Here is a 54,760-nt window from a genome sequence, read left to right as displayed (position 1 = left end):
CAGGAACGCGGAGTTCCACGCGGCGACGTAGCGGAGGCTGTCGTGGACGGCGGCGCTGCGCGAATGGTCGAGAACGGACTTGATGCCGTGGACCACGAGCGGCGGGTTGTCGGCGATCTCGCGGGCGGTCGAGCGGGCGAGCTCGAGCACGGCGGTCTGATCGTCGGCGACGTCGTTGACCAGACCGATCTTCTCGGCGCGGGCGGCGTCGATGTCCTTGCCGGTCAGCGCCAGCTCCCGCATGTGACCGTCGCCGATGATGAACGGCAGGCGCGCGAGTGTGCCCACATCGGCGACCATCCCGACCTTCACCTCACGCACGCTGAACTTGGCGTCGGCGCTGGCGTAGCGCACATCGGCCGCGCAGATCAGGTCCACACCGCCACCGATGCACCAGCCGGACACGGCTGCGACCACCGGCTTGCGACAGTCGGCGACCGCGGTGATGCCGGCCTGGAGTGTGCGGAGCGAGTCGAGGAATTCGGTGCGCGGCGCCGCTTTCGCGTCCCCGGCGAGGACGGCCGACAGCGTCCCGCCCATCGCGACGAGGTCGAGGCCGTAGGAGAAGTTCTTGCCCGACCCTGTCAGCACCACCGCGCGCACTTCCGGATCGGTGTCGAGGTGCCCGAACAGCTCCGGGAGTTCCTGCCAGAAGTCCGGTCCCATGGCATTACCCTTGCCCGGGCCGATGAGGGTGACTTCGGCGATGTGGTCGGACACGGTGACGTCGAACGCGGTCCAGGCGCGGTCGTTCCAGGCGTGGTCTGTCATGCGAGGGAGCCTACTCGGCGGTCAGAATCGGCCGTGTCCGGATCCGCCGACGGCAACCGACGGCGACCGGCCGGGGCGAGAGCGGTGCGTCGACCCTGTTAGATGGGCACATGAGCGGATACATCCAGGAGGACATCGACCCGGAGGAACTCGCGCACCGGACCGAACTCGCGTCCGCGATCGCGGGCAGCGTCCGGGACTTGATCGATGCGACGGTGCGCACCGAGGTCGGTGAGACAGACATCGCAGAGGCGAGGCGGCTCATCGCCGCCGCCACCGAGATCCTCCGGAAGGACCAGCTGCCGGGCCCGTTCGGCATCCGATTCAACTCCGACGGCACCAAACGGTCCTGGGGCAATGCCGTTCTGGGGCGGCGGAACCCGATCGCACCGCCGGTCGAGCTCCATCACGAATCCGAGTACAGCTGGCTCGAGGTCGCACTCGGTCCCCAGTACGAGGGTCCGGCCGGACTCGTCCACGGCGGCGTGCTCGCGCTCGTCTTCGACCAGCTGCTGGGCTCGACCGCGGAGTTCCAGGGTGTGCCCGGGATGACCGGCACCCTCACCGTCCGGTATCGGCAAGGTACGCCGCTCGGGGTGATCCGCGGCGAGGCGCGCGTCGATCGGGTCGAGGGTGTGAAGACGTTCGTCACAGGGACGATCTCGGTCGACGGCCAGCTCACGGCCGAGTCCGAGGGGATCTTCATCCTGCCGCGGTGGGCTCGCGGTGAGGTGCCCGACGCCATGCGGAACTCGGTCGGCGAGGGCTGACGCCCCGCCACCGCCGACAGACCCCCGACGCGGCCGGCCCGTCGCCCGATGACTGGTCAGACCTCCGCGTGAGTCGACCGCGGCCCGACAGGCGAGTAGCGCGCACACAGGAACGCGCCGTTGCGTGCGAAGTCCTGCAACTCGAAGTCGTAGGCGCGCGGGAAGAGTGGTCGGCCCGACCCCAAGGTGACGGGCGCGATCGACACGATGACGTCGTCGAGCATTCCGGCTTCGGCGAACTGCGCGGCGAGGTCGCCGCCGCCCACGACCCAGACGTGGCGGTCGCCCGCTGCGTCGACCAGACGGTCACGGAGGTCTGCGGGGCCCCCGGCGACCACCGAGATGGTGTCCGACACCGGCGTCAGTGACTGATGGGTGAAGACGAACGTCGGTATGTCGTAGGGCCACGGCTTCCCGTCGGAGACCTCGTGGTCGAGGATCCACCGGTAGGTCGTCGCGCCCATCACGGCGACACCGACCTGCCGGAAGAAGTCGTCGTAGTTCATCGGCCCGCCCTCCTCGAGCGGCTGGCTGAGCAGCCAGTCGAGGTTGTCCCGGTCGTCGGCGAGGAAGCCGTCGAGGGTCGTTGCCGTGTAGTAGCGGAATGCCATCAGAATCCTCCGGAGTGTTTGCGGTGCCACATGATCGGGTCGGGATCGAGAGTCGGGGCGGTGACGTCGACGCCGGAGTCCCGCAGCATCCAGCGGGCGACGAGCCGACGATGTGCGGAGAACGTCAACACGTGCGCGACGATCTGGGAGAGCAGGAACGATTCGGGTGGGTCGCACAAGGCGTCGATCACACGGTCCTGCCACGCGCCGCGTCGGTCGATGTCACGGATCAGGGCGAGCCAGCGCGGTGCAATGTCGCGATGCAACTCGATGAGGTCGGTCAGTTGGGTCGGTGCGGCCGGCGGCAGGTCGGCTCCCTCGATCGTCGACAACCAGGGGAGTTTGTCGCCGACGAGATGGGAAATGACCTCTGCGAGAGAATCTTCCGGTCCACTCCAGGACAGCAGCTGGTTACCCGCGAGACGCGGCGCGGTCCACGACGCGGCGTCGAGCCCCTTCGCGGCGTCGAGGAGCGCCTCGATGTCGTCGAGGTCGTGGCGAATCATGAGCATCACCACATTGCCCGCATCCTCGGTCGTGGGTGAGCCGCTGTCGACGTACAGCGCAGTGGGCGAGTGGAAGTGGATGCCGTTCGGCGCCGGCAGCCAGTGGCTGTGCTCTCCCACCGCACCCATGCGGCCGGGACTGTGTCCGAAGGCGCGGCTGAAAGCACGCGAGAAGCCGTCGACGGACGAGTACCCGGACTCGAAGGCCACGTCGGTCACCGACTGTCCCCGCTGGAGGAGCCACGCCGCACGTTCGAGGAGGACGCGGCGCCGCAGGGCCACCGGTGCCTCGCCGGCACCGCGCCGGACCTGCCGGGTGAAGTGGAACGGCGACGCGTAGGCGCCCGAGGCCATGTCGTCGAGCGAGGTGTTGTCCTCGGACAGCACCGCGTCGAGAAGCTGCCGGAGACGGTCACGGTCGGTAGAGGTCACCCTCTGAGTATGGAACCGCGAAAGCCGTTCCCACCCGACCGAAATTGCTCCACCGGGCGGCGGTGCCGATCAGTCCCTCGTCAGCAGGGGGATCAGACGTTCGGTCTTGGCCTCGGTCCAGCCCGGCGGCCGCAGGATCTTGGCCCAGGCTGCCGGGATCGCGGACATGTAGTTGTGTCCGTGGCCGTCGGGGACTCCGACTGACACCGCCATGTCGGCGCTGACCTGCAAGAAGGTCACGAACGGGATCCACCGCATCGCCGACAGCACGTCGCGTCCGGGTTCCTCCTCGAGCCAGTCCGGCTCGCGGAGGATCAGTCGCGGGTTCCACCACGAGATCGGATCGGAGGCGTGCTGCAGATACACCGCGCGACCCGACGGCGACGTCCACTCGGTGGTCGGCTTGTCGAGGTCGGGTGCGTCGGCGATGAATCGGACCTGTCGTCCGTCGTCGTAGGTGGGCAACACTTCCGGCGTCCCGTCGTCGCGTGACCCGGTCGTGTCCACCCACAGTTTGTTGTTGAAGGTCGGTCCGCTGAACAACGCACCGTCGGTTCGCGCGCTCAGCGCCGGGATGGTCCCGAACGCCGACTCGGCCGCGAACGAGCCGAGGCTCTCGCCGAAGACGACGAGCTTGGGGCGTTGGGCCTCAGGTACCTCGCGCACCCGTTCCGAGACCGCCTCGAAGAGCGCCTGCCCGGCCTGCCGCGCGCGTTCCTTGTCGACGAGGAACGACAACCAGCTCGGCAGGTACGAGTACTGCATGCTCACCGTCGCCGTGTCGCCGTTGTACATGTACTCGAGCGAGTCCACCGTCGCCTGGTTGATCCACCCGGTGCCGGTGGTGGAGGCGACCGCGATGAGTTTGCGCTGCAACCCGCCGGCGCGGACGAGTTCCTCTGCGGCGAGTTCGGCATTGGCACGCAGATCTGTACCCGAGCCGAGCCCGACGTAGGCGCGGATCGGTTCCATGGCGGGGGACCCGTTGAACGCGCTCAGCTCTTCCACGGTGGGCGACACCGAGATGAAGATCCGGCCTTGACGCCCGAGCGAATCCCAGGTCACCAGCGAGCCCGGACCGCCCGAGCGCTGCGGGGTGGTCGGCGGACTGGAGTCCGCGGTCGTCTCGTCGTTGACCGCGGCGAACGACGAGTTCAGCGCCTGCATACCGTAGTTGGCGACGACGCCGTTGAGGACCAGCACCGTGATGATGATCGCGATGGTCGCCGCGGCGAAGGCCGAGATACGCGGCGGCGCCACGCGATTGAGTTTCCGGACGAGCCACTTCACCCCGTCGCCCCACGCCTGCCCGATGGTCATCAGCAGGGCGAAGACCACCACGGCGATGAGCAGGATCTGCGGGTAGGCCGTCCAGGACAGGAGGTCGACCCCCATCATCGTCCGGACCTGGTCCTGCCACCGCTGGAACGCGACCAGCATGACGACGGTGCCCGCGATCGCGGCCAGGCCCAGCGCCGCCCAGAGTCGGCGCATCGGCGCGGGCCAGGGTTCCTCCCGGGAGATCATGTAACGGATCAGCCAGGACACCAGCACACCGAGGCCGTACCCGACCGCGGCCGAGGCCCCGCTCACGATGCCCTGGAACAGCGGCCCGCGCGGCAGGAGCGACGGCGTCACCGACAGCCACAGAAAGACGAGCGCGACCGTCAACCCGACGCAGGAATACCGGTGGAGCCGCCGCCGCCACCACCACGACGGCTTCTGTCGTTCTGCCGGGCCGGTGGCGCCGGACTGCTCCGGAACCGATGCTTCGTCCGGTTCCGGAGCGGCAGGTGGTTGCGAGGTGGGCGTGGTCGATGACACGTGGGTTCCTCTTTTCTCGAGAACCCGGCAACCGTAACACCGATCGCGGTGTGGCAGCGGCGCTTACGGCGACCGTGACCGTGGTGCCATCCAGCGGCGTCCGTTACTTGACCTCGGACCGCAGAATCCGTAGCACCCCGAACGCCAGGGGCAGCCCGATCCAGATCACTGCCGAGACGAGCATCCTCGCCCATTCGCCCCCGGTCGCCCAGTCGCCCTCTTGAAAGGGCACGTTCGTCAGGCCGGTGTCCACCCACTGGCCGAGATTGTCCTTGAACCACGGGACCAGCTGGCTGACCACGGTCAGAGCGGTGGGCAGCGCGAAGTAGGCGACAATCGCGCCCGGGGTGTTCAGGATCAGGGCGGCGAAGCCGAAACCGAGCAGCAAGCCGAAGGTCTGCGAGACAAACGAATTCACGAACCCGGCGAGCGTGAGGTCCCAGGAGCCGGCGGGATCGGGGAACGCCAGACCGGCGATTCCGTTGCCGATGACGCCGAGGATGAGCGCGACCGCGACCGCCGCGACGGCGGTGAGGAGCGCCGCCACCAGCTTCGCTCCGACGACGCGCTGCCGTCGGGGTTCGAGGGTGAATGTCGTCAGCGCGGTGCGTTGGCTCCATTCCCCGGTCACGAGCAGGATCGCGAGGATGGGCAGGATGATGGCGGTCGGGATGTTCATCATCCCGAAGAACTGTCCGAGGTTGAGGTTCTCGGGGCTGTTGCGGTTCGCGATGAGCATCGCGATCACGACGATCGCCGCGATGACTCCGATCGAGGCGGTCAGCCAGAAACCCGCACGCGTGTCGACGAGCTTGCGCAGTTCGACGCGGACGAGTCGGGAGAACGGGATTCCGGGGCGCTCGACGTCGATCACGTCGGTGTGCGGCACGGGGGTGCCGAAGTCGGCGAGGGTCATCGAGCTGCTCCTTCGAGTGTGGTGTGTTCACGCTGGGTGTCCGCGGTCAGCTGCAGGAACATCGCCTCGAGCTGGGCGCCGTCCGCGGGCCGCAGCTCGGTGAGGACGACGCCGACGGCGGCCGCGGCGCGGCCCACGTCGATGGGGTCGGCGTCGACATCGAGTCCGCCGGAGGCGTTGCGCTGCACGGTGATCCCGGCTGCGTTCAGCGCCTCGCCGAGGGTCGCGTCGTCGAGTGATCGGACGCGTGTCCCGGCGCCGGCGAGCAGTTCGTCTTTGGTGCCCTGGGCCACGATCCGGCCGTTGCCGATCACGACGATGTCGTCGGCGACGATCTCGATCTCGTGCAACAGGTGCGACGACAGCAGCACCGTGCCACCGCGATCGGCGTACCCGCGCAGCAGGGTTCGCATCCAGTGGATGCCCGCCGGGTCCAGTCCGTTGGCCGGTTCGTCGAGGATCAGGATCTTCGGGTCCCCGAGCAGGGCTGCGGCGATACCGAGACGCTGGCGCATGCCGAGGGAGTAGTTGCGCACTCGTCGCCCTGCCTCCTCCGGGGTGAGGCTGACCAGCTCAAGCATCTCGTCGACGCGGTCGTGGCCGATGCCCATGGTCATCGCCGACAGTCGCAGGACCTCCGCGCCCGTCCGGCCGGCGTGCTGAGCCGAGGCGTCCAGGAGGATGCCGACCTGCGTGCCGGGATTCGGGATGGACCGGTAGTCGACGCCGTAGAGTTGCGCCACCCCCGACGTCGGCGGCGTCAGCCCGGCGATGATCCGCATCGTCGTCGACTTCCCGGCGCCGTTGGGGCCCAGGAATCCGGTCACCTGCCCGGGGCGGCAGGTGAACGACACGTCGTCGACTGCGACGTAGTCGCCGTAGCGCTTCGTCAGATTCTTCACTGTGATCATGTCGTCCATCGTGTCGTTCCCGCACGGCGTGCACATCGGACCTCCGGACAGCGTCGTATCGACCGAAAGTCGTAGGGGACGACACCCATCGGGAGGACGCGGGCACCACCGGCGCCCGACTACGGTGACGGTTGTGCGTCCTGAGCAGTACCAACCACCGATGACGTGGGCCGGCCGATTGTGGCGGCTCGCGGTGATGCTCTGCGTCTCGGCCGGCACCTTCGCCACCCGTGCGTCGTACCTGTGGGACGAGGCCCGGTGGTGGTTCGTCGCCGACCTCGCACTCGGGGTGCTCTCCTACATCGTCATCTGGTGGCGCCGAAGCCATCCCGTACCGGTCACGACGTTCACGAACATCGTGACCATCGTGTCGTCGTCGTCTCTCGGACCGGGCATTCTCGCCATGGTGTCCCTGTCGACCCGGCGTCGGTGGCGCGAGATCATCCCGCAGGCGGTGTTGTCCGTTGTCGCGGGGATCATCGCCCTCGCCTTCTTCGCCACTCCGACCGAGGCGAACGATCCCGTCATCATCAGTTACTCGGTCACGGTGGTCGCGACGGCGGCGATGGTCGCGTGGGGTCTCTACATCGGTTCGCGGCGTGAGCTTCTCGCCAGCTGGCAGGCGCGCGCGCTGGCCTCCGAGGCCGAACAGCAGGCGAAGGTGATGCAGGCGCGTTCGCTCGAACGGGCGCGGATCGCACGCGAGATGCACGACATCCTCGCGCATCGGATCTCGGCGATGAGCATGTACGCGGGCGCATTGGCCTACCGTTCGGACCTGTCCGGAGAGCAGATCCGCGAGACGGCGCAGACCATCCAGGAGACCTCGCACCTGGCGTTGACCGAGCTGCGGGAGGTGCTCGGGGTTCTGCGGGAGGGGCCCGGCGACGCCGCGCCCGAGGAACCGCAAGGGGTTCCGGACCTGGCCGCGCTGATCGAGGAGGCGCGCCGGCTGGGGATGCGTGTGGACAGCCGATGCGACATCGATGTGAATTCGCTGGGCCCGGCGATCTCACGCACGCTGTATCGGTGTGTGCAGGAGGCCTTGACCAATGCGCGGCGTCATGCGCCGAGCGCGCCGGTGACCATGCACATCCGGGGCGGACCCGAGCACGGTGTGGATCTGCTCGTCGAGAATCCGCTACCGCTGACAGCGGGTTCGATCGGTCCCACACCAGGATTCGGACTCGTCGGCCTGGCCGAGCGGGTCGGGTTGCACGGCGGCAGGCAGTCGGTGACCGTGAGCGAGGACAAACGGTTCCTGTTGCATGTCTGGTTACCGTGGCAGTCATGACCGCCCGCATCATGATCGTCGACGACGACCCCCTCGTCCGTTCCGGACTCCGGCTCCTCCTCGGCGGTGATGCCGGCCTCGACATCGTCGCCGAGGCGGGCAACGGGCAGGAGGCCCTCGACACCTATGCCACGGCGCCCGTGGATCTCGTCCTCATGGATCTGCGGATGCCGGTGCTCGACGGGATCGCGGCCACCGGCCGCTTCAAGGCACTGGTCTCGCCACCCGCGATCATCGTGCTCACGACCTTCGACGCCGACGACTACGTGGTCCGCGCACTCGCGATGGGTGCCGACGGATTCCTGCTCAAGGACACGCCACCCGACGACATCGTCGCGGCCATCCACCAGGTGCTCGACGGTCGACCTGCCCTGAGTCCCTCGGTGACCGCCGCGTTGATCAAGCAGGTCGTCACCAGCGGCGGTCACCGGACCTCGTCCGCCGTCGAACGTGTCGACCGACTCACCGCACGCGAGCGTGATGTGGCCGTCGAGCTCGCCCGCGGGGCGTCGAACGCCGAGATCGCCGAACGGCTCTACATGAGTCTTGCGACGGTCAAGGCGCACATCTCGCACATCTTCACCAAACTCGACGCGGGCAACCGGGTCCAGGTCGCGATCCTGATGCACGACGCCGGGATGGTGTGAGTGCTCAGTATCTGCGGCCTGGCGGCCGTCGTGGACTATGGAAGAACCCGTTGTGCTCGGCGCGAGCGCAATCACTGCTCCCTGAGGAGGCCGGAGCTTGCGGAGGCCGTCACGAAGGGTCCTGGTGAGTCGGGTTGCGGAGACCCTTCGTGACGCGCCCTCCGCAAGCTCCGGGCGCTCCTCAGGGAGCAGGGGGCAGGGCGTTGTTTCGGATTAGGGAGCAGGGGTTATGCGGTTCTTCCGGACTCGCACTGCCGAGTGGTCGAGCCGCCTACCTGCCGGTTGAGCCTGTCGAAACCCCCGGGCCCGTCACCAGCGGAAGGTCGAGTGTGGTGCGAAGTCCCGCGGGCCCGTCGACCACCGCGGGGATGGCGTTCACGATCCGGCCGGCCGCGGCGACGATGGCGGCGTGGTTGTGGTCACCCTTGCGGCTCGTCGGCATGATGTCGACGGTGTACGACGGTTCGCCGGTGATCTCGACGCGGTAGCACCCGCCGGGCTGAGCCGGCTGCGCCCAGTCCGGCCGCAGGTCACCTCGAAGCCGCGTCACGTGCTCGATGACGATCACGGGTTCGCCGGCCACCTTGCCGATGATCTCGAAACGCACGGCCGCGCGGGTGCCCGCAGCGATGTGACCGGCCGCGATGTCGAAATCCTCCGGCGCAGGCTCGCTTTCGGAGATCTCCTCGATGTCGTCGACGGTGACGCCGAGACCGGCGGCCAGTTGCCGGATCGTCGTGCCCCATGCCAACCCCAGTACCCCCGGCAGGAACAGCATGGGGGTCTCGTCGAGCGGTTTGCCGAAGCCCATGACGTCGAACATGACGGTCGCCCCGTCATAGGTCGCGTAGTCGGCGATCTCCATGCAGCGCACCTGCTCGATGTGCTGGCAGGTGCCCGCGAAGACGAACGGGATGAGGTCGTTGGCGAAACCGGGATCGACCCCGGTCACGAACAGGCTGGCGCCGCTGCCCGCGGTGGTCTCGTCGATCTTGGCGATCGCCTTCGCGGGCATCACGTCCCAGGGGTACTGGAGCGTGTTCGGGGAGGACCCGACGACGTCGATCCCGGCGGCGAGGATGCGCACCACATCGTCGAAGGCCTCGACGGGACGCGTGTCACCCATGGCGCAGTACACGACACAATCCGGCTTCGTCGCGATCACCTCGTCGAGGTCGCCCACCGCCAGGACTCCGGTGGGTGTCTCCAGCCCGGCGAGCGTCGCGGCGTCGACACCGACCTTTTCGGGAGTGGACACGCAGACGGCCACGAGTTCGAACCGCGGGTCCTCGATCAGCTGGGTGAGGCACAACCGGCCGACGTTGCCGGTTCCGACAAGAGCTACCCGGAGGGACATGGCGTGGAACTCCTTGTGGTCGATCGGCGCCGGTGGGCGTGGTGTACACCTGTCCGGACGTTTGTCTGTTCAGTAGACCATTTTCCGGTGGAACCTGTTCTATTTTCGCGCTCGTCGCGGTAGCGTTGCCGCCCATGGGACGCGTAGACGACAAAGTTGCAGTGATCACCGGTGGTTCGCGGGGCATGGGCGCCGAGCACGCCCGGGCCCTCGTCGCCGAGGGGGCGAAGGTGGTGATCGGCGACATCCTCGACGACGAGGGCAAGGCGCTGGCCGCCGAACTGGGGGACGCGGCGCGCTACGTCCACCTCGATGTCACCTCGCCCGAGGACTGGCAGACGACGGTGTCCACCGCGGTAGACGAGTTCGGCAAGGTCAACGTCCTGGTGAACAATGCCGGCATCGTGAACGGTTCGACGATCCAGAAGTTCCGGCTGGACAAGTGGAAGCAGATCCTGGACGTGAACCTGACGGGCACGTTCCTCGGAATCCAGGCGGTCGCGGACCTGATGATCGACGCCGGCGGTGGCTCGATCATCAACGTCTCGTCGGTGGAGGGCCTGCGCGGAAGTCCCTGGGCGCACGGCTATGTCGCGAGCAAGTGGGGCGTGCGTGGTCTGGCGAAATCGGTTGCGCTCGAACTGGCTCCGCACAACGTGCGGGTGAACTCCATCCACCCGGGTCTCATCCGGACGCCGATGACCGAGGGGATCCCCGACGACATGGTGACCGTGCCGATGGGCCGGGCCGCGGAGTCACGCGAGGTGTCGACCTTCGTGGTGTTCCTGGCCAGCGACGAGTCCTCGTACGCGACCGGTGCCGAGTTCGTGATGGACGGCGGCCTCAGCGCCGACGTGCCACACAAGTGAACGCCCACACCAGGACGACCATCCCGATCAGTTCGACGAGTGTCTGCGTGATCACCGTCGCCGCGGCCAGTTCCGCCCCGACCGGCAGCGCCAGCGCGAGTGGCAGGACGACGAGCGAGTTGCGGGTGGCTCCGGAGAAGACGACCGCCGTCGACGGCTCCGGGGCCAGGCGGAACATGTGTGCCACCGCGACACCGGCCGCCACCATGATCGCGAGGAACGCGGCGTAGACCGGGATCACCCCGGCGATGTCGGCAAAACGCGAACCGACCAGAGGTACCTGGGAACTCACGGCGACGAAGAGTACGGCCACCATGAGCGGGACCATCGTCATCGTGGCGCCGACCGAGGCTCGACGACCCGCCTCGGATCGTTCCGCCCACGCCTGGGTGAGCCACGCCAGTGCCAGCGGGCAGAGGATGAGGACAGCGAACGCCCAGAGGAACGGCTCCGGCTCGATCACCGACCGTCCGTCACCGAGCAGCAGCACCAGATACAGCGGTGTCAGCAGCATCTGGGCGAGGAGCAGCAGCGGCGTCGCGGCAAGGAGTCGTCGGGCGTCCCCGCCGCCGAGCCCGGCGAACACGACGACGTAGTCGACGCACGGACACAGCAGCACCAGTAGCGCGCCGAGACGGATCGCGTCGTCGGCGGGCAGCGCTGAGGACAACACGGCCACCACAAGAGGCGCCACGACGAAGTTCAGGAACAGCACCGCGACAAGGAACCGTCGGTCACGCAGCGATTCCAGGAGATCGGACCGGCGGATCTGCAGAAAGGTGACATAGAGCAGCGCGGCGAGCAGCGGCGTGATCGCGGACTCGAGGCCCTCGGCGGGACCGGGTGCGGCCATTCCCGCACACAGTCCGGCGACTATCGCGCCGAGGTAGAGGGCGACCTGGTGACGTTCGAGGCGGTCGACGACGGTCGCGGGTCTTGGCACCGAATCATTCTGCGACACCGCGGCCGCGTTCACCGACACCGCCATGGCGCGGTACGGCAGACTCGACCGGGTGATCACCCCGTCCCGGCGCACCGACGTCGCGCTGCTGGTCGTGGTGATCGTGTTCCTCGTCGCGGTGAACATCGGTGCGCATCTCGCGGACGGCCCGCTGTCGGTGGCGATCGTCCCGGTTGCCGCCGTCGTGGCCGTGGGCATCGCCCGCCTCGCCGGCCTCGGCTGGCGGGACCTCGGCCTGAGCCGTGCGGAACTGCGCGCCGGCATCCCGGTCGCCGTGGCCGCGGTCCTCGTGGTCGCGGCTGTGGTCTCGACAGCGGTCGCGATCCCGGCGACGCGTGAGTTCTTCCTGTCCGACCGCTATGACGATACCTCCGAGGCCCTCCTGGCGGCGTTCGTGATCATTCCGCTGCAGACCGTTCTCCCGGAGGAGGTCTTGTTCCGCGGTGTGCTGCAAGGGGTTCTGGGCCGGTTGTTCGCCCCGTTGACGACGCTGGTCGTCGGTGCGATCGCCTTCGGTCTGTGGCACATCCTGTCCTCGACCGGTCTCACCGCGGGCAACGAAGGCCTGAGCGGCGTGCTGGGTGCCGGGACGGTTGCACAGATCGCCGGCATCGCAGGTGCGGTCGTGGCAACCGGGGCCGCGGGTTTCGTGCTCGGGTGGTTGCGGCAACGCACCACGAGCCTCCTCGCACCGATCGCCTTGCACTGGGCACTGAACGCCACCGGGGCGATCGGTGCCGCGGTGGCCTGGCAGGTGTCGTAGACCGAACACCGCTGGTATGCGCGCAGCAGCACCACGAACCATGCTCCCTAATCCGAAAGAAGCCCATAACCCCTGCTCCCTGAGGTGTGAGGAGCGCAAGCGACGAGCCTCGAAGGGCCTGGTGAGACGTGTTGCTACACCCTTCGTGGCTCGCTTCGCTCGCACCTCAGGGAGCAGGGTTCCTTCCTGCTCCTCGAGATCACGCGGTCCCGAAGATGCGATCGCCGGCGTCACCGAGTCCGGGGCGGATGAAGCCGTTGTCGTCGAGTTCGCGGTCGACCGCCGCGGTGAAAATCGGCACGTCGGGGTGTGAGCGATGCAGGACCTCGATGCCCTCCGGGCAGGCGAGCAGGCAGACGAACTTGATGGACTTCGGACCGTACTCCTTGATCCGGTCGATCGCGGCGACCGCCGAATGCCCGGTCGCCAGAAGCGGATCTACGATCACGACATCACGCTCGGACAGCTCCGACGGCATCTTGAAGTAGTACTCGACGACGACCATGGTCTTCGGGTCGCGGTAGAGGCCGATGTGTCCGACGCGCGCGCCGGGAACCACGGTCAGCATGCCGTCGGCGATACCGGCGCCGGCCCGCAGGACAGCGGCGAACACCAGCTTCTTGCCGTCGATGACCCGGGCGGTGGTGGTCTCGAGCGGCGTGTCGATGGCGATCTCGTGCATCGGGATGTCACGCAGGACGTCGTACGCCATCAGGATCGAGATCTCGTCGAGCAGACGGCGGAAGTCGTTGGTCGACGTCTCCTTGCGACGCATCAGGGTCAGTTTGTGTTGGACCAGCGGATGGTCGATGACGGCGACGCTGCCCATGAGTTCCTCTCGGTCGGTGGTCGGCTCAGAAAACGGTGCCGGTACTGCGTATCGTCAACGGCGGCAACCCATCGCGAAGTCGGCTCGCGAGCACGCGGCCGGCCGCCCACGTGCCACCCTCGAGCACGCAGGCCAAGGGCATCGAGGCCGCATCGGCGTCGAGGCGATCGCGTACGAGGTCGGCGATCTCGTCGAGAAGGGCGACGGTGAGCGCCCGCCATTCGACGACGAGCTCGTCGCCGACCTCCCACTCCCGGTCCGCCCAGGTCTCGTCACGCAGCGCGAGCACACCCGAGTCGAGGAGAAGGCCACCGTTGCGGTATTCGGGGAGGCCGGTCAGCTCGTCGAGTCCGGTCACCTGGACACCGGCCCAGCGAAACGGTTCGAGAAGCGAATAGGTCAGCCACTGGGACAGTTTGTGGAACGGCACCCAGCCGGCCGTGAGGCCCGTGCCGACGACGGCGTCGTGATGCCAGCAGTCGCCCAGTGGGTGGGTGTCGATCGTGTTGTCCGACGGCCAGATAGGGCCAAGATACTCAAGGACCCCTCTCAGGATGTCGACCGCGGGCACCTCCGCACGACCACCGCGGGTGAGGTGATCGAACAGGCCGCCCGGCCGGGCGTCTGGTCCGAAGATCTCGGGGCGGTTCGACAACACCTCGCCCAGGCGGCGCAGGAGATCGACCCGCCCGGGCAGGCCTGTGAGCGGGTTGTCGGGACCCACCTGGAAGGCCGCGCCGAGAGTGTCCGCCGTGACGCGGCCCAGACCGGTGGCGTCGACCCGCAGGGGATCGGCCGGGTCGCTCGAGAACACCCCCTCGCAGAACGCCACCCAGCTCGCGACGCCGAGCCCCTCGGACCGGGTGAGAACCAGGTCGCTCGACCGTTCCCGAAACGACCACTCGGGTCCCGCGCCGGCATCGAGGAGGACGCTGACCAGCACGACGTCGATGAGCGCGCGGGTTCGCTCCGCCGAGCCGGCCGGGGGCAAGGCGGCGTCGAGAGCGCCGAGGCGGTCGATACCGCCTGCCTCGAAATGTCGCCACCTGCTGTGAAAAGGGATGTCTCCGTCGGGATATCGCAACCGAGTCGTTTCCACGACGATGTCAGCTGCCGCGTCCCGCGCATCGTCGTGGACGATGAACCACGACGATTCGCCGGCCCGCGCCCGTTCGAGGAGTTGTCGCGACCGGCTCCGGACGGTGGCGGTGGAGCGCAGCAGCCGGGCGGCCTGTGAGGCGGAGAGTTCCACCTCTGGTGCTCCGGTCATCACAACCCCCGGCCCTTGACCTGACGCAGCTGTTCGGCATCGGGCACGGGTCCGGGCGTGAAGTAACCGGCAGCCATTTTCGCGTCGATCTCGACGCGGGCGTCGGCGGGGATCAGTTCGTCGGGGATATTGACCCGTTCGCCGACCTCGATACCCGAGCCGGTGATGGCGTCGTACTTCATGTTCGACATCGACACCAGGTGATGGATCCTGGTGATCCCGAACCAGTGCAGGACGTCGGGCATGAGCTCCTGGAACCGCATGTCCTGTACGCCCGCAACGCATTCGGTGCGGGCGAAGTACTGGTCCGCGGTGTCACCGCCGAGTTGGCGTTTACGGGCGTTGTACACCAGGAACTTGGTGACCTCGCCGAGGGCGCGTCCCTCTTTGCGGGAGTAGGCGACCAAGCCGACGCCGCCGCGCTGGGTGCCGCGGATGCACTCCTCGATTGCATGCGTCAGATATGGGCGGCACGTACAGATGTCGGAGCCGAACACGTCGGAGCCGTTGCACTCGTCGTGCACCCGTGCGGTGAGTTCCACCGAGGGGTCGGCGAGGTCGCGGGCGTTGCCGAAGATGTAGACCGTCTGCCCGCCGATCGGCGGGAGGAACACCTCGAGATCCGACCGCGTGACGAGTTCGGGATACATGCCGCCGGTCTCCTCGAACAACACCCGGCGCAGCTCGGCCTCGGAGCAGCCGAACCGCTCGGCGACGCCGGGAAGATGCCACACCGGTTCCACGGCCGCCTTGGTGACCAGAGCCGCGCCACTCGGCAGCAGAACCTCACCGTCGGGGACCAGACGGCCCTTCTCGATCGCCTCGGCGATCTCGGGAAGGATGACGTGCGCCTTGGTCACCGCGATGGTCGGCCGGATGTCGTAACCGCGAGCGATCTCGTCGGGGAAACTCTCGGCGACTGTCGCACCCCAAGGATCCAGCGAGACGATCGCGCGCGGATCGCCCCACTGTGGATACGGTCCGATGTGGTCGGTGGGCGAGGTGTTGGTGAGATCGGCTCGGTGCTCTCGTGCAAGGGCGCCGGCGGCGACGGCCAGTGCGCGATAGACGCTGTAGGAGCCGCTGTGGGTACCGATGACATTGCGATGCGCACGTGTGCCCGTCGTCCCGATGACGGGACCGCGTTCCGCCGCGGTGGCCGCCCCCCAGTGGATGGGCGGAGCGTCGACCCCGCCGCTGTGTGAGGTCAGTCGGATATGGCCCAGGGACCTGTGTTCGCCGGACATCGTCGTCGTCCTCACCTTCGTCTCGAGGCGGTCACCCGCCACGGAGGGAAAGCGCCAGCATAGTTCCGGAAGTCCCTGTGCGCCGGGTGATGCGAAACGCCACGGCGGCGGCACCCCACGAAGGGTGCCGCCGCCGCATCTGATCGGTTCGACGATGAACCGATTTGCTCAGAGTTCGAACCGGTCCAGGTTCATCACCTTGTCCCAGGCCGCGACGAAGTCGTTCACGAACTTCTCCGCTGCGTCGTCGGCTGCGTAGACCTCGGCCAGGGCGCGCAACTGTGAGTTCGACGTGAACGCCAGATCGGCGCGAGTGCCGGTGCAGGTCTGCTCGCCGGTGGCGCGATCGCGCCCGACGTACAGGTTCTCGTCTTCCGACGCCGACCAGGCTGTCGACATGTCCAGCAGATTCACGAAGAAGTCGTTCGTGAGGACGCCGGGACGGTCGGTCAGGACGCCGGCCGCCGAGCCGCCGAAGTTGTTGCCCAGCACCCGGAGGCCACCCACCAGCACCGTCATCTCGGGGGCGCTGAGGGTCAGCAGCGATGCCTTGTCGACGAGGGTGAACTCGGCCGGAAGGCCACTGGTCTTGCCGACGTAGTTGCGGAACCCGTCGGCGGTGGGCTCGAGATGTGCCATCGAATCGGCGTCCGTCTCGTCCTGGGTGGCGTCGGTACGTCCAGGGGTGAACGGTACCGTGATCTCGACTCCGGCATCCCGCGCCGCCTTCTCGACTGCTGCCGTGCCGCCGAGGACCACGAGGTCGGCGAAGGAGACCTTCGCGCCGGCCTCGCCGGTGAACGCACCCTGGATGCCTTCGAGGGTGCGGATCACGGTGGCCAACTCGTCGGGCTCGTTGACCTCCCAGGATGCCTGCGGCTGCAGGCGGATCCGGCCGCCGTTGGCGCCGCCGCGCTTGTCGCTGCCACGGAAGCTCGACGCCGCCGCCCACGCGGTCTTCACGAGTTGCGCCACAGTCAGTCCCGAGTCGAGGAGCGTCGCCTTCAAGGCTGCCACGTCGGCATCGGTGACAAGTGGGCCCTCGTGCGCCGGGACATTGTCCTGCCACAGGTACGTCTCGGTCGGAACAAGCGGACCCCGATACCGGACGGCGGGTCCCATGTCGCGGTGCAGGAGCTTGAACCAGGCCTTGGCGAACTCGTGCGCCAGTTCCTCGGGGTGATCGAGCCACCGCCGGGTGATCTTCTCGAAACCGGGGTCGTAGCGCATCGCGAGGTCGGTGGTCAGCATCGACGGGTGGGTCTTCTCGTCGCCGAATGCCGTGGGGACGGTACCGGTCCCGGCGCCGTCCTTCGGACGCCACTGGTTGGCTCCGGCCGGACTCTTGTAGAGCTCCCACTCGTAGCCGTAGAGAGTCTCGAGGAAAGCGTTGTCCCAGCGGGTCGGGGTCGGATTCCAGATCACCTCGAGGCCGCTGGTGATCGTGTCCGCGCCCTTGCCGGAGCCGTGCGAGCTGGTCCAGCCGAGACCGGCGTCCTCGACGGCGGCGGCCTCGGGTTCGGGACCCACCAGGCCGGCGTCACCGGCGCCGTGGGTCTTGCCGAAGGTGTGGCCCCCGACGATCAGAGCCGCGGTCTCGACGTCGTTCATCGCCATCCGCGCGAACGTCTCGCGGATGTCGACCGCGGACGCGAGGATGTCCGGATTGCCGTTCGGTCCTTCCGGATTCACATAGATGAGCCCCATTTGCACTGCCGCAAGCGGTGTCTCGAGTTCGCGGTCGCCCGAGTACCGCTGATCGGCCAGCCACTCGAGTTCGGGGCCCCAGTACACCTCGTCGGGCTCCCACTCGTCCACGCGCCCGAAGGCGAAGCCGGCGGTGGTGAACCCCATCGACTCCAGGGCGACGTTCCCGGCGAAGACCAGGAGGTCGGCCCAGGACAATGCCGTGCCGTACTTCTTCTTGATCGGCCACAGTAGGCGGCGCGCCTTGTCCAGGTTGGCGTTGTCCGGCCAGCTGTTGAGCGGGGCGAATCGCTGCATCCCGGCTCCGGCACCACCGCGTCCGTCCTGCACCCGGTAGGTACCCGCGGCATGCCAGGACATGCGGACGAACAGGCCTCCGTAATGGCCGAAGTCGGCGGGCCACCAGTCCTGCGAATCGGTCATCAGGGCGGTCAGGTCGGCGCGTAACGCCTCGACGTCGAGATCCGCGAGGGCCGAGTCGTAGTCGAAGTCGGCGTCCATCGGATTCGCGACGTCCGGATTGTGCTGAAGCACCTTGAGATTCAGCTGGTTCGGCCACCAGTCGCGGTTGCCGCCGCCCTGGGTGGGCGGCGTGAGCCGACCGTGCGCGACCGGGCAACCGCCCGCGGCGGGCTCGGTGTTCGCCTCGGCAATGGGGGGATGTTCCTTCGCGTCGCGGACGGGCTCGTGGTCTTGCTGCGCCATGCGGGGTTTCCTTTCGGGCACGGTGAGAACTGCGATCGCCGGGTCGGTGATCGCAGGGGAGGGAGGCGTCGTGGTCGGGGGTCTATCGGTCGGGGCCGGCGCCCGGAGCGGGTCGGTTGGGTTCGGGGATGCAGTCGGGGCAATGACCCCAATAGATGACCTCGGCTTCGTCGATGACGAAACCCCGGTCGTCGGACGGGGTCAGGCACGGGGCCTCGCCGACTGCGCAGTCGACGTCCCCGATGGATCCGCATGTACGGCATATCACGTGGTGATGGTTGTCCCCGACGCGTGACTCATATCGAGACACGTGGCCGGACGGCTGGATGCGTCGCACCAGACCGGCCGAAGTCAGTACGCCCAGAACGTCGTACACCGTTTGCTGCGAGACCTCCGGCAACCGTTCGCGAGCGGTTCGGAGGACCTCGTCGGTGTCCGCATGAGGATGTGCTCGGACGGCTTGCATGACCGCGACGCGCGGGCGGGTCACCCGCAGTCCGGCGGCGCGCAGGTGCCGGGCGCAGTCCTCGTCGGTGAGCATGGTGACCATCGTGCAGTCTTATCTGGAATGATTCAAGTTAAGAAGGCGAAGTGAGGTGGCCGTCACGGGCGCCGTCGTAGTATCTGCTCATGCGGACAGCGACGCCGACCACCGCTCGGGCAGCCCTATGACCCCGTACGACGAGATCGTCGACGAGCTGTACGGTCTGGCGCCGGCGGCGTTCGTGACACGCCGGAACGAACTCGCTCGAGAGATCAAAGCGGACGGCGACCGTGACCTGGCGGGGCGGATCGCGAAGTTGCGGCGGCCCACGCAAGCTGCGTGGGCCGTCAATCAGTGGGTTCGCGCGCACCCCGACGACAGCGCCCTCATCGCTGGGTTGGCGTCGGATTTGACTGCGGCCCAGCGCCGCTCGGCTGTAGACAAGATGAAGACGTTGTCGCGACGCCGTCAGGATCTGATCAACGAGTCGGTGACCGCGGTCGCCGCCACGGCCGCAGATCTGCGAGTGACGCTGGGAGACAGTACCATTCGCGAGGTCACGCAGACATTGCGAGCCGCGGTGGCCGACCCGGAAGTGCTCGAGCAGGTGTTGCGGGGAAACCTCACCGCATCCGCCGAATACAGCGGCTTCGGGCCCGCCGGCGTGTTCGTCGTCCCGGAGCCGTTGCAGGAACCAGTCGCGGACGAGTCCGAGGCAAGCGGCGCGGACGCAGACGGTGCCGACGAAGAGGGTGCCGACAGGGATGACGCCGACGACTCGGACCACACAGCGTCTGACGAAGCGGAGCGTCGTCGACAAGACCTCGAAGCCCGACTGGCCGAGGCCGAGACAGGGGAGCGAACGGCCCGATCCGACCTCGACGCCGCCTCCCGAACTGTGGACGGGGCTTCGTCGGAGGTCGACGAGATCGTCCGGCGGGCTCAGGAGTTGCGGGCCGAGCTGGCTCGTTGCGAAGAATCGCTGCGGTTCGCGCGGCAACGACTCTCGACTGCGGAACAGGGCCGGGCCGAGGCGCGGATCGCGCTCCGTGAAGCCGTCGCGGCCACCAATGAGATCCGCTCGGCGCTCGCCGAGCTGTGAGCCGACGAAGGGGTCGAACCCGAAGTCTCCACCATGGTTGCCCGTCGCCCACGGTCAGCGTGTCAAGTGAAAACGCAGCAGCTCGGTGGTGCCGTTCAGCGCGCGGCCCCAATAGCCGCCCCGGCCGTCGGCTCGGAGCTCGTCACGCACGAATCCCACGGCGGTTCCCGAGTAGTCGACGACGATGACCGGTGCACCGTCCTGCACGGAACGCCCGGGGTACACCGCGCCGGGGAAGGCCCACCCGATCGCGGTGTTGTTGACGACCCGCGAACCCGTGAAGTTCTTGCCGAACCACACCGTGTCGGCGATCGGGGCGCTGGTGACGTCGCCGCGGTAATACCCGGACGGCATCGGCGGTGCAGCCTGGGCGGTCCCGGGTGCGGCCAGTGTCACGGCGCCCGCGAGGGCGACCGCGGCGACCGCGACGGCACCCCGGCGGAGGTGGGCGGTGGGTGAGGTGTCCATCTACCCATTGAACGCCTCCGCCGGCTCGCCGGCTCATGGTTCGTCGGCGCCGTCCTCGCGTCGCCGAGGATCGGTGGCCGACGAGGATCAGTGACCGACGAGGACCAGTGACCGACGAGGATCAGTGGCCGACGAGGCGGAGTGAGTCGTCGCGGCGGAGCACGAAGAAGTACGGCTTCGGCGACCCCTTCAGGTCCATCGCGCCCAGGACGGCATCATCGGAGAGACGGTGGAAGACGTCGTTGATCGGCAGCTGATCGTAGGACATGGTCGCGGTGTCCGTGCCGCGGTACCGGGTGGTGCGCAGCCGGGCACGTGCTCGTCGGGTCTGACTGAGAAGGCGGGTCGCGGCGATCGGCGTCCCCAACGACAACGACTTGACTCCGGGCGCCTTCTCGGCGATCCCCAGTCCGCCGAAAGCGATCGCCGGATTCATGGCCCACAGCGCCGAACCGTCGCGGGTCGGGAAGAGCAGGGGGTGGACGGTCTCGGCGTCGACGAATTGCTTGCCCCACCAGCCGCTGGCCGCGAGGAAGCCGTCCAACGGGTGGTCGGTGGGCAGCTCGGCGCCACGCCAGGTGCCGATCATGAAGTCCGGTTCGACCGCGGGGGCGGAGTCGAACAGGTCGAGGGCCTCGGCGGTCGTCGTCGGCGTGGTGGTCAGGATCTCGCGCACATGCATGTCGACGATCGTACGTGTAAAGACACAAGATCTGAAGAATGTCGCAATGGATCGCGGAGCCACGCCCCGGGGTGTGCGGCCCGTCCGGAATAGCCTGTACGTACGCCGGGTTGCCGCAGGCATGAACCAACCCGCGTATGACCCTCGTGATCTTCTCGCCGAAGGCGGAGTCGGCGTCCTCGCCACGATCAAGTCCTCGGGACTACCACAGCTGTCCCCGGTGACCCCTTTCTACGACCGCGACGCCGGGACCATCTACGTCTCGATGGCCGAGGGTCGGGCCAAGACCGCCAACCTCCGACGCGATCCGCGCGCCGCGTTGGAGATCACCGGGCCCGATCGCTACACGTGGGCGACCGCCGAGGGCACTGTGACGTTGATCGGCCCGGGCACCGAACCGGACGGGCCCGAGGTCGAGGCGCTCGTCGACTACTACCGCAAGGCGGCAGGCGAGCACCCGGACTGGGACGAATACCGCAGGGTCATGGTCGCCGATCGCCGCGTCCTGATGGTCATGTCCGTGGACCGGGTGTACGGCGAACGTCTGCGCTGATTTTCACGATCGAGGACCCGGGTTGTCCTCGTCGTGTCGCACAGTGGACGCATGACAACCGACTTTCAACTGACCTTCGACTGTGGTGACCCGGCTGCGCTGTCCGCATTCTGGGCCGAGGTGCTCGGTTACCGGCTCCAGGACCCGCCTACCGGATTCGACAGCTGGGAGGCGGCGCTCGACGCGTTCGGGGTGCCTCCGGAGCGTCGGAACGACGCCTCGGCCGTGATCGACCCGGAGGAGCGCAGGCCACGGTTGTTCTTCCAACGCGTACCCGAGGGCAAGACGGCGAAGAACCGGGTGCACCTCGACGTCCGTGCTGCCCCTGGTCTGAGTGGCGACGACCGGATGCGCGCCCTCGAGGCCGAAGCCGACCGGCTCGTCGGACTCGGTGCGACCCGGGGCGAACGACACGACCCCGCACCTCCGCTCGGCGAGGGGCACATCGTGATGCGCGACCCCGAGGGCAACGAGTTCTGTCTGGACTAGGGATTTCGTAGCAACAATGCGCGCTATGTGCGCTCTGTTGCCACGAATTCCGATGTCAGACAAATATTTCCGGCTCTACCCAGGGTCCCGTCCAGGTCGGGCTGCTCGAAAGTGACCTCGGCGAAGCGTCCCTGAACCGAGAGCGTCGCGATGGTGTTGCCGAACAGCGGGCCCAGGGTGTTTCGCCAGGCGACGGGCAGTTCGGGCGAGCCGCCACGACGCGCCCAGCGCCGGACGACCGCGGCGAGCCGATTCGACCACCCCAGCCGGAAAACCGCCTTGATGTACGGCGGGATCGCGTTGTGCACCGGCGAACACACGAGCTGGTGGACGTCGGCGCTCGTTGTGTCCGGGAAAGTCGCACGCGCGGCATAGCTGTGGTGGACGTCGCCGGACAGCACGCTGACCGTCGCGGGCCCGGGGTCGCGCGCCGCAACCTGTCGGATCATCTCGCTGAGCCGGACGAAGGAATCGAAGAAGGCCGGCCAGTGCTCGAGGTCGGCCCCCTGCCGGATCTTCTCGGCCAGCTGTCCACGACGGCCCGGCCGCCGGGCGCCGATCTCGTTCACAGTCTCCGCATCACCGATGACCGGCGGGAGCAACCACGGCAGTGATGAACCCAGGACCAGGTGGTCGAGTCGCTCGATGTCGTCGTCGACCTGGCTCTCAACCCAATCGAATTCGTTGTTGCTCAGCATCTTTCGCGTTCCGTCGGACAGGATGCGACCGTTGCGGGAGTCGATCATGACCAGCCTGGTGTTGCCCAGGTTCCACCGGAAACTGAACCGGACACCCTTGGTTCCGTCGGTTTCCCGGTCGGCACGATCCGCGACCTCGATCAGGTGGGGCCAGCAGTCACCGTCGATCTCGCGGACGCGGCGGTAGTCCTCGGACTCGGCGAGTTCGGCGGGGGAGAGGTTGCCGAGGTGCTGATACACCCAGTACGACGCGAGGCCGGCGCGGATCCGGTCCTGCCACCACGGCTTCTCACTCATCTGCCGACGCCAGGTGTCCGAGGTGTTCCAGTCATCACGGATGTCGTGATCGTCGAAGATCATGGCCGTCGGCACCGTAGAGAGGATCCATCGGATCTCGGGGTCTCCCCAGGTGTGCCGATACAGTCCCTCGTACTCCTCGAAGTCGACGACCTCGTCGGACGGTCCGGCGGTCGAGGCCCGGCTCGACTCCAGCGACTCCTTCACCTGCGGGGTCAGCTCGTCCGCGTACACCTGGTCGCCGAGCAGAATGAGGGTGTCCGGCCACTCCTCCACCGGGAGGTGGCGCATTCGGACCGCGTAGCAGTCCAATGCGTCGAGTCCGAGCTTCTCGTCGAGCTTGGGGTCCTCGGCCCGCGGATACCGGCAGGACCCGAAGACGAACCGGTGCCGGTCCGCGGTGTCCGGTCCCCGGGTCCGGATCACGCTGGGCGGGAACTCGGTGTCCGGGAGGGGCCACTCGAGGGCGCCGTTGACGCGGACCTGATACTCGGAGACCGTGTCGGGCACCAGGCCGCTGACCTCGACCAGCGCGTAGTGGTGACCGGACACCTCGAACGTCCGGGTCGCACAGCCGAGGACTTCGACCTCGCCGGGTTCGTCGGTCTGCACCCAGATCAGCGCGGAGGTTTCGTCGACGTGCCGGAGGATCGGACCCAGAACCAAAGCCATTCGATCAGAGTAGGCCGTGGCGCAGCGTCGCGCGGCCACGTCGATCGTGAGCGATGAGTTCGCCGGGTCGTGCCGGTCTGCACTCCTGTCGCCCTCACCATAGCGGTGACGTCTCGCGCCGGGACACCGGTGCACCGGAGTATCGATGGAGGAGCAACCAATGGTGATCGTTGCCGGCAGTCTGCGAGTGGACCCGGACCAGCGCGCGGCGTACATCGCCGGCTGCGACGAGGTGGTCGGTGCCGCCCGTCGGGCACCGGGGTGTCTCGATTTCGCAATCTCCGCGGACTCGATGGACCCCGGCCGGATCAACATCTTCGAGCGCTGGGACTCGCAGTCGGCGGTCGAGGCTTTCCGTGGCGACGGGGTCGGCGAGGACCAGTCACGGGCGATCCGGTCGGCGTTCGTTGCCGAGTACGACGTCGCCGACGTGCGGATACTGGCGGGCCCTCCGGATTGATGAGCACACAACCCGCGGCGACATCGAGCGTCGTAGGCTGTGTGCGCACTTCCAGAGGGGATCATGACCGGAATGTCCGACATCCAACAGACTCTCGCCGACGTCCTCGGCGAGCTCCGCAGTCTCGACGACCCGCGGATCCGAGCGGTCAACGAGAAACACGGCGACGACCACGGGGTCAATCTCACGAAGCTCAGGGCGATCGCGAAACGACTGCGAACGCAGCCCGAACTTTCCGCAGAGCTGTGGGCGACGGGCGACACCGCGCCGCGTCTGCTCGCACTGTTGATCTGTCGCCCGCGGGCGTTCGACCCCGCGCAGCTCGACACGATGATCCGCGAGGTCGACCGGCCGAAGGTCCACGATTGGCTCGTCAACTACGTCGTCAAGAAGAGTCCGCATGCCGAGGAGTTGCGGAGGTCGTGGATGGCCGACGCCGAGCCCGGTGTCGCCGCGGCGGGATGGGCCCTGACCGCTGATCGAGTGGTCAAGAAGCCCGGTGACCTCGACACGGCCGGGTTGCTCGACACCATCGAGTCCGACATGGGGAACGCACCGCCACGCCTGCAGTGGGCGATGAACACATGCCTGGCGACCATCGGCATCGAGAATCCCGACTTCCGTTCCCGTGCAATCGACATCGGTCAGCGGTTGCGAGTGCTGGAGGATTACCCGACCTCCCCGGGCTGTACTTCGCCGTATGCGCCGGTCTGGATCGCCGAGATGGTACGGCGTCGATCGTCGTGACCTGAGCGGCAGCTCGTTGCCCCGTCGCTCAGGCGTCGGATCCCGACACTCCCGGGGATCCTCTGCTGCTCAGTCATTGTGGCGGCTGTGGGAAACCGGCATGACGACCGTGGTGAGGTCGCCGCCGTCTGCGGACCGAATCGTCATCGGGAGGTCCCGATTGCGGACGTCGATCATCATCTCGGCCCCGATCGACACATGGACCGCGGGGTAGAGCGTCGAGACCTCGAACCACAGTGCGATCGGGGGGCCGCAGGTCTCGGCTGGCACGACGGCGAGTTGTGCCGACGAGGCGTCGCTCAGTGTGAGCGCCGCCGACGTGAAGTCCAGGTGCACCCGGTCGGTTGCACAGCGCTCCAACGATTGCAACACAGCGGTTTTCGCGACACTCGCACGCATGGTCACCGTGGGCAGGGCTTCGATCATCACCTGGTGCGCGGGAAACGGCCCGTCGAGTAGGCGGCACCATAGATCGTCCCGACCGTCGAGCCGGAATCGAACTGCGCCGGCCACGGCGTCGATGACGACGACGCCGCCCCGTGCCAGGTCGGACAGACCATCACGGAGGTCGGCCGCACACAGCGTTCTCGACTCCGCGGCGATCGACATCTTGATCGTCCTGGCCTCGCGCCGAACCCGATCGGCATCGGCAGCGACGGTCCGCACGTGTTCGTCGATCAGTCCGCCGGCGGTACCCGGCTCGGCGGCGAGGACCGTGCGGATGTCGGCGAGCGACATCCCGATCTCGCGGAGTCGCCGGAGTGCGATCGCGTGCCGCTCCTGCGACGCGCTGTACTGGCGATATCCGGTCGACGCGTCGACGGCGGCCGGGGTGAGCAACCCCGAGTCGTCGTAGAACCGCAGCGCGGACGCGGTCAAACCGGTGCGTTGCGCGAACGCGCCGATCGGGACGAGTTCGCTGACTTCGGGAACGGAGGGCATATCGCAGATCATCCGGCTTCGACCAACCTGAAGGTCAAGAGGAAGCGAGTCGGCGTCCGAATCGGGTCAGATGAGACCGAGTGCGAGCATCGCGTCGGCCACGCGAGTGAACGCCGCGATATTGGCACCGGTCGCGTAGTTGCCCGGCGCCCCGTATTCGTCTGCCGTGTGCAGGCAGTGGTCATGGATGGCCGTCATGATCTCCGACAATCGGTCCTCGGTGTGCGCGAACGTCCACGAATCCCGAGAAGCGTTCTGCTGCATCTCGAGTGCGCTCGTGGCGACGCCGCCCGCGTTCGCGGCCTTGCCCGGGGCGAAGCCGACGCCGGCGTCGGCGAAGATGCGCACCGCCTCGGGGGTGCTGGGCATGTTCGCGCCCTCGGCGACGATGCGACATCCGTTCTTCGCCAGTTGAGTGGCGTCGACCCCGTTCAGTTCGTTCTGCGTCGCGCAGGGGATGGCGATGTCGGTGGGCACACTCCACATCGATCCGGTGTCGACGTGACGGGCGGACCCGCGGCGGGCGTCGGCGTAATCCGAGATACGGCCGCGCCGAACGTTTTTGATTTCCTTGAGCAGTTCGAGGTCGATACCGGCATCATCGACGACGTAGCCCCCGGAGTCCGAGCACGCGATCACGCGACCGCCGAGTTGTTGCACCTTCTCGATGGCGTAGATCGCCACATTGCCCGAGCCCGAGACCACCACGGTCTTGCCGTCGAGGTCGTCGCCGGCCGCGGCGAGCATCTCGCGGACGAAGAACACCACGCCGTACCCGGTCGCCTCGGTGCGGACCTGCGACCCACCCCAGGCGAGTCCCTTGCCGGTGAGCACGCCGGACTCGTAACGGTTGGTGATGCGCTTGTACTGGCCGAAGAGATAACCGATCTCCCGACCGCCGACGCCGGTGTCACCCGCGGGCACATCGGTGTACTCGCCGATGTGACGGTAGAGCTCGGTCATGAACGACTGGCAGAACCGCATGATCTCCGCGTCGGAGCGTCCCTTGGGATCGAAGTCGGCGCCGCCTTTGCCGCCGCCGATCGGGAGCCCGGTCAGTGCGTTCTTGAAGATCTGCTCGAACCCGAGGAACTTGACCACGCCCAGGTAGACGCTCGGGTGGAATCGAAGGCCGCCCTTGTAGGGACCGAGTGCGGAATTGAACTCGACCCGGAACCCGCGGTTGATCTGCACCTGTCCCTGGTCGTCGACCCACGGCACTCGGAAGATGATCTGGCGCTCGGGCTCCGTCAGTCTCTTGATGATCCCGGCGTCCGCGTAGTGGGGATGTTTCGCCAAGACCGGACCCAGACTGTCGAAGACCTCCCTGACGGCCTGGTGGAACTCGGCCTCCCCAGGGTTCCGCGCAACAACCTGCGCGTACAGATCGCTGATCTTCTCGTCGAGCACGATGGCGACCACTTCCTTCTCCGTAGGTGTGGGACGGCGACGTGCCCAGGTGAGCACGCCGCCACCCGCACCCTATCGAGTGACAGGAATTCGACCGCAGACCGGTCCGTCGGACGACGACCGCGGTGTGTCCGCAGTGAGGTGGTCGGACCCGCTCACCTGCGGAGCAGTCCGGTCGGGCACCGCTATGCGCGGATCACGCGCGGGCCAGAACAGGTCGTCGCACCTGGAGCGACGGATGTCGGGTCACGATCTCATGCCTGGACGTCGGATCGGCACCAGTGGTGAGCGTCAGGATCCAAGGCACCGACTCGGTGTCGTCGGACACCCACGGATCCAGTTCGAGGTGGGCCAGGATGTCGCGTGACAGGCTCTCGAGTCTCGCGACGGTCAGTCGTCCGGACGAGTCCGCGAAACCGCAGCACACATCCCGCCCCTCCGGTACCCCGAACACGTCCACGTCGTTCTCGCGGTGCCATTGCCGTCGGAGGAGCAACGACTCCGACTCCTCGACGACAACCGAACACCTGGCGGGGTGGGAAAAGGCGTCGTGCGCGCGAGTCGACGCTTGCTCGACGAATTCTCTGACCCGACCGGGGGAGCCCCACACGCGTATTCGGCACTCCATCACAACCGCTTTCACGGCCACTCTTCCTTTCGCTGCGACCGGCCATCTGCGACCGGTGCCATGGACTCTAGCCCAGAAAAAAATAAAAGCCAGTCCGGCGCATTTCGCAGGCCCATAGTAAATGAAAAGTACTGTGTGACAACGTATGAAGTCGGCAAGTCGGCACCAGATCGGACGGGCTGGACTTCTGCCATTTCTGGGCTATGGTCACGAAGGAGAGCGGGAGCGACCCGCTGTAGACCACGACCGATTCGAGGAGAAATGGCGGAAAATAATTCGAGCTCGAAAAAGCGGCGGCAAGAGCTCAAGGAACGTCGTGAGCGAAAACGGGCACTCGAGGATGTCTCGTTGATTCGGAAGAGGAAAAGCGCGCGTTGACGCCGACGCTCGCGTCAGCCCGCGCTCGTCAGTGCCCGGACGATCGTGGGCCAGGCTCGGTGCAGATCCTGGTTCCAGTAACCCCACGAGTGGAGACCGGCACGGAAGTCGTAGGTGATGTCGACCCCGGCTCGGTCTGCGCGACGCTTGAAGCTCTCGGTGCATCGGGCGACGATGCCCTCGAGCACGCCTCCGACGGGTGAGGCCAGCCCGGCCAGCCCGAGGGCCGGGTCGGGCAGACCGTTGCCGACCGCTACATATACGGGCTTACCGCGTAGCGCGGACACGTGACCGGCGGGATTGTGGGCATCCCAGTTGTCGTGATCGAGCGGGCCCCACATGTTCTCCGGGTTCCCACCTCTCGTCGTGACCGATGTGGCGGTCGCCTGCCGGAACTCCGGCGACCCTTGATCGAGGCACCCGCTGAAGGCGACCACACCCCGGTAGAGATCCGGGTTGCGGACCGCGATGGACATCGCGCCCAGCGCCCCCATCGACAGCCCGCCGATCACGTTCCGTCCGTTGCCCCGGAAGCGTCCGTCGACCAGCGGAGGGAGTTCCTCGGTCAGGAAGGTCTCCCACATGTTCCGACCCAGGACGGGATCGATTCGGCGCCAGTCGGTGTAGTACGAGCCCGTGCCGCCGATGGGCAGAACCACGTTGACCTTCTTGTCGGCGACGAAGCGCGCGATGTCGGTCTGGAAGGTCCATCCGCTCTGCATGTAGCTGGTGTAGACCCCACCGTCGATCCCGTCGAGGAGGTACACGGTCGGCCGTGGGCCGGTCCGCTCGCGGGGGGCGAGCACGCTCACCCGAACGGGCCGCTTCATGGCGGCGGAATACACGGTCATCGTCGTGCGTGTCGCCGTCTCCGAGGTCACCGCAAGGATCCGCGCCGAGTCGCCGAGCCTCGGTGGCGTCGCCTCCGCCGGCTGCCCCGTCGAGACGCTCGCGACGACCGCGATCAGAAATGCACAACCGAGCCCTGCGGCTCGCTGCCAGCGTGACACTCTTCGTTCCCCCTCGGACACTGCCGTCACGACCGGCGACCCACCCCCAGGTCGACGTCCGGCATTCGCCGCGTGTCGGTCGATCACGGGTCCGGACACGGACCGCGGACCCATTAGAGCAGGTCTGGGGCCGCCGTGTGACCGAAGCGCGCCGACGACCGAGGTTTTGCGTACAGGGACCCGGGTACCCGAATGATCCCGGGCTGTGGACAGTCGGGATTCACACGACAGAGGAAGGTAGGTGCTCTGGTGGGCACATATGTCACCGCGAATCCGACCACCGGTACGACCGATCGGGAATTTCCCGGACTGAAGGACGACGAGGTGGCCGGCGTGGCCGAACGGTCACTCGCGGCATACCAGGAGTGGCGAGCGACCGAGGCATCCGAACGGGCCACAATCCTTTCCCGGACCGCTGACGAGTACGAGAGGCGAGCCGATGAGCTCGCGGCCGTCATCACGACCGAGATGGGCAAACCCGCCAAGGAGGCGGCGGGAGAGGTGCAGCTGGCCGCGGACATCTATCGCTGGTACGCCGAACACGGACCGGATTTGCTCGAGACCGAGGCCCTCGACCCGCAGGGCGCGGACGCGTCGATCGTGCAGGTCGCGCCGATCGGACCACTGGTGGGCGTGATGCCGTGGAACTACCCCTACTACCAGGTCGCACGTTTCGTCGCGCCGAACCTGTTGGCCGGCAACACCGTCATTCTCAAGCATGCGTCGATCTGCGCGGCGTCGTCGGCGCTGATGGCTGAGATCCTGCACGACGCGGGTGTCCCTGCCGACGCGTACATCAATGTGTACGCGAGCAGTGATCAGATCGCAGACCTGCTCGCGCACAACGCGATACGAGGTGTATCGCTCACCGGCAGTGAGAAGGCGGGTGCAGCCGTGGCGAAGGTTGCAGCGGAGAACCTGAAGAAGTCCGTGCTCGAGCTCGGCGGTTCGGACCCGTTCATCCTGCTCGACTCCGCCGACATGGAACGCACGACGAAGATCGCGGCGGGCGCACGGCTGTCGAACGCGGGCCAGGCGTGCAACTCGCCGAAACGGTTCATCGTTCTCGACGAGTTGTACGACGACTTCGTCGACGGTGTGGTCAAGCAGTTCGAGTCGACGGTGGTCGGTGATCCGTCCGACGATTCCACTCAGATGGGTCCGCTGTCGTCCCTGTCGGCGCGCGACACCGTGGCCGAACAGGTCGAGACCGCGGTGAAACAGGGCGCCACCCTGCGGACGGGTGGGAAGCCGCTGGAGCGCGACGGAGCCTTCTTCGAACCCACTGTGCTGACGGACATCACCCCGGACATGGACGCCTACTCCGAGGAGATATTCGGGCCCGTCGCAATGGTCTACAAGGTGTCCTCCCCGGAGGACGCCGTGGCGCTCGCCAACGATGTCGAGTTCGGATTGAGCGGCTCGGTGTGGAGCGGCAACATCGGCAAGGCTGAGGAGGTCGCCGACCAACTCGAAGTCGGCATGGCGTATGTCAACGAACACGGCACCACGCTGCCCGGCCTTCCGTTCGGCGGGGTGAAGCGGTCCGGCTACGGTCGCGAACTCGGGCGCTGGGGCATGGGCGAGTTCGTCAACACCAAGCTGCGTCGCACCGCCTCCCAGTAGCCGGGCGATCGGCGACGGCCGGACGGGCCGATGCGGAAGCGTCGGCCCGTCTCGCTGTCCGGCCCGTCTCGCTGTTCCGGCTCGCGATCCGGCGGCCGGCTGTCCGACGTGTCAGCCGTTGGTCTGACGCGCCCGGTCGACCGCGACGGCCACCCCGTGATGCCACGGAACCCCGTGCCCGGGAAGCAGAGACTTCGCGTCCGTCGCTGCCAGCGCGTCGAGCGACGCCCGATTGCGATCGAGGTCGGCGGTTGCGGAACCGGCGATCATGCGCGGGCCGGTCGCCGCGGTGTACGGATCGAGGGTGACGAGCGCGTCGCCGGCGATGACCGCGTCGCGCAATGGAAAGTGCAGCGACACATGGCCGTAGGTGTGACCGGGAGTCGGCACCACCTGCGCGCCACCGGGGAGCAGGGCATCATCGCCGAAAGGCGTCACATCCAGGTGATCGACGCCGCGCACCGTGAACGCACCGGCCGCCGCCATGCGTCCGAGCAGGCGTAGCGAACGCGGATGACGAAGGGGCACTCCGAATCTGGTCGCGTTCTGATGCGCGTAGCGGTAGGGATGGGACGCCAGCCACGCATCGTCGCGATGGACGTGGACCGGGATCCGCCACTCGCGCGCCAGGCGGCGCGCGGTGCCGACGTGATCGAAATGACCATGCGTGATGATCAGGTCGGTCACGGCATCGGTGTCACGGCCGAGTTCCCGGATGGCCTTGACGAGGGGTTCGTACGAACGGGGGAGTCCACAGTCGACGAGGATCAGCCGGTCCTGGTCCTCGATCAGGTACTGATTCGTGTAGGCGTACTCGAGCCAGTGGATGCCGGGGACGACGCCACGATGGAAGGTCATGACGAGACGCGTACCCGGTGGTCGCGGCAGCAAACCGGGACGACCGTCGAAGTTTGGACAAGACCGGGGGTTTCTGTAATCACCCCGGCCTCTGGCTCGACATGCGGGTTACAGCACCGCAGGAGCGTGACTGCGACAGTAACAGGAACACCCCGGTGAACGCGAATCACCGATCGCCGACCTGCTGTCGATCGTCGATGAAGACCTGCCAGCACAGGTCATTGCGGGCATGTTGGTCGTCGAGCACCAACTCGCGTACCCGAACAGGGAGATGTTCTCGCTGCCAAGCGCATTCGTGTCTACCCGCGTCGACCCCGTGTGCGGACCGGACTGCCTTGATCGCGTACGCCGCGGCACCGAGGTCGTGCGATGCGACGTGCGCGGTCACCGCCGCTTGCCCGGCGGCGTAGGCGGCGAACCGCGGTGCGCCACGTAGATCGCGGGCGGCACCCATGGCGTGTCCGCCGGCGGCGCGCGACTCCATCATCGCCAGTTCGCCCCGGGTCCACGCGCGGACCGCCGCGATTGCCTCCCTGGGGCGAGCGTCATCCGGCCGTGCCGACTCGAACAAGGGCAGAACGTGCTCCGCACACCGTGCCGCCCAGAGCGCCAGCAAGTGGTGATCGGCGTCGGTGAGCGTCCCGCCACGACGGATGGTGACCAGGCGGGGGTCGAACACTGTGGGGAGGATCATCGCGACCTCTCTGCCGGCCGCGGACTCAACGGCCGCGCCGGGCAATTCGCACCTCGACGTCCTCGGGTGTGAGAACCGCGGTGGGTTCGGCGACGACGCCCACGCGTACGGGCGCCTGGGCTCGGTCGGTGACGGTGAGCGGCGGGCCGTCGGGCTGCAGATGGTCGTTGCCCCACTGCATCAACGACATCACCACAGGAAACAGATCGCGGCCCATGTCGGTGAGCTGATACTCGAACCGTTCGCGCTGCCCGGCGTCGCGGTAGGGGACCTTGGTGAAGATCCCGGCCTCGGTGAGTTCGCGCAGGCGGGCCGACGCGACCGCGTCGCTGATCCCGACCCGCCGGCTGAACTGATCGAACCTGGTGGCGCCGTAGAAGGCCTCCCGCAGGATGAGGATCGCCGACCGGGTGCCCACCAGGTCGATCGCCTTCGCGATCGAGCAGCCGCTCGCCTCCCAGCTGTCGCGTTCGGCCAGCGGGCCCTTCAGGTGCATCATGCCCCCAGCCTACCCTGACTTGACAAGACCATAGCCAGAGCGTAGACCTGACTTTGGTAGACAAAAGTCAGCCATCATCCGGATCGGGTTGCGTTCCGATCCGCACACTGACGGAGGATCAGTCATGAGATCTGCGGTCATCGTCGACGCTGTTCGCACACCCATCGGCAAGGGCAAGCCCACCGGCGCCCTCCATGACGTTCATCCCGTCGACCTCCTCGCGCACAGCCTCCGAGCAGTCGTGGACCGTTCGGGTGTCGATCCCGAACTCGTCGACGACGTGATCACCGGTGTCGTCAGTCAGGTGGGGGAGCAGAGTTTCAACATCGCGCGGCGCGCGCTCCTGGCCGCCGGCTACCCCGAATCCGTGCCGGGGGTCTCCGTCGACCGCCAATGCGGAAGCGGGCAACAGGCCATCGCGTTCGCCGCGCAGGGCATCATCGCGGGCACGTACGACATCGCGTTCGCCGCGGGTGTCGAATCGATGTCCCGTATCCCGATGGGCTCGGCCGTTGCCGGTACCGCCGATCTCAACGGACGGGCGTTCGGCGAACGATACCCGCAGGGCCTCGTGGGTCAGGGGATCTCGGCGGAACTGATCGCCGCCCGCTGGGACATCTCGCGACGCGAGACCGACGAATTCTCGCTGCGGTCACACGATCTCGCCGCCACCGCCACCAAGAACGGACTCTTCGACGACGAACTCGCCCCCATCGCGGGGCTGACGTCGGACGAGGGCATCCGGCTCGGGGGCAACCTCGACGACCTCGCCCGGCTGCGACCGGCCTACTACGACGAGGCGATCGCGAACCGGTTCCCCGAGATCGACTGGCGGATCACCGCGGCGAGTGCGAGTCAGATCAGCGACGGGTCGTCGGCGGTGCTGCTGATGAGCGAGGAGAAAGCCGCCGAACTCGGTCTGCGTCCGCGCGCTCGTGTGCACACCATCGCGGTCGCCGGTGACGACCCACTCCTGATGCTCACCGGCGTCATCCCGGCGACGCGGAAGGCACTGTTACGCAGTGGTTTGCGAGTCGAGGACATCGACCTGTTCGAGGTGAACGAGGCGTTCGCGCCGGTGGTACTGGCGTGGTCGCGGGAGTTCGGGGTGGACGTGGATCGAGTCAACGTCAACGGCGGTGCGATCGCGCTCGGCCACCCGCTGGGTGCCAGCGGTGCCCGCCTCGCGACCACGGGACTGAACGCGCTGGAACAGCGCGGCGGTCGTTACCTCCTGCAAACGATGTGTGAGGCAGGCGGATTGGCCAACGCGACGATCTACGAGCGACTCGGCTGAGCCGTCGGCGGTCCGGGCGGACGTGCTCGTCGTCCATTCGGTGTATCTCGGTCGCACACGTTGCGTCCGCCCGGTACCGTGATTGCGCATACCCGCTCTTCGGAGCGGGGCCGATGACTGCGGGGACCTCATGAACCCAACCGACCCGAATGCAGCAGCGCTCGTCGCGACGCGGGAGGCCACCGTTCTGGCCCATCTCGAGGCCGAGAATCGGCACGACGTCGGTGCCACGCTGGCGACGTTCAAAGACGGCGCGGCACGTACCGAGTTGCCCGGTGAGATCGCCGATGGCCACGACGCGGTGTCGGCCTCGTATCACGAACTGTTCACCGCATTGCCGGACATGCATTTCGATGTCGACCCCGAGACGCTGTGCCATCACGACGATCGAGTCATCTGTGAGACGCGAGTTCGCGGAACACATCTGGGCCCATACCGCGGGCTCGCCCCGACGGGTCGGTCTCTCGACCTGCCCATCGTCGCGGTGTTCACCTTCGCGGGCTCAGATCTGGTTGCGGAGCGCGCCTACTTCGACCGTCTGGAAATGTTCATGCAGCTCGGGGTCGCGCGGGATCCGAACACCCTCGCCGGCCGGATCGCCACGCTGCTCAATCACCCGATCACGGTCATCGGCGCTGCTGTCCGTCGTCTAACATCCCGGTCCGCCGCGTCGGCCTGACGCCGCTGAGGATCACACCCCCAGGCGGCGCCTCGCCGCATCGATGTCGAAAGACGTCGGGTCGAAGGCAGAACCAGGTGACATGCCCGCCCACTCGCGTAGCTCCAGATGGCGAGGGTGCGTCTGATCATTGACCGCCTCGATGAAGTCCGCCCATCCAGGCACTCCGCCGACGTCTTCGAACGGGGCGGTTCCACCACCGTCGATGAACGTCACCGGCGGTTCGTCGTCGTTCATCGGCGCGAATGCCTCGACGACAATGCTCACTTCCCAGCCGTCGCCGAAGTCGTACTCGTAGGTCACCACGTCGCCGGGTTCGTCGACCAGCTCGCCCAGGGTCGAGTCGAAGACAGACTCCGTGTATCGGTCGACCCGTGCGGTGTCCATCGCTTCGTCGGACAGGTACCGGTGCGCGTGGCCAGAACACGGCGTTGTGAAGGCGTAGAGATGCGCGTCGTCCCAGGCGAAAGCAGCTTGGAGCACTTCATGGAGTTCGTTCAATGGAACCAGCGCGAGAATTCGAATCCGTCGCCAGACTCTGGGTCGTACGCCGGCGAGTTCGACGCGCACCGTGATCATGGTCGCCTCGCCCCCGCTCTCCGGATTGTGACGTTCCGGAAATCCGCCCCACACCGCGGGTCGCAACCCCTCGGGGACGACGTAGTCACCGTCCTCGTTGAGGACGAGCCACCCGTCCTCGATGATGTGCTCGACGCGAGAATGAGCCTTGGGAATCTCCGGTGAGATCAGCCCGTCATCGCGCAGGGCGGCGAAGCGATCGGCGGCAAACGGCATGATCGTCAGCCCGTGGTATACGACGCGCGCGACGATACCGTCCACAAACTGTTCCTTTGCACTCGAATCAGAGGTCAACGCCCTGCCGACGGCCGCAGCCAGCGTGCTGCGTCGCGTCGTCAGCGACTGTGGTCCACGCCAGGACGCGGCCGCCGGGCCCGGGTAGACATGGGATGGAGTAATTGCGATCAACTGGGCATCCCGGGCGAGCTCCCAGATCTCGGCAAGAACGCGATGATGTTTCATTGCCTTGAGTGCTGCTGACGGTTGCTCGATCTGAAGGGCCTGCAGAAGGTCCGGAAGCAGTGCCGGCTTGAGCCATCCACTCGGCGTCACCGGCCGTTTGTAACCGATCCAGTCCATCAACACATCGAGCCGCTGCAAAACCCGAACCGCTTCCAGTGCATCGCGCTCGGCGGAGCTGTCGATGTCGTCGACCTCGACCTTCAGCCCGCCCATGGAGTCGAGGAGGTATCCCTGGCAAGCCCCCATCACGACATCGGCGCTGATGGCTCCTGTCCACCTGGAAGTGGTGACGAGGAAATCGATGAACAGGCGCAGTGCGAAGACCGCGATGCTTGCCGGTAAGGCGTCGTCCTCTTCCTCTTCCATGTACTCGGCGAAGTCGATTGCCGCATCGACCTCATCGAGCGACCACTCGGTGGGCCGATGGTCTGGCAATGCGTAGCCGACGGCAAAGTCCAGCGCTCTGACGGCGTCCACGATGGCTGCCTGCTTGTCCGGATCGTCTTCGAATTCCTCGCTGGGCAGCCATCGTTCGAACTCGCGCAACAGGACGCCCATCTCCGAGGTGTCGCGACCCCGGATCGGGATCACGTTGCTGTTTCGGCGGGCAGCCCGCTTCTTCGCCTTCTCGGTCCGCTTGGCGCCACGGGACTGCTTGTACTTCCGGCTCATCGGGACCGATCCTATCGCGAGCACCGCCGTCATCGGCCAGGTCGAGTGCTGATCCTGCCAGCGGTCGAACGGTCCCGGCTCCTGAGGGCCGGGACCGTCGGCTGTTCGGTATGAAGAGTCCGGACTTTCCTAGCTCTGCCTTGGTCCTGCCTCCACCAACTCGTCGTCCTCCGGGACATCCTCCTTCTTGGTCAGCGCGCTGGGCCACCACACGGGACGGCCGATGTCGTAGACGAGCGCCGGGACGAGCAGGGTCCGGACGATCAACGCGTCGAGGAGGACGCCGAAGGCGACGATGAACGCAATCTGCGCCAAGAAGATCAGCGGGATGACCGCCAGGGCGGAGAACGTCGCCGCGAGGACCACGCCGGCCGAGGTGATGACTCCGCCGGTGACCGTGAGCCCACGGAGAACACCTCGGCGCGTACCGATCTGCAGTGCTTCCTCGCGGACGCGGGTCATCAGGAAGATGTTGTAGTCGATGCCCAGCGCGACCAAGAAGACGAACGCGAACAGCGGCACGACCGGGTCGGCGCCGGGGAATCCGAGGATGTGGTTGAACACGATCGACGAAATTCCCAGAGTGGCCGCGAAACTCAGGATGACGGTGGCCATCAGGAGAATCGGGGCGACGATCGCCCGGAGCAGCGCGCACAGGATGAGCAGCACGACGATGCTGACGATCGGGATGATCAGGTTCCGGTCGTGGATGGCCGTCGTCTTGGTGTCGAGGTCGACCGCCGTCGGACCACCCACGAGCGCGTCGGCGCCGTTGACGTTCCCCACCGCGTCGCGAAGACGCTCGATGGTCTCCTCGGCGGCCAGGGAATCGGCCGGATCGGTCAGGGTCGCCTGCAGAGCGACTCGTCCGTCGACGGTCTTGGGGGCGCCGCTCGGATCGGTGACCGGGACGACCTCGGCGACGCCGTCGACATTCGCCGCCGTGTTCTGCACCTGCTGCAGCGATGCGGCGTCGGCGATGATGACCGCGGGTGAACCGTCCCCGGCGTCGAAGTGGGCGGTGAGGACTTCTTGGCCCTCCTGCGACTCCACTGCTACGAGGAAGGTGTCGGACTGCGCGACCCCGTCGGCCTTGAACTGGGGGAGGAACAGCGCGAAGAGCACGAGTAGCAACGTCGTGGCCACCCAGAAGCGGCGGGGGTGCCGTCCGATCCGGTTCGCCAGGGCGCCCCAGAAGCGATGATTGCTGCTGTCGTCACGTTGCGCCGACGCCGGGTCGACGACCGGTCGCTTCGGCCAGAAAGCACTGCGGCCGAGCAGGGTCAGCGCCGCGGGGAGGAACGTCATCGACGCCAGGAACGATGCCGCGATGCCGATCGCGGCAACGGGGCCGAGACCGCGGTTGGAGTTCAGATCCGACAGCAGGAGGCACAGCACACCGGCGATGACCGTGCCGGCGGAGGCGGCGACCGGTTCGAGGGTCGCGCGCCACGCGGCCCGCATGGCGTCGTACTTGTCGGCGGTCAGCCGTAGTTCTTCTCGATAGCGGGACACCAGGAGCAGGGCGTAGTCCGTCGCCGCACCGAACACGAGGATGAAGAGGATGCCCTGGCTCTGGCCGTTGAGGGTGAGCACGTCGTTCGACGCGAGCACGTAGACCAGCAGGCTGGCGAGCCCCAGCGCGAATACGGCGGACACGATCACGACGAACGGGAGGATCGGACTGCGGTACACCACGATGAGGATCAGGATGACGACCGCGCCGGCAACCAGTAGCAGCAGGCCGTCGATCCCGCCGAATGCCTCGGTGAGGTCGCCCGCGATGCCTGCGGGTCCGGTCACATACACCGACAGTCCCTCGGGCGGGCCGTTCGCGAGTTCCGCACGCAGAGCCTCGATGCTTTCCGAGATCTCCCCGGAGGAGTCGACGGGCACGATCATCTGGATCGCCTGGCCGTCCTGCGAGCGGATCGGCGGAGACGTTCGCTCGGATATCCCGTCCGAGCCGGCGACCTTGCCCACCGCCTCGGACACGAACGCGAGGTCGGCGTCGGTGATGCCGCTCGTACGTTCGGCCACCACGACGGCCGGGATCTCGGAGGAGTCCACGAAGTCGGCTTCCAGGCGGGAGACCTCGGTGGCTTCGGCGGACGCGGGCAGGAACGACGTGTTGTCGTTCGCCTGTACGTCACCGAGTTTTCCGGCGAACGGTCCGCCGACAGAACCCAGGGCCAGCCATCCGATGACCAAGAGGGCTGGCAGAATCCATCGCAAGCGACTGACTCGTCGAGCAGAGGTGGGTGGGTTCACGGGCTTCCGTTCGTCGGTTGCGGGTGGAGTGCGTGAGCACCATGATGTTCAGCAGGCTGAACAATTGCAAGTCTGCGGGGTCTGACGTAGAGAATCGGCAGGAAAAGGTGAACGACGGGAACGACGGGAACGACGGGATGGACGGGTGGCCGACCGGTCGGCTGCTGTCGGTGGCGGCACGGCTCGTCGAGCACGCCTGGGAGGCGGTACTGCGGGAGTACGACATCTCGAGCGCCGGACTCGTCGTCCTCCATGTGGTGAGCACGGGACCGGCCACCCAGCGCGAGGTCGCCAAGAAGGCCCGGGTGACCGATCAAACTGCGAGCCGCACCATCGAGCGACTGGAACGGATGGGTTACGTGCGGCGTCAGGTCGATCCCGACGACGAGCGGCGAAAGCATGTGAGCGCGACTCCGGCCGGTGCCGAGGTCTACCGCGCATTGCTCGAACGGGAGCGAACCGACCCGGCGCTGATCGCGTCCATCGGCGCGTCAGAACCGCAACTCCGTCGATTGTTGCTCGAACTGATTCGCGTGCAACAGGATCGGAGCTCGGGGCCGTCATAGCGTCGCGTCGGTGCTCAACCCGCGTCGCGGGCCGCTTCGAGTCCGGCGACGAGCGCGTCGACCTTCGCCCGGTTCTCCGCCGACGTCATCAGCCCGACGAGCGGCGGGCGCGAGAAGGTGAGGGTCACTTGGAGGAGCTGTTCGCGTTCACCGCCGAACAGCTTCTTCCGTCGGTCGGTCTCGGTGACCTCCGCGGAGACGAACGATGCTGCCGGCAACCGGGTCTTGGACGTGCCGCCGCGGAGTTTCTCGAGCCACTCGCCATCGAGCACGACCGTTTCATTCGACAGACCATGGATCTCGAGCACGTGCTACCCCTCGCCCTGCGGATTGTGTCGTGGTCACGATATCCGCCGCGAACGTCGATGCCGGGGTTTGCGGCAGATCACAACACCGTTGTCCTTCGACGCCGGCGCGCACTACTGTGCCGATCGTGCATACACCGACCTGCTGGGCCAACACTCGTTCGGCGACCCGTGGCTGAGGTGAGACTTCGGCATGCCGACGACGCCGACACGGACCGCCTCGTGGCCGTGTGGCGTTCGGCGGTCGAGGCTACGCATCACTTCCTGACTTCTGCCGACATCTACGGCTACGCGGATCGGCTCGCACGTGACTACTTTCCGGCGGTCGAGTTGGTCGTCGCGGAGGCCGACGGAGTGGTCGTCGGCTTCAGCGGAACCGCAGAGAATCGGCTCGAGATGCTGTTCGTCGATTCGGCCGCCCACGGGCGGGGCATCGGCACGGTCTTGCTCGATCACGCGGTCGCGCACGGCGGCGTCGACGAACTCGACGTCAACGAACAGAACCCGGGCGCCGCGGAGTTCTATCGGCGCAGGGGGTTCGAGCAGGTGGGCCGCTCGCCGGTGGATTCCGACGGCCAGCCGTTCCCGTTGCTGCACTTTCGGCGCGCCGGGGTCCCGTGACACGTAGGGTCACGCCGCAGTGCCGGGCAAATCGCGGGTGCAGAACTTGTTCACCGTCACCACTGCCATTCGAGGCCTTTAGAAGACTCGCGTACGAGTGACGGCTCACGTTCGGATGTGTCGAACTGCGACTGCTGCCCTACGCAGCTGATACCGCGCCGAAGACAAACGGGGACGGGAGAGTTCGAGTCCGGCATCGTCGGCGATGTGCTCGACAACCTGGTCGACACTGCGTTCGTCTGCTGGCACATGGCTTGCGAATCGGTCCTCGCCAAGCCGGGCGACGCACCTCCCAGTCTGTTTCATCGCCCAGGTCTCATCGGCGCCGAGGATGGGGCCGAGACGGTGGGCAAGGCGGGCTCTGAGACGTCGATGGATCACTTCGACGGAAGCGGTCAGGGTGTAGTGCCTGACATCGGCGCCATGCTCTTTGAGTCCACCGACGATCTCGTCGAAGTACTCAGCGTCGACGAGCGTCATGGGAACTATCACCGGGCAGTCGCTTGATTGTTCGGCATCCAAGAGGGTTTGGGTGACGCCCGTGCGCCACTGCGGTAGGTCCTGAAAATCGTCGCGCCGGGCGGGCGGCAGCATCTTGTGCATCGCGAATCCGAGGAGTTCGGGATCGGCCACGTGCGACGCAGTCAGCCGGCGGTGAAGCTCGTGTGCGGTCTGTGTCTTACCGACGCCGAAGGCGCCGTTGATCCAGATCAACATGACGTGAGGTTACCGACAGGTGGGCCGCGCTTCCGGTGAAGCGGTCAGGGGCGATGTCGGTCCGCCGGTCAGGATTCGTGCCTCCGATCCTCGGTGCCGCCTGCCTGGCCGGGGGAGAGGCGCACCCGCACTTCACTGGTGCCAGGCCACTCGTCGGCGTCGGGACCGTAGAGCCAGGTCGCCGTGAGGAGGTGCGGGGGAGTGGACCAGCTATTCGTCGACGTCTCGCAATGGACCGGGTGGTCGACCCACTAGTCGCCGCCACCCGAGCTTCCGCCAGAGGAATCGGAGCCGCCGTCGCCTGACGATCGGGAGCACCAGGGCGAGCACGAAGAGCAACGCGGCTACGACGACGGTCAGCCAATCCGGCGCCCCGAGTAACGCGGTGACGATGGTGGTTCCGATCGCGACGAACATCAAGACCGTTCCGAGCGTGATGCGCGGCAATGCTCCTCCTTGATAGCGACGTCGAGGTCTGTCCGACTGCCGTCTCCGCGACAGGTTACGCAGGTGTTTGGCGGTGTCTCCGTCGAAACTTCACAGGACCGACGGCTCGTCGGCATGTTCGAGTTGACGCGTCCGGGATCATTGGCCACATGGAAACCAAATACGAGGCTTGGCCTGCACTACCGGTGGATTCGTGGGTCGACACAAGGGACACCGTCCAGTTGTGGACCCAGATCGTCGGCAAGACGCGTCTCGCTCTCGGACCCGAGGTCAACCACTGGTGGGGCGTACCGCTGTATGTGGACGCACGTGGCCTGACCACGTCTCTGATGGCCGTCGGAGACCGCGGCCTCGAGATCCGCTTTGACTTTCTGGACCACCAGCTGCTCTTCCTCGTCACCGATGGCAGCACCCGTCAGATGAAGCTGGAACCGCGGACGGTTGCCGATTTCTACGCGGAGTACACCGCCCACCTCGCCGACCTCGGTTTCGACATCGCCATCGTCGGTACTCCCGTCGAACTGCCCGATGCGACCCCGTTCGCCGAGGACACCGCCCACTCGTCGTACGACGCCGACGCCGTGTCTCGGTTCTGGCGGTCTCTCGTCAGTGCGCATCGCGTGCTGTCGGAGTTCCGCGGCGGCTTCCGTGGCAAGTCGTCACCCGTGCACTTCTTCTGGGGCGCTTTCGATCTGGCTGTCACGCGGTTCTCGGGTCGCAGCGCACCCCAGCATCCGGGTGGTGTACCGAATTGCCCCGACTGGGTGATGCACGAGGCCTATAGCGACGAGGTGTCGAGCGCGGGCTACTGGCCGGGTGGCGCCGAGGAGGGGGCCTTCTACGCCTACGCCTACCCACATCCCGAGGGCTACGACACGCACCCGGCGGTCGAGGCTCCGGCGCGATGGGATGCCGCACTGGGCGAGTACATCCTGCCGTATCACCTTGTGCGCCAGTCGCCGGACCCGGACGCGGTGGTCCTGAAGTTCCTCGAGCAGACTCATCGTGCGGCGGCGGAGACGGCGGGCTGGGACTAGACGCCGGCCGGCGGCGGACGTTACGGACTTCCAGAGGTCACCTCGTCGACGCGACTTCAAACGGAGTGGTGTCGACGGGGTCTGTTCGTCGTTCGTCCTGGCCGGTTGCGATCTCGCTCAGCGGCGCCGCTCGCCACCTAGCCCCCGTGCCTATCCGGCGAGCTGAGCGTCCAGCGCTTCGAACGCCGCGCGCCAGCCGGCGGCCGCGTACTCGTACTGCTCGTCGGTGAGGTTGCCACCGGTTTGGCTGAAACGGATCTCGGTGCCGTTGTCGACTGCCTTGAAGTCAGCGGTGAGGAGTTCACGTTCATCACCCGGCGCGTCGGTCATCGTCAGTACGAGTCTGTTCGGCCGTCGGACCTCGACGTACTCACCGCGCCAATGAAATTCGGGGAAATCGTCCCCGACGATCATTGTCGCTGCCCAGGTGCCCCCGGGTCGGGCGTCGAGCGATACCGATTCGACGGGGACCTGATTCGCGCTGCCGCCGAGGACCGCGGCGAACAGAGCCGGCGTCGTCCACGCGTCGAACACGGCGGCGGGAGAAGCGTTCAGTGTGTAGGTGAGGGTTACCCCGGTTGCGTCCGTCATGGTGTCACTGCCTTCTGGTCGTCGACGTCGGCCGACATCGATGTTGTTGCGCCGCGGACGGCTCGGTCCGCAGGAGGGCAGACTCTCGTTGCTCGCAGAACTCATCGGGCTCACGGCGGGGAGGACGCTGACCTGGGTGCGGTTGGGCAGGGACAGTCGGGCGAGTCTTGATCGGCGCCGACCCACCGGCCAGGTCTGCTAGGTTCTCGACGACGTGCCTTTCCAGGCGAACAGGAACCGGTGGGTATCAGTTGTGAACGAAGAACCGCGCGCCGGCGGCAAGGCGCCCGCGATGAGGCCGTCCGAGGCGCCGATCGAGGAAGTGCTCGACCGAGCAGTCGGTCCACGTCGGGACGAGGCCGATGAACTGGTCGCCCTGCTCGCTGAGATCTCCGGACACCGGCCCGTCGTCTGGGCCGGCCGTATGATCGGCTTCGGCGAGTACGAGTACCGCTACGCCAGCGGGCATGGCGGTCGGGCGCCGGAACTCGCTTTCGCGCCCGGCCCGAAGAATCACACCATCTACCTGGTCAGCGACTTCGCGACGCAATGGCCAGATCTCATCGACCGGCTGGGAAAGTGTCGCGTCGCCAAGTCGTGCCTCCACGTCACTCGCCTCCGAGACGTCGATCATGCAGTGCTGACAACGCTTCTCGAACGATCGTTGGCGCAGACACGTTCGTCCCACGGGGGTTGAGATCACCGCGGCCGGTATGCGGTCAGTCGAGATATCCGGTCTCCGGGTTGATGTTCGAGAGGAACTCCCTGATCGACTCGCGGTGGTCGCGAATCGTCGGCAGGGGGAGTGGCAGCGGGGCGGGCGGGAGCCCGTCGTCGCTCTGCCACGCGACACGCGGGCCGCTGGAGCCGAAGCCGTACCCAGGGTTCGGGCCCGACGTCCACGTGCTCGAATACCCACCGTCGGCATGGACTGTCACTTGAAACAGTTCACCGTCGACGACCAGATCGACCGGGCCGTCGGCCGGCGTCGGGCGCCAGTCATCGCTCTGTTGCGCAATCATCCGTGGGACGTTAGAGACTCACGTCGGTACTCGCATGGCATTTTTCCGCAGACGGGGACGTGACTCCGAGTGGTGATCAGTGGCCGGGGAAGTGATCCGGCCCGATGGTCATTTGCGGCCACGGTGGTTGCCGCAGGACCGCAGCCGATCCCAGCGCGGCCGCGACGAGGCCGGTGATCACGCCGATGAGTGCCACCCGGCCGCCGTCGACCGCCGGGGTCCAGGTCGTTGCCCCCTCGGTCACCGTGTACGCGCCGACGGCCACCGACCGGTCGCGGAACCCGCGGCGAGACACCAGGATCATCGTGGTGCGTTCGTCGATGACGATCGGTTCCTCGAAGTACGTGCCGCGCCGTACGGTGGATTCGTTGTCCGACATCAGTTCTCCTATCGTTCTATGGGCGATCACGAGGTGGGGGTACCTTGTCACCGGCGGTTTGTCGTCACGAGTCCAGATTGTCGCGCCGCCACTGTGACGGGGTCACCCCGAACGCGGCTCGGAACCGCTTGGTGAAATGCGTCGGGTCGCTGAACCCATGAGCGCGGGCGATGGCCGGGACGGTCAGATATCGACGGGTGATCATGGCGTCGCGGGCACGGTCGAGGCGGCGTCGGATGATGTGATCCGTGAGCCGACCCTCGGCACTCGACCAGTCGGCATACAACTTCCGGGTCGACACGTTGTGGGCCGCGACGATCGTCTCTGCCGACAGGTCGGCGTCGGTCAGGTGCTCGTCGATGTAGGCCTTCACCCGAACGATCAGGTCATCGACCGGATCGCGTGCTTCGGTCTGCGCCGACGTGAGCAGCAGCGAGCGCACGATGTCGGTACTCGCGGAAGCCAACTCCGGGAGGACCCCCGGGTGGTGTTCGGCGATACGCCCGAGGTGGACGAGGTGATTGCGGACGAACATGGTGAGCGGGTTGGAGTCGTCCAGGTTTCTGATCCCGAGCCGGACGGTCTCGGCCGGAAGAATGAGCCACGACTGCGGGAGGTGAAGCGCGACAATCGTCCCCGGTTCGCGGGTTCGGAAGTCGAATGACGTCGACTGATCGACGACCGCCAGTTCGGTCCTGCGCCGGGAATCCTCCGTGGTCCCGAGCCGACTATGCCACGAGTCCCCACCCGGAACGGCGACGAAGAGTCGTGGCGCCACTGGTGCACCGCCGCGTTCACCGGCACCCGATGCCGACACCCCGTGATGTCGGACCGAGGTCAGCCACATCTCGTCGCCCATCGGCCATGATCGGACGACCGGAACGTGGAGCGCGTCGGACCCGTGCGCCGAGAGGGTGATCGCGTGTGCGCGCACGGATCAGTCGTCCGAGTCGGGGGTGAGCCGACGCCATGCGCGCGGCGTCATGCCGTACACCTCGCGGAACCGGCGGCTGACGAACGACGGGTTGACGAGTCCCCAGCGCCGTGCAACCTGTGCGACCGATTGGTGTCGGCTCGCCGACCGGGCGAGTTCGTCGCGGAAACCCTCGAGGCGGGACGCGAGGATCCACTGTTCGAGACTGATGTCGGCATCGGCGCAGAGCCGGAACAGCTTTCGTACGGAGATGTCGTGGGCATCGGCGATCATCCCCGCAAACAGTTCCGGATCGCCCAGGTGACGCCGCACATAGCCACGAATCCGGGAGAGCAGGACGTCATCCATTGCTGCAAGGCCGTAATCGAGTCGTAGGCGGATGCGAGCAGCGCCCGCGTCAACTCGATGGTGGCGCTTCCGACGGCATCTGCCGCGACGTCATCGGCGGACAGTCGATTTCCGTCGTCGGTCATCTCGTTGATGTGACTGCGCAGCAACGGATACAACGGACTCGCCGGCAGCCGACGCGACGCTCCGCGGATGACCTCGTTCGACAATCCCAGGTCTTGCAGCGGCACGTAGAGCGCCCTCGATGCCCCACGGCCACTCCATGCATAGCCGTACGACGTGTTCATGTCGTTGATCATCAGGTCGCCCTTCTGCACAACGCGTTGCTCGCCGTACATCTCGTGGCGCCCGGCGCTGCGCTCCTGCACGGCGACGGCGAGGACGTCGGCGGGACTGGACCGGACCTGTTCCGTGGAGCGCACGAGTCGCATTCCTCCCATCTGCGCCCGGAAGATGCTCGCGCGGCCATAGGAGAACACCTCGATGACTGCGTCGTCGGCGGTCGGCTCGTCGAGTGCGACGGTCGTGGGCCAGGACTGCTCGAGAAAGGCCGCGCGCGTGAATTCCTCACGGTCGGCCTCCGTCAGGTCGGCGGAACGATAGACGATCCCCATGTCCCTCCTCAGCGCCGTCGACTATCGCGACCACAGCGTCGTGAGCAGGAAGGACAACGTGAATCGGTCAGGATTCATGGCGGATCTCCCACCACGTGCGCGGGGTGAGCCCATATAGGTCGCGAAATGATGCTTCGAAGGTGGCGAGGTCGGCGAAACCGTGAGCGCGGGCAAAAGCGGCGTCGGGTTCGGTTCGGCGTCGGCGGAGATCCGCGTGAGCTCGATGGAGACGCTTCGCGGTGATCCATCGCGGCACGTCCACCCCCGCGACGGCCGCGAGGCGGGTGACCTCGCTCACCGGCGTGTCGAGGTGGCCGGCGACAGCGCCGATCGACAGATCGGGATCGGTCAGGTGGTCGGTGAGGAAGGTGTCGACACGTCGTACCCAGCGATCGATGTCGGCGTCGTCAGGAGCTGGATCGTGTGGCGCCAGCAGGCAGCGGATGAGGGCATTCGACGATGCGGCGAGTGATTCCGTCGCGAGACCGGGGACCTCGTCGTCCCGGTCGATGCACAAGTCGTCGATGTGGCGGCGGACGATTGCGTACAGCGGACTCGTGGTCAGGCGTCGCGCGGCCTCGCGGATCTGTGTGCCGGTGAGCCCGACGTCGGATGTCGGGATGTGCAGACATCGAGAGCAACCCCAGCCAGCCCAACCGAATTCGTAGGGAGCATCGAGCTCGACGACCATCATGTCGCCGGGACGAACGATCCGCTGATCACCGTCCTGCTCGAATCTCGCCACGCCGAACGTCTGCACCGCGATGCCGATGGTGCCCGTCGGACCGCGACGCACATCGCGCGCAGTCCGACTCAAGTGGTTGCTCGTCATCGATGCACAGAACAGATGGTTGTCACCCAGCCGCCACGTTTCCATGACTGCAGTCATGGGGGAGTCGACGAACGCCACCGTCGACGGCGCCGACTGCTCCCGGAACACCGTCCGTGCCATATCGACTCGATCGCGTGGCGCGTGGTCAAGGCTGTCGAAGACGACCGCCACCGTCAGCCCCGGTCGACGGTGCAGGCGTGCAGAACTGACCCGTCGTCTGATGCATCGTGTGACGAGAGTGCTTGTGCAGGAGAGTCTGTCGCTGTACGCACAGAGGGGGGGACGTGAACATGAGACCGCCTTTCTGGGTGTCGAAGCGGACACTGTAAGCGATTTGGCCGCGGCCGGTCTGGTTGTGGCCGCACCGATGTGTGCTGTCCGCGCACGAGGCGGAACCCCGGAGTTGGCTGTCTGTGCACGAAAATTGTCTCTCCGTGCCAGTCCACAGAACGCTCGCTCAGCCTGCTGTTCACTCGGCAACCATGGCCGTAGTATTCGACACCGCGTTGTTACCGTACGCCGATCGCATCGAGGCGACCGTGTCGGCGATGCAGGACCAGTCGGTTCCGTCCACCGTGATCCTCAACGAGACAGGCGCCGTCCGATGCCGAATGGATGTGTGGAGCTACGGAAGAGCGACGATCTTCCAGGCCGAGATGACCGGCTTCCGGCTGCGGCGCACCGAACGTCAGATCCGGAGCAGTCCGGGCGAACAACTCGGTATTGCGTTGCATCGCAACTGTATCGGCCGACAGGAGCAGCACGGTGTGCAGCGGGAGGTTCGGCCCGGTGCGTTGATGATCACCGACCACAATGCGCCCTACGACTACGAGCTGGCCGGCCCGGGCGTGCCGTTCTGTCTGAACGTGCCGGTGGAGGAACTCGGCCTACCGCGCGAGGTGGTCTGGGCGGCGTCGGAACGGTTGGCGAAGAGTCCGTTGCACAACATGGTGGTCGACCACATCACCGAGCTGACCTGCAAGGCCGACGAGTTGGCGGCGTCGGAGGTCGCCGCACAGCTTGGTGAGACCAGTATCGATCTGGTCCGGGCCCTCATCGCATCCGCCTACGACGCCGAGTATGCGCGGGGGACGATGGTCGGAGTGTTGCTTCCCAGGATCCGCGGATACATTCGCCTGCACCTCAACGATCCGGACCTGTCGCCGACATCGATCGCGCGAGCACACGGCATCACCGTCGGAAAACTGTTCCAGCTTTTCGCTGATGCCGGCATGAGTCCCGAGCAGTGGATCATCACGAGTCGACTCGAGGGCGCGCATGACGACCTCGCTCGGGCCGAGACCGCTCATCAACCGGTCGCGGCCATCGCCCGGCGCTGGGGCATCACGAACCCGTCGTACTTCAGTAGACGATTCCGCGAGATGTATGGAATCAGTCCGCGGGCGTGGCGGGTACTCGCGGCGTCGCGCACGGGGGAGCGGGCAGGAAACGGCTTACTGTGACCGAATGCGAAAGCCGGACGAAGAATGGTGTTGCCATTCGGACAGTGCGGCCTCGGCGAGCAGCACCACTACAAACCACTCGTCCGCATCTCCGGTCAGCCGACACTGCGGGTCCGTGTCGGTGCAACGCTCAGACGTGCAGTGATTCGACAGATCAGGTCTGGGCCCCGACGGGTCGGCCATTGTTTTGCGACGATGATTCGATGGTGCAGATCACGTTGGACTACGACAACCAGGTATCACCGGGGTGGCGACGATTCTCGCGAGGCCACGAGCGGGCGCGGGAACTATCCAGTCAGGCCGAATCGTGAGACGCCCCGCGACGTCCTCATCGTTGTGGTCGACGCTGCGCGTTCGCACCACGGTCCGAAACGGCATGCCGACGACCGAATTGCGCACCGACCTGCCACCCCAAGCGGTGTGGGCAACCCTCACCGATGTGAACGCCTGGCCGGAATGGGGGCCAACAGTTTTCGGGGCAAGGGTGGACGGCGACGTCGAGCTGACGTTAGGGACACGCGGAACGATCACGACTGTCGCGGGCGTTTCCGTGCCGTTCGAGATCTGCGAGTTCGTCGATGGACGGTTGTGGGCCTGGAGGGTGGCAGGGGTGAACGCGACGCGACACGAGGTGATCCCGGTGGCGGGTGGCTGCATTCTCAGTTTTGGTGCGCCGGTCTGGGCGGTGGCGTATCTGCCGATACTCGCCATCGCGTTGCCGCGGATCGAACGGATCGCCGCTGGTCTTTGAAACTGACCTCGGAAGACGGCGTGGGCGTGGCGTCGGTGTTGTGATGTCGGCGGCCTGAGGAGCAGTCCGTCGCACGTGCCGTGCCACTCCACGTTCGAGTCGTCGAGTAAACGGGCTCCCGCGACTGTGGACACCCCGGCCGGAGCTAGCGCGAGCGGGATCGCCAGTGGGGGGTCACTGTCATCATGGCGAGCAGGCCGCGGGTCCGGGTGTACGCCCGGACCCGCGACCGTGCTGCCGACGAGCTGGCCGGCCCGTAACTGAATGAGGCCGATGGTGGTTCGAGGGATCGCCCGTTGCCGGTGGCTTTGAACCGAGCGCCACCGATCTCGCCGAGTTCGGGGATGAGCTGCTGGGGGTTGGGCAGCCGCGAGCCGTCGCGCTCCTGGGTGGTGATGGTGGCGTGCATGCACGACGGAGCGGACAGAATGCCGGGAGGGAGGACGGAGAGAATGTGTCAGGGTCACGTTCCCCGCTGCCCGTTCGTCCTAGTTTCGGGGTGAACCAAGGAGGTCCCATGCACGATGACCGATACCCTCTGTACAGTTCACCCCGCAGTGGTCAACGGCGGTATTGGGATGGTCAATACTGTTGAGGGTGAACCGTTTTCGGTCATCGGGTTCACAATCGCCGACGACCGCATCACCGCGATCGACATCCTCTCGGACCAAGCTCGTCTGGCCCGCCTCGATCTGACGGCAGTCCTGGGGTGATCTGACTGAGAACTGAGCTGCGATGTCCTGCCTGTCCTCCGACAGTTCGGAGGAGTGGCCACGGGCGTGGATGCGACTCGGTTGCAACGCTACTGGTTACCCTGCATATTCGACTGCTGTATCGTCTTCGACGACGTGTGTATCACCGGTGATACGCTGTTGGCATGCCCGACCTGGTGAGTGTCAGAGACCTTCGTAACAACGGTGGCGAGGTGCTGCGCAGGGTCGCGCGTGGCGAGCGTGTCGTCGTCACGCGCGACGGCGAGCCAGTGGCCGAACTCAGGTCTCTGCCCAGAAAGAGTGTGAGCGCGGCCGAGCTGATTCGGCGACGCGCCCATCTTCCGCAGATCGACCCGGACGCCCTGCGGTCTGACATCGATAGCGTGTTGGATTCGTCCCTATGACGGGGCCGGTCGATACAACGCGGGGGATGCTTGACACCTCAACGGTGATTTTGCTAGGCAGACTGGCGGATTCCGACGAGCTGCCCCAGGAGTCGGTGATAAGTGCGATTACCCTTGCGGAGCTTTCGGTTGGCCCGCACGTCGCGCGAACCCACCGCGAGCGAAGTGCTCGGCAACAGCACGTACAGCAGGCGGAAGCGGATTTCGAGGTGCTGGCATTCACTGCCGAGAGCGCGCGAGCTTTCGGCGGCGTCGCGGCGGCACTACGCTCATCGGAGCGAAAGCCCAGTGCGCGGGCATATGACGCATTAATCGCGGCCTGCGCCATCGCGAACGGCATTCCGCTGTACACCTGCAACCCAGGTGATTTTCTTGGCATACCCCAACTAGAGCTACGTTCGGTGACGCATCCAGATGCTGGAGCCTGAGGGCCGCGTTTCCTTCATTTCTGATGCGCCAGGTCATTGGCACCTGTGACGCGGCACTTGACCGCCGGGTGTCGCGGGTGTTCCGTCAGCGCAGTCTCATCGGGGTGTCACTGAGTCCCCGGCAGGGTGACCAACCTCCCGAGTATGACAGACGACTCGAGACAGGATGACTGGTGCAACTTGTTCGGTGTTCAGTGACGCTCCGAGTTTCAGGACTGAACTCGGGCCACCGACGTGGACGTCGAATTCTTCGCCTCGATGGCCGTTCCGACCCACCGATGCAGGAATGCGCGTAGCTCGTTTGGGGGACGAGGAGGGTCGCCCGGGTCGACGAGGAGTGATTGGACGAATCGGAGCATGACTTCGACGAGCTCATTCATGTCGGCGTCCGTCCATCCATGTTCGGCCCAGTCGATCGGAAGGTGGTCGACGATCACGCGTCCTATGGCGATGGACCGCGTAGCGGTGACCTCGGCGGTGAGTTCTGTGTTGTCCGGTTGAACGAACAGCAGGGCGAATCGGCGATTATCTTGGAGGCGCTCGAAGGTTAGGGCGACTGCCTCGACAATCGCGTGGGAAGGTTCGGTGAGACCTTCAAGTGACCGCGCCAAGTCGTCGAGGAACTCGTTGGTGGCGTGTTGAGCCGTCGCGACGAGCAGCGCTTGACTGTTGGGAAAGTACCGGTAGACGGTCTGGCGAGCGATACCCAGCTTCTGTGCGACCTGACGGATGTTCACATCGGTTGCACCCGACTCCATCAGTTCTCCGGCGGCGGCGATGATGCGTTTCGCAGCCTCGTCGTCGTCGGCCGGGGGAATCAGGCCGGCCCATCCATGTGTACGCACCTGCCCATTGTGTCGTGCTCGTCGATCCTAGTGGCGTATTGGATCGGGGGATCGACGCGAACGACTAGACATAGAACGTGTTTCATGTATGGTCATCGGTAAGGGCACTGGTGACGAGAGGACCTGGCATGACGACGTTCGAGAACCCCACACCGAGCACGGGACCGACCGCCAGTCCGTTCGGAGCTGAGCTCACTCGACGAGCATTGGACCTGGCAGTCGCCAACACCACGGACATGGCCGAGTCGACACTGCGGGTGCCCCTGTCGTATTACCGCGATGACAAGATCGCCGAGTACGAACGGAACCAACTGTTGAGGGAGACGCCGCTTCCTCTGCTGGCATCGGCTCAGATCCCGAAGAATCATGACTATGTCGTGCGCACGGTGCTCGACGATTCGTTGCTGATCACCCGTGACCGTGACGGGCAGGCTCACGTCTTCTTGAACTACTGCCGCCACCGTGGCGCGATGCCGGCTTGCGGGGCAGGGAACAGCCGACGATTCACATGCCCGTACCATGCATGGGTTTACGACAACAGGGGACAGCTTCGCGGGATTCCGGGCAAGGCAGGGTTCGACGACGTCAATCGGGCCGAATACGGTCTGGTCGAGCTGCCCAGCGAGGAGCGTCACGGATTCATCTGGGGTGTCCTCAACGCCGATGCGCCAATGGATCTGGACACGCACCTGGGTGAGTGCGGTGCCGAACTCGCACGGTGGAACTACCAGGACTACCAGTACCACGACGAGCGATCCCTGAACTCCGCCGTCAGCTGGAAGGGTGCGCTCGAAGCCTTCGCCGAGGGTTACCACTTTCCATTTGTCCACGGCAACAGCGTCATCGGACAGAACACCATCGCGAACACCCACGTCTACGACGAGTTCGGCCCGCACCACCGTATCGGCTTCCCGTTCAACTGGGTTCGGGATCTCGAGGGTATGGAGCAAGACGACTCGTGGGATGACCCGACTGCGCAGATGGGCATCATCTATTGGGTTTACCCCAACCTCATCCTGGCCAACAGTCCTGTAGGAGTCGAGGTCATCGACATTCTGCCGGGTGATTCGGCCACGAGTTGCGTTGTGCGGCACAGTTGGATGGCGAAGTACCCTGCGGAGAGTCCTGAGCAGGTGGAGATGTATGCCGGCATATTCGCACAGGTTCATGCCGCTGTTCGGGACGAAGACTTCGCGATGCTCCCTCAGTGCGGTGAAGGAGTGCGCCGCGGGCAGCATGACCACATGGCCATCGGGCGCAACGAAATCGGCGTGCAGCACATGATCCGGGTGATGGCGGAGAAGATCGGGATCTCTCTCACATGACCGCTGATGTCGCGTCGGCATCGGGGGAGGGATGAGCGCAGTCGACTGGGGTCGCCTGGAAGGTGATCTCACCGAGGAGATCGTCTCTGCGGTTCGGGAAGTCACGACGCGGTCTGCGGGGTCAGCGGTGTACGGCGCTGCGCTGACCGATGTTCATGCGCGGGACATGCTGTTCCTGTGGCCAGCCATCCGGGTGGCCACTGGCGTACCGGATTGTGCTGTGGCTGATCGGGGATGGGACGTCGATAGTTGGCCGGTGCAGGTCGACTGGTCAGGCAGGGGTGACAAGTGGGCTGAGACGCTGACAGCTTCCGTTGGTCTTGGTGACTACGTCTGGGATTGGGTCACCGCCCGGTTCCGCGAGAGTCTGGTGAGCGCATCCCGCCGCGCGACTCGAGTGCTGATCAGATCCGGTGCCGTCAACGAAGCGTTCGCGGTCGTAGTCCACGATCCGGACGATCCCGTTGCTGCGATGAAGAATTCACTCACCGTCGAGCAGCTTGCAACGCTGTTCCCAGAGCTGTACCAGCTCGCGGAGTCCGAGGACCAACTCTCTCGACTCTCGGAGCCTGAACAAGTCGAACAACTGGTCGAGATACTCGTACACGCCGATTCCCGCGAACAACATCAGCTGGCGCACCGTCTGTTGGTTGCCGCCGGATCGACGGCTGTTTCACGCGTTGTCGCCGCGCTGGGCCTGCTTCCTTCGGAGGCGGCCGCGTCGGGTGGTATCGATCGCGTTCTTGACGTCCTGCTCGCGATCGGCGAGGTTGACGATCAGGCCGCCGAGCGAATCGTTGCGTTTGCAGAGGTTCCGACGACAACGGCAGAGGTTCGAGCGCGTACCGTGTCCGTGCTGAGTGCCGGCGGCCAGACCTGTAGAGCAATGAATCTCCTCGCGGATCTGCCGGACAATCTGGCCGGCAGGGCGGTGAGTGCTCCGTACGTCGATGGCGAGCGAAGGTGTCAGCTCGACTACGCACCGATTCGTGAAGTTCTCGCTATGCGCCCGGAGCTGGACGAAGTGATGGCTGCAGAACTCACGTCCGATCGGATCCAGGACATAGGGCACGAAGACCTACGAACAGCTGCGGACGCGCTGGACTCACCGTCGCGCTTCATTAGGCGGCACGCGTCGATCGTGCTGCTGTCGTCTCACCTGTAGGACTGTCGGTGTCGGCTGACATCGCAGTTGGGAGGAATGACGCCCACCGGGGAGTCGGTGACCTGCATCAATGATTTGGAGGAGTGGGTGGGCTGATCCATCTAATGCAATATGCAGAGCCTTACTTGACATAACGTACATTATCGGCACATTAAAACAGCTGGGGGACAGGCACTTTTACTAGAAAGTGACATAACTTGGACTGA

Annotated in this window: 61 protein-coding genes (1 of these 61 cut by a window edge); 23 read left to right on the top strand and 38 right to left on the bottom strand. The window is 66.3% G+C overall.

The genetic code is table 11. The features are described from left to right. Positions 1 to 771: the 5' portion of a crotonase/enoyl-CoA hydratase family protein gene (locus tag KB201_RS14230; protein ID WP_058253511.1), read on the bottom strand. It extends 72 nt beyond the left edge of the window; the window shows 771 of its 843 coding nt (coding positions 1–771); it begins with the start codon at positions 769 to 771; its stop codon lies beyond the left edge, outside the window. Positions 772 to 881: 110 nt separating this feature from the next. On the opposite strand from KB201_RS14230, the gene KB201_RS14225 reads away from it, so the two are divergent. Next, complete coding sequence (locus tag KB201_RS14225) at positions 882 to 1,541, top strand: PaaI family thioesterase (RefSeq protein WP_211539513.1); 660 nt, start codon at positions 882 to 884, stop codon at positions 1,539 to 1,541. Between the two features lie 56 nt (positions 1,542 to 1,597). On the opposite strand, the gene KB201_RS14220 is transcribed toward KB201_RS14225, so the two are convergent. From KB201_RS14220 to KB201_RS14200, 5 genes are all read right to left on the bottom strand, one after another. Further along, on the bottom strand, positions 1,598 to 2,152 hold the full coding sequence (locus KB201_RS14220) for a dihydrofolate reductase family protein (protein ID WP_211539512.1): 555 nt from the start codon (positions 2,150 to 2,152) through the stop codon (positions 1,598 to 1,600). Continuing rightward, a complete protein-coding gene (locus tag KB201_RS14215) occupies positions 2,152 to 3,090 on the bottom strand; it encodes an AraC family transcriptional regulator (RefSeq protein WP_211539511.1) in 939 nt (312 codons plus the stop codon). Before KB201_RS14215 ends, KB201_RS14220 begins: the two co-directional genes overlap by 1 nt. A gap of 69 nt (positions 3,091 to 3,159) precedes the next feature. Continuing rightward, complete coding sequence (locus KB201_RS14210) at positions 3,160 to 4,914, bottom strand: alpha/beta-hydrolase family protein (protein ID WP_211539510.1); 1,755 nt, start codon at positions 4,912 to 4,914, stop codon at positions 3,160 to 3,162. A gap of 103 nt (positions 4,915 to 5,017) precedes the next feature. Beyond that, positions 5,018 to 5,830: an ABC transporter permease gene (locus KB201_RS14205; RefSeq protein ID WP_055475417.1), complete on the bottom strand. Its 813-nt coding sequence runs from the start codon at positions 5,828 to 5,830 to the stop codon at positions 5,018 to 5,020. Then, positions 5,827 to 6,750, bottom strand: a complete 924-nt coding sequence (locus KB201_RS14200; RefSeq protein WP_055475418.1) for an ABC transporter ATP-binding protein — start codon at positions 6,748 to 6,750, stop codon at positions 5,827 to 5,829. The genes KB201_RS14205 and KB201_RS14200 overlap by 4 nt, the downstream gene beginning before the upstream one ends. A 151-nt stretch (positions 6,751 to 6,901) precedes the next feature. On the opposite strand from KB201_RS14200, the gene KB201_RS14195 reads away from it, so the two are divergent. Both KB201_RS14195 and KB201_RS14190 read left to right on the top strand, forming a co-directional pair. After that, the gene (locus KB201_RS14195) at positions 6,902 to 8,035 is read left to right on the top strand and encodes a sensor histidine kinase (protein ID WP_231742633.1); all 1,134 of its coding nucleotides are present in this window, start codon (positions 6,902 to 6,904) and stop codon (positions 8,033 to 8,035) included. Then, a complete protein-coding gene (locus tag KB201_RS14190) occupies positions 8,032 to 8,682 on the top strand; it encodes a response regulator transcription factor (RefSeq protein ID WP_078114038.1) in 651 nt (216 codons plus the stop codon). Before KB201_RS14195 ends, KB201_RS14190 begins: the two co-directional genes overlap by 4 nt. Positions 8,683 to 8,953: 271 nt before the next feature. Here KB201_RS14190 and KB201_RS14185 read toward each other — a convergent pair whose 3' ends face one another. Further along, the gene (locus KB201_RS14185; protein ID WP_078114039.1) at positions 8,954 to 10,039 is read right to left on the bottom strand and encodes a diacylglycerol kinase; all 1,086 of its coding nucleotides are present in this window, start codon (positions 10,037 to 10,039) and stop codon (positions 8,954 to 8,956) included. A gap of 134 nt (positions 10,040 to 10,173) precedes the next feature. On the opposite strand from KB201_RS14185, the gene KB201_RS14180 reads away from it, so the two are divergent. Beyond that, positions 10,174 to 10,908, top strand: coding sequence for a glucose 1-dehydrogenase (locus tag KB201_RS14180; RefSeq protein WP_055475422.1), 735 nt, complete (start codon positions 10,174 to 10,176; stop codon positions 10,906 to 10,908). Here the strand turns inward: KB201_RS14180 and KB201_RS14175 are convergent. Next, the gene (locus KB201_RS14175; RefSeq protein ID WP_176455980.1) at positions 10,883 to 11,896 is read right to left on the bottom strand and encodes a bile acid:sodium symporter; all 1,014 of its coding nucleotides are present in this window, start codon (positions 11,894 to 11,896) and stop codon (positions 10,883 to 10,885) included. The two genes, KB201_RS14180 and KB201_RS14175, sit on opposite strands and share 26 nt — an antisense overlap. Before the next feature lie 25 nt (positions 11,897 to 11,921). Between KB201_RS14175 and KB201_RS14170 the strand changes: the two genes are divergently transcribed. Then, a complete protein-coding gene (locus tag KB201_RS14170) occupies positions 11,922 to 12,632 on the top strand; it encodes a CPBP family intramembrane glutamic endopeptidase (protein WP_078114053.1) in 711 nt (236 codons plus the stop codon). A 199-nt stretch (positions 12,633 to 12,831) separates the two neighbouring features. Here the strand turns inward: KB201_RS14170 and upp are convergent, their stop codons facing one another. The 5 genes from upp to KB201_RS14145 form a co-directional block, all read right to left on the bottom strand. Then, positions 12,832 to 13,461 (bottom strand): uracil phosphoribosyltransferase, encoded by a 630-nt coding sequence (gene upp, locus KB201_RS14165; RefSeq protein ID WP_078114040.1) that lies wholly within the window; start codon positions 13,459 to 13,461, stop codon positions 12,832 to 12,834. A 25-nt stretch (positions 13,462 to 13,486) separates the two neighbouring features. After that, a complete protein-coding gene (locus KB201_RS14160; RefSeq protein WP_078114041.1) occupies positions 13,487 to 14,731 on the bottom strand; it encodes a URC4/urg3 family protein in 1,245 nt (414 codons plus the stop codon). Then, entirely contained in the window at positions 14,731 to 15,978 is a 1,248-nt protein-coding gene (locus tag KB201_RS14155) for a GTP cyclohydrolase II (protein ID WP_058253522.1), read from the bottom strand. Before KB201_RS14155 ends, KB201_RS14160 begins: the two co-directional genes overlap by 1 nt. Before the next feature lie 168 nt (positions 15,979 to 16,146). After that, positions 16,147 to 18,390, bottom strand: a complete 2,244-nt coding sequence (gene katG / locus KB201_RS14150) for a catalase/peroxidase HPI (protein WP_211539509.1) — start codon at positions 18,388 to 18,390, stop codon at positions 16,147 to 16,149. Positions 18,391 to 18,472: 82 nt separating this feature from the next. Next, positions 18,473 to 18,931: a Fur family transcriptional regulator gene (locus tag KB201_RS14145; protein WP_058253521.1), complete on the bottom strand. Its 459-nt coding sequence runs from the start codon at positions 18,929 to 18,931 to the stop codon at positions 18,473 to 18,475. A 127-nt stretch (positions 18,932 to 19,058) separates the two neighbouring features. Here KB201_RS14145 and KB201_RS14140 point away from each other — a divergent pair, with 127 nt between their 5' ends. After that, the gene (locus KB201_RS14140) at positions 19,059 to 19,976 is read left to right on the top strand and encodes a hypothetical protein (protein WP_211539551.1); all 918 of its coding nucleotides are present in this window, start codon (positions 19,059 to 19,061) and stop codon (positions 19,974 to 19,976) included. Positions 19,977 to 20,030: 54 nt separating this feature from the next. On the opposite strand, the gene KB201_RS14135 is transcribed toward KB201_RS14140, so the two are convergent. Both KB201_RS14135 and KB201_RS14130 read right to left on the bottom strand, forming a co-directional pair. Then, positions 20,031 to 20,444 (bottom strand): hypothetical protein, encoded by a 414-nt coding sequence (locus KB201_RS14135; protein ID WP_058253497.1) that lies wholly within the window; start codon positions 20,442 to 20,444, stop codon positions 20,031 to 20,033. Between the two features lie 121 nt (positions 20,445 to 20,565). Beyond that, a complete protein-coding gene (locus KB201_RS14130; RefSeq protein ID WP_068970455.1) occupies positions 20,566 to 21,126 on the bottom strand; it encodes a GXWXG domain-containing protein in 561 nt (186 codons plus the stop codon). 121 nt (positions 21,127 to 21,247) lie between these two features. Between KB201_RS14130 and KB201_RS14125 the strand changes: the two genes are divergently transcribed. Both KB201_RS14125 and KB201_RS14120 read left to right on the top strand, forming a co-directional pair. Beyond that, positions 21,248 to 21,679: a PPOX class F420-dependent oxidoreductase gene (locus tag KB201_RS14125; protein ID WP_068970454.1), complete on the top strand. Its 432-nt coding sequence runs from the start codon at positions 21,248 to 21,250 to the stop codon at positions 21,677 to 21,679. A gap of 51 nt (positions 21,680 to 21,730) precedes the next feature. Then, the gene (locus tag KB201_RS14120) at positions 21,731 to 22,168 is read left to right on the top strand and encodes a VOC family protein (protein ID WP_058253494.1); all 438 of its coding nucleotides are present in this window, start codon (positions 21,731 to 21,733) and stop codon (positions 22,166 to 22,168) included. Between the two features lie 23 nt (positions 22,169 to 22,191). Here KB201_RS14120 and KB201_RS14115 read toward each other — a convergent pair whose 3' ends face one another. Further along, complete coding sequence (locus KB201_RS14115; protein WP_068970453.1) at positions 22,192 to 23,835, bottom strand: alkaline phosphatase D family protein; 1,644 nt, start codon at positions 23,833 to 23,835, stop codon at positions 22,192 to 22,194. Positions 23,836 to 23,995: 160 nt separating this feature from the next. Here KB201_RS14115 and KB201_RS14110 point away from each other — a divergent pair, with 160 nt between their 5' ends. Then, positions 23,996 to 24,295: a putative quinol monooxygenase gene (locus tag KB201_RS14110; RefSeq protein ID WP_058253492.1), complete on the top strand. Its 300-nt coding sequence runs from the start codon at positions 23,996 to 23,998 to the stop codon at positions 24,293 to 24,295. A gap of 63 nt (positions 24,296 to 24,358) precedes the next feature. Then, positions 24,359 to 25,042: a DNA alkylation repair protein gene (locus tag KB201_RS14105; protein ID WP_058253491.1), complete on the top strand. Its 684-nt coding sequence runs from the start codon at positions 24,359 to 24,361 to the stop codon at positions 25,040 to 25,042. Between the two features lie 69 nt (positions 25,043 to 25,111). On the opposite strand, the gene KB201_RS14100 is transcribed toward KB201_RS14105, so the two are convergent. The 4 genes from KB201_RS14100 to KB201_RS14085 form a co-directional block, all read right to left on the bottom strand. Further along, positions 25,112 to 25,984 (bottom strand): MerR family transcriptional regulator, encoded by an 873-nt coding sequence (locus tag KB201_RS14100; protein WP_211539508.1) that lies wholly within the window; start codon positions 25,982 to 25,984, stop codon positions 25,112 to 25,114. Between the two features lie 66 nt (positions 25,985 to 26,050). After that, complete coding sequence (gdhA, locus tag KB201_RS14095) at positions 26,051 to 27,406, bottom strand: NADP-specific glutamate dehydrogenase (protein ID WP_065631644.1); 1,356 nt, start codon at positions 27,404 to 27,406, stop codon at positions 26,051 to 26,053. A 184-nt stretch (positions 27,407 to 27,590) separates the two neighbouring features. After that, on the bottom strand, positions 27,591 to 27,890 hold the full coding sequence (locus KB201_RS14090) for a hypothetical protein (protein WP_078114046.1): 300 nt from the start codon (positions 27,888 to 27,890) through the stop codon (positions 27,591 to 27,593). A 524-nt stretch (positions 27,891 to 28,414) separates the two neighbouring features. Continuing rightward, on the bottom strand, positions 28,415 to 29,410 hold the full coding sequence (locus tag KB201_RS14085) for an alpha/beta hydrolase family protein (protein ID WP_211539507.1): 996 nt from the start codon (positions 29,408 to 29,410) through the stop codon (positions 28,415 to 28,417). Positions 29,411 to 29,659: 249 nt separating this feature from the next. On the opposite strand from KB201_RS14085, the gene KB201_RS14080 reads away from it, so the two are divergent. After that, complete coding sequence (locus tag KB201_RS14080; RefSeq protein WP_211539506.1) at positions 29,660 to 31,036, top strand: NAD-dependent succinate-semialdehyde dehydrogenase; 1,377 nt, start codon at positions 29,660 to 29,662, stop codon at positions 31,034 to 31,036. 111 nt (positions 31,037 to 31,147) lie between these two features. Here KB201_RS14080 and KB201_RS14075 read toward each other — a convergent pair whose 3' ends face one another. From KB201_RS14075 to KB201_RS14065, 3 genes are all read right to left on the bottom strand, one after another. Then, entirely contained in the window at positions 31,148 to 31,894 is a 747-nt protein-coding gene (locus tag KB201_RS14075; RefSeq protein WP_058253485.1) for an MBL fold metallo-hydrolase, read from the bottom strand. A 166-nt stretch (positions 31,895 to 32,060) separates the two neighbouring features. Continuing rightward, the gene (locus tag KB201_RS14070; protein ID WP_058253520.1) at positions 32,061 to 32,588 is read right to left on the bottom strand and encodes a putative immunity protein; all 528 of its coding nucleotides are present in this window, start codon (positions 32,586 to 32,588) and stop codon (positions 32,061 to 32,063) included. Positions 32,589 to 32,613: 25 nt separating this feature from the next. Next, entirely contained in the window at positions 32,614 to 33,087 is a 474-nt protein-coding gene (locus KB201_RS14065) for a helix-turn-helix domain-containing protein (protein WP_211539505.1), read from the bottom strand. A 124-nt stretch (positions 33,088 to 33,211) separates the two neighbouring features. Between KB201_RS14065 and KB201_RS14060 the strand changes: the two genes are divergently transcribed. Next, on the top strand, positions 33,212 to 34,384 hold the full coding sequence (locus tag KB201_RS14060; RefSeq protein WP_211539504.1) for an acetyl-CoA C-acyltransferase: 1,173 nt from the start codon (positions 33,212 to 33,214) through the stop codon (positions 34,382 to 34,384). A gap of 130 nt (positions 34,385 to 34,514) precedes the next feature. After that, complete coding sequence (locus tag KB201_RS14055; protein WP_058253482.1) at positions 34,515 to 35,063, top strand: ester cyclase; 549 nt, start codon at positions 34,515 to 34,517, stop codon at positions 35,061 to 35,063. A 12-nt stretch (positions 35,064 to 35,075) separates the two neighbouring features. Here KB201_RS14055 and KB201_RS14050 read toward each other — a convergent pair whose 3' ends face one another. Together KB201_RS14050 and KB201_RS14045 are read right to left on the bottom strand one after the other, a co-directional pair. Further along, positions 35,076 to 36,776: a plasmid pRiA4b ORF-3 family protein gene (locus tag KB201_RS14050; protein ID WP_211539503.1), complete on the bottom strand. Its 1,701-nt coding sequence runs from the start codon at positions 36,774 to 36,776 to the stop codon at positions 35,076 to 35,078. A gap of 129 nt (positions 36,777 to 36,905) precedes the next feature. After that, positions 36,906 to 39,047 (bottom strand): MMPL family transporter, encoded by a 2,142-nt coding sequence (locus KB201_RS14045; RefSeq protein ID WP_211539502.1) that lies wholly within the window; start codon positions 39,045 to 39,047, stop codon positions 36,906 to 36,908. Positions 39,048 to 39,088: 41 nt separating this feature from the next. Between KB201_RS14045 and KB201_RS14040 the strand changes: the two genes are divergently transcribed. Continuing rightward, the gene (locus KB201_RS14040; RefSeq protein WP_211539550.1) at positions 39,089 to 39,613 is read left to right on the top strand and encodes a MarR family winged helix-turn-helix transcriptional regulator; all 525 of its coding nucleotides are present in this window, start codon (positions 39,089 to 39,091) and stop codon (positions 39,611 to 39,613) included. 14 nt (positions 39,614 to 39,627) lie between these two features. Here KB201_RS14040 and KB201_RS14035 read toward each other — a convergent pair whose 3' ends face one another. Further along, positions 39,628 to 39,921 carry a hypothetical protein gene (locus KB201_RS14035; protein ID WP_211539501.1) on the bottom strand — a complete coding sequence of 98 codons (294 nt, stop codon included), beginning with the start codon at positions 39,919 to 39,921 and terminating at the stop codon, positions 39,628 to 39,630. Positions 39,922 to 40,089: 168 nt separating this feature from the next. Here KB201_RS14035 and KB201_RS14030 point away from each other — a divergent pair, with 168 nt between their 5' ends. Next, entirely contained in the window at positions 40,090 to 40,539 is a 450-nt protein-coding gene (locus tag KB201_RS14030; RefSeq protein WP_307848071.1) for a GNAT family N-acetyltransferase, read from the top strand. Between the two features lie 105 nt (positions 40,540 to 40,644). Here the strand turns inward: KB201_RS14030 and KB201_RS14025 are convergent, their stop codons facing one another. Both KB201_RS14025 and KB201_RS14020 read right to left on the bottom strand, forming a co-directional pair. After that, the gene (locus KB201_RS14025) at positions 40,645 to 41,256 is read right to left on the bottom strand and encodes an AAA family ATPase (protein ID WP_058253478.1); all 612 of its coding nucleotides are present in this window, start codon (positions 41,254 to 41,256) and stop codon (positions 40,645 to 40,647) included. A 210-nt stretch (positions 41,257 to 41,466) separates the two neighbouring features. Continuing rightward, positions 41,467 to 41,703, bottom strand: a complete 237-nt coding sequence (locus KB201_RS14020; RefSeq protein WP_058253477.1) for a hypothetical protein — start codon at positions 41,701 to 41,703, stop codon at positions 41,467 to 41,469. A 149-nt stretch (positions 41,704 to 41,852) separates the two neighbouring features. On the opposite strand from KB201_RS14020, the gene KB201_RS14015 reads away from it, so the two are divergent. Beyond that, entirely contained in the window at positions 41,853 to 42,740 is an 888-nt protein-coding gene (locus tag KB201_RS14015; RefSeq protein WP_058253476.1) for a DUF5996 family protein, read from the top strand. A 150-nt stretch (positions 42,741 to 42,890) separates the two neighbouring features. On the opposite strand, the gene KB201_RS14010 is transcribed toward KB201_RS14015, so the two are convergent. From KB201_RS14010 to KB201_RS13980, 8 genes are all read right to left on the bottom strand, one after another. Then, positions 42,891 to 43,331, bottom strand: a complete 441-nt coding sequence (locus KB201_RS14010) for an SRPBCC domain-containing protein (protein ID WP_211539499.1) — start codon at positions 43,329 to 43,331, stop codon at positions 42,891 to 42,893. Between the two features lie 247 nt (positions 43,332 to 43,578). Further along, positions 43,579 to 43,965 carry a hypothetical protein gene (locus KB201_RS14005; protein ID WP_156422438.1) on the bottom strand — a complete coding sequence of 129 codons (387 nt, stop codon included), beginning with the start codon at positions 43,963 to 43,965 and terminating at the stop codon, positions 43,579 to 43,581. An 85-nt stretch (positions 43,966 to 44,050) separates the two neighbouring features. Continuing rightward, positions 44,051 to 44,353 (bottom strand): hypothetical protein, encoded by a 303-nt coding sequence (locus KB201_RS14000; RefSeq protein ID WP_058253474.1) that lies wholly within the window; start codon positions 44,351 to 44,353, stop codon positions 44,051 to 44,053. 76 nt (positions 44,354 to 44,429) lie between these two features. Further along, positions 44,430 to 44,732, bottom strand: a complete 303-nt coding sequence (locus tag KB201_RS13995) for a hypothetical protein (protein WP_058253473.1) — start codon at positions 44,730 to 44,732, stop codon at positions 44,430 to 44,432. Between the two features lie 64 nt (positions 44,733 to 44,796). Then, positions 44,797 to 45,666 (bottom strand): AraC family transcriptional regulator, encoded by an 870-nt coding sequence (locus KB201_RS25175; RefSeq protein WP_058253472.1) that lies wholly within the window; start codon positions 45,664 to 45,666, stop codon positions 44,797 to 44,799. 3 nt (positions 45,667 to 45,669) lie between these two features. Then, positions 45,670 to 45,939: a helix-turn-helix domain-containing protein gene (locus KB201_RS24880; protein WP_231742619.1), complete on the bottom strand. Its 270-nt coding sequence runs from the start codon at positions 45,937 to 45,939 to the stop codon at positions 45,670 to 45,672. Beyond that, complete coding sequence (locus KB201_RS13985; protein ID WP_231742617.1) at positions 45,936 to 46,628, bottom strand: hypothetical protein; 693 nt, start codon at positions 46,626 to 46,628, stop codon at positions 45,936 to 45,938. The genes KB201_RS24880 and KB201_RS13985 overlap by 4 nt, the downstream gene beginning before the upstream one ends. 67 nt (positions 46,629 to 46,695) lie before the next feature. Next, entirely contained in the window at positions 46,696 to 47,580 is an 885-nt protein-coding gene (locus tag KB201_RS13980) for a helix-turn-helix domain-containing protein (protein ID WP_058253471.1), read from the bottom strand. A gap of 362 nt (positions 47,581 to 47,942) precedes the next feature. On the opposite strand from KB201_RS13980, the gene KB201_RS13975 reads away from it, so the two are divergent. After that, positions 47,943 to 48,923 carry a helix-turn-helix domain-containing protein gene (locus tag KB201_RS13975; RefSeq protein ID WP_058253470.1) on the top strand — a complete coding sequence of 327 codons (981 nt, stop codon included), beginning with the start codon at positions 47,943 to 47,945 and terminating at the stop codon, positions 48,921 to 48,923. A 376-nt stretch (positions 48,924 to 49,299) separates the two neighbouring features. Beyond that, entirely contained in the window at positions 49,300 to 49,674 is a 375-nt protein-coding gene (locus KB201_RS13970) for an SRPBCC family protein (protein WP_058253469.1), read from the top strand. 145 nt (positions 49,675 to 49,819) lie between these two features. On the opposite strand, the gene KB201_RS13965 is transcribed toward KB201_RS13970, so the two are convergent. Then, positions 49,820 to 50,083 (bottom strand): hypothetical protein, encoded by a 264-nt coding sequence (locus tag KB201_RS13965; protein ID WP_058253468.1) that lies wholly within the window; start codon positions 50,081 to 50,083, stop codon positions 49,820 to 49,822. Between the two features lie 115 nt (positions 50,084 to 50,198). Between KB201_RS13965 and KB201_RS13960 the strand changes: the two genes are divergently transcribed. From KB201_RS13960 to KB201_RS13950, 3 genes are all read left to right on the top strand, one after another. Beyond that, a complete protein-coding gene (locus tag KB201_RS13960) occupies positions 50,199 to 50,387 on the top strand; it encodes a hypothetical protein (protein WP_175404374.1) in 189 nt (62 codons plus the stop codon). Positions 50,388 to 50,551: 164 nt separating this feature from the next. Continuing rightward, positions 50,552 to 50,791, top strand: a complete 240-nt coding sequence (locus tag KB201_RS13955) for a type II toxin-antitoxin system Phd/YefM family antitoxin (protein WP_058253467.1) — start codon at positions 50,552 to 50,554, stop codon at positions 50,789 to 50,791. Positions 50,792 to 50,817: 26 nt separating this feature from the next. Continuing rightward, on the top strand, positions 50,818 to 51,219 hold the full coding sequence (locus KB201_RS13950) for a type II toxin-antitoxin system VapC family toxin (RefSeq protein ID WP_231742614.1): 402 nt from the start codon (positions 50,818 to 50,820) through the stop codon (positions 51,217 to 51,219). Positions 51,220 to 51,428: 209 nt separating this feature from the next. Here KB201_RS13950 and KB201_RS13945 read toward each other — a convergent pair whose 3' ends face one another. Then, positions 51,429 to 52,064 (bottom strand): TetR/AcrR family transcriptional regulator, encoded by a 636-nt coding sequence (locus tag KB201_RS13945; protein ID WP_058253466.1) that lies wholly within the window; start codon positions 52,062 to 52,064, stop codon positions 51,429 to 51,431. Positions 52,065 to 52,192: 128 nt separating this feature from the next. On the opposite strand from KB201_RS13945, the gene KB201_RS13940 reads away from it, so the two are divergent. Together KB201_RS13940 and KB201_RS13935 are read left to right on the top strand one after the other, a co-directional pair. Next, on the top strand, positions 52,193 to 53,389 hold the full coding sequence (locus KB201_RS13940) for an aromatic ring-hydroxylating dioxygenase subunit alpha (RefSeq protein WP_211539498.1): 1,197 nt from the start codon (positions 52,193 to 52,195) through the stop codon (positions 53,387 to 53,389). Between the two features lie 31 nt (positions 53,390 to 53,420). After that, positions 53,421 to 54,554, top strand: coding sequence for a hypothetical protein (locus tag KB201_RS13935; RefSeq protein WP_211539497.1), 1,134 nt, complete (start codon positions 53,421 to 53,423; stop codon positions 54,552 to 54,554). Positions 54,555 to 54,760: the final 206 nt, after the last annotated feature.

Origin of the sequence: Gordonia sp. SCSIO 19800 (assembly GCF_018132775.1) — a bacterium.
Lineage (GTDB): Bacteria > Actinomycetota > Actinomycetes > Mycobacteriales > Mycobacteriaceae > Gordonia > Gordonia hongkongensis.
This window is presented reverse-complemented; position numbering and strand designations above follow the sequence as displayed.

What these genes read in the sequence shown, in the direction of transcription:
- KB201_RS14225 (WP_211539513.1), top strand. Translation starts at nt 882, where the DNA reads ATGAGCGGATACATCCAGGAGGACATCGACCCGGAGGAACTCGCGCAC.
- KB201_RS14220 (WP_211539512.1), bottom strand. Translation starts at nt 2,152, where the DNA reads ATGGCATTCCGCTACTACACGGCAACGACCCTCGACGGCTTCCTCGCC.
- KB201_RS14205 (WP_055475417.1), bottom strand. Translation starts at nt 5,830, where the DNA reads ATGACCCTCGCCGACTTCGGCACCCCCGTGCCGCACACCGACGTGATC.
- KB201_RS14200 (WP_055475418.1), bottom strand. Translation starts at nt 6,750, where the DNA reads ATGGACGACATGATCACAGTGAAGAATCTGACGAAGCGCTACGGCGAC.
- KB201_RS14195 (WP_231742633.1), top strand. Translation starts at nt 6,902, where the DNA reads ATGACGTGGGCCGGCCGATTGTGGCGGCTCGCGGTGATGCTCTGCGTC.
- KB201_RS14190 (WP_078114038.1), top strand. Translation starts at nt 8,032, where the DNA reads ATGACCGCCCGCATCATGATCGTCGACGACGACCCCCTCGTCCGTTCC.
- KB201_RS14185 (WP_078114039.1), bottom strand. Translation starts at nt 10,039, where the DNA reads ATGTCCCTCCGGGTAGCTCTTGTCGGAACCGGCAACGTCGGCCGGTTG.
- KB201_RS14180 (WP_055475422.1), top strand. Translation starts at nt 10,174, where the DNA reads ATGGGACGCGTAGACGACAAAGTTGCAGTGATCACCGGTGGTTCGCGG.
- KB201_RS14175 (WP_176455980.1), bottom strand. Translation starts at nt 11,896, where the DNA reads ATGGCGGTGTCGGTGAACGCGGCCGCGGTGTCGCAGAATGATTCGGTG.
- upp (WP_078114040.1), bottom strand. Translation starts at nt 13,461, where the DNA reads ATGGGCAGCGTCGCCGTCATCGACCATCCGCTGGTCCAACACAAACTG.
- KB201_RS14160 (WP_078114041.1), bottom strand. Translation starts at nt 14,731, where the DNA reads ATGACCGGAGCACCAGAGGTGGAACTCTCCGCCTCACAGGCCGCCCGG.
- KB201_RS14155 (WP_058253522.1), bottom strand. Translation starts at nt 15,978, where the DNA reads ATGTCCGGCGAACACAGGTCCCTGGGCCATATCCGACTGACCTCACAC.
- katG (WP_211539509.1), bottom strand. Translation starts at nt 18,390, where the DNA reads ATGGCGCAGCAAGACCACGAGCCCGTCCGCGACGCGAAGGAACATCCC.
- KB201_RS14145 (WP_058253521.1), bottom strand. Translation starts at nt 18,931, where the DNA reads ATGCTCACCGACGAGGACTGCGCCCGGCACCTGCGCGCCGCCGGACTG.
- KB201_RS14140 (WP_211539551.1), top strand. Translation starts at nt 19,059, where the DNA reads ATGACCCCGTACGACGAGATCGTCGACGAGCTGTACGGTCTGGCGCCG.
- KB201_RS14135 (WP_058253497.1), bottom strand. Translation starts at nt 20,444, where the DNA reads ATGGACACCTCACCCACCGCCCACCTCCGCCGGGGTGCCGTCGCGGTC.
- KB201_RS14130 (WP_068970455.1), bottom strand. Translation starts at nt 21,126, where the DNA reads ATGCATGTGCGCGAGATCCTGACCACCACGCCGACGACGACCGCCGAG.
- KB201_RS14125 (WP_068970454.1), top strand. Translation starts at nt 21,248, where the DNA reads ATGAACCAACCCGCGTATGACCCTCGTGATCTTCTCGCCGAAGGCGGA.
- KB201_RS14120 (WP_058253494.1), top strand. Translation starts at nt 21,731, where the DNA reads ATGACAACCGACTTTCAACTGACCTTCGACTGTGGTGACCCGGCTGCG.
- KB201_RS14115 (WP_068970453.1), bottom strand. Translation starts at nt 23,835, where the DNA reads ATGGCTTTGGTTCTGGGTCCGATCCTCCGGCACGTCGACGAAACCTCC.
- KB201_RS14110 (WP_058253492.1), top strand. Translation starts at nt 23,996, where the DNA reads ATGGTGATCGTTGCCGGCAGTCTGCGAGTGGACCCGGACCAGCGCGCG.
- KB201_RS14105 (WP_058253491.1), top strand. Translation starts at nt 24,359, where the DNA reads ATGACCGGAATGTCCGACATCCAACAGACTCTCGCCGACGTCCTCGGC.
- KB201_RS14100 (WP_211539508.1), bottom strand. Translation starts at nt 25,984, where the DNA reads ATGCCCTCCGTTCCCGAAGTCAGCGAACTCGTCCCGATCGGCGCGTTC.
- KB201_RS14075 (WP_058253485.1), bottom strand. Translation starts at nt 31,894, where the DNA reads ATGACCTTCCATCGTGGCGTCGTCCCCGGCATCCACTGGCTCGAGTAC.
- KB201_RS14070 (WP_058253520.1), bottom strand. Translation starts at nt 32,588, where the DNA reads ATGATCCTCCCCACAGTGTTCGACCCCCGCCTGGTCACCATCCGTCGT.
- KB201_RS14065 (WP_211539505.1), bottom strand. Translation starts at nt 33,087, where the DNA reads ATGATGCACCTGAAGGGCCCGCTGGCCGAACGCGACAGCTGGGAGGCG.
- KB201_RS14060 (WP_211539504.1), top strand. Translation starts at nt 33,212, where the DNA reads ATGAGATCTGCGGTCATCGTCGACGCTGTTCGCACACCCATCGGCAAG.
- KB201_RS14055 (WP_058253482.1), top strand. Translation starts at nt 34,515, where the DNA reads ATGAACCCAACCGACCCGAATGCAGCAGCGCTCGTCGCGACGCGGGAG.
- KB201_RS14050 (WP_211539503.1), bottom strand. Translation starts at nt 36,776, where the DNA reads ATGAGCCGGAAGTACAAGCAGTCCCGTGGCGCCAAGCGGACCGAGAAG.
- KB201_RS14040 (WP_211539550.1), top strand. Translation starts at nt 39,089, where the DNA reads ATGATGTTCAGCAGGCTGAACAATTGCAAGTCTGCGGGGTCTGACGTA.
- KB201_RS14025 (WP_058253478.1), bottom strand. Translation starts at nt 41,256, where the DNA reads ATGTTGATCTGGATCAACGGCGCCTTCGGCGTCGGTAAGACACAGACC.
- KB201_RS14015 (WP_058253476.1), top strand. Translation starts at nt 41,853, where the DNA reads ATGGAAACCAAATACGAGGCTTGGCCTGCACTACCGGTGGATTCGTGG.
- KB201_RS14010 (WP_211539499.1), bottom strand. Translation starts at nt 43,331, where the DNA reads ATGACGGACGCAACCGGGGTAACCCTCACCTACACACTGAACGCTTCT.
- KB201_RS14005 (WP_156422438.1), bottom strand. Translation starts at nt 43,965, where the DNA reads ATGATCGACGTCTCGGAGGCGAGTGACGTGGAGGCACGACTTGGCGAC.
- KB201_RS14000 (WP_058253474.1), bottom strand. Translation starts at nt 44,353, where the DNA reads ATGATTGCGCAACAGAGCGATGACTGGCGCCCGACGCCGGCCGACGGC.
- KB201_RS13995 (WP_058253473.1), bottom strand. Translation starts at nt 44,732, where the DNA reads ATGTCGGACAACGAATCCACCGTACGGCGCGGCACGTACTTCGAGGAA.
- KB201_RS24880 (WP_231742619.1), bottom strand. Translation starts at nt 45,939, where the DNA reads ATGATCGCCGATGCCCACGACATCTCCGTACGAAAGCTGTTCCGGCTC.
- KB201_RS13985 (WP_231742617.1), bottom strand. Translation starts at nt 46,628, where the DNA reads ATGGGGATCGTCTATCGTTCCGCCGACCTGACGGAGGCCGACCGTGAG.
- KB201_RS13980 (WP_058253471.1), bottom strand. Translation starts at nt 47,580, where the DNA reads ATGGCACGGACGGTGTTCCGGGAGCAGTCGGCGCCGTCGACGGTGGCG.
- KB201_RS13975 (WP_058253470.1), top strand. Translation starts at nt 47,943, where the DNA reads ATGGCCGTAGTATTCGACACCGCGTTGTTACCGTACGCCGATCGCATC.
- KB201_RS13970 (WP_058253469.1), top strand. Translation starts at nt 49,300, where the DNA reads ATGCCGACGACCGAATTGCGCACCGACCTGCCACCCCAAGCGGTGTGG.
- KB201_RS13965 (WP_058253468.1), bottom strand. Translation starts at nt 50,083, where the DNA reads ATGCACGCCACCATCACCACCCAGGAGCGCGACGGCTCGCGGCTGCCC.
- KB201_RS13960 (WP_175404374.1), top strand. Translation starts at nt 50,199, where the DNA reads ATGACCGATACCCTCTGTACAGTTCACCCCGCAGTGGTCAACGGCGGT.
- KB201_RS13955 (WP_058253467.1), top strand. Translation starts at nt 50,552, where the DNA reads ATGCCCGACCTGGTGAGTGTCAGAGACCTTCGTAACAACGGTGGCGAG.
- KB201_RS13950 (WP_231742614.1), top strand. Translation starts at nt 50,818, where the DNA reads ATGCTTGACACCTCAACGGTGATTTTGCTAGGCAGACTGGCGGATTCC.
- KB201_RS13940 (WP_211539498.1), top strand. Translation starts at nt 52,193, where the DNA reads ATGACGACGTTCGAGAACCCCACACCGAGCACGGGACCGACCGCCAGT.
- KB201_RS13935 (WP_211539497.1), top strand. Translation starts at nt 53,421, where the DNA reads ATGAGCGCAGTCGACTGGGGTCGCCTGGAAGGTGATCTCACCGAGGAG.